Annotated in this window: 53 protein-coding genes and 1 pseudogene (2 of these 54 only partly in view); 31 read left to right on the top strand and 23 right to left on the bottom strand. The window is 72.4% G+C overall.

Translation table 11 applies throughout. The features are described from left to right. Positions 1-385, top strand: the end of a protein-coding gene (locus tag ACIGXO_RS00500; protein WP_399778539.1) for an HAD family hydrolase. The gene continues 437 nt to the left of window position 1, outside the view; the window shows 385 of its 822 coding nt (coding positions 438-822); the start codon falls outside the window, past its left edge; the stop codon is at positions 383-385. A gap of 4 nt (positions 386-389) precedes the next feature. Beyond that, positions 390-2,783 carry a glycoside hydrolase family 65 protein gene (locus tag ACIGXO_RS00495; RefSeq protein ID WP_399778537.1) on the top strand — a complete coding sequence of 798 codons (2,394 nt, stop codon included), beginning with the start codon at positions 390-392 and terminating at the stop codon, positions 2,781-2,783. 98 nt (positions 2,784-2,881) lie between these two features. Here the strand turns inward: ACIGXO_RS00495 and ACIGXO_RS00490 are convergent, their stop codons facing one another. Continuing rightward, positions 2,882-3,304 (bottom strand): CoA-binding protein, encoded by a 423-nt coding sequence (locus tag ACIGXO_RS00490; RefSeq protein ID WP_399778535.1) that lies wholly within the window; start codon positions 3,302-3,304, stop codon positions 2,882-2,884. A 223-nt stretch (positions 3,305-3,527) separates the two neighbouring features. On the opposite strand from ACIGXO_RS00490, the gene ACIGXO_RS00485 reads away from it, so the two are divergent. The 5 genes from ACIGXO_RS00485 to ACIGXO_RS00465 all read left to right on the top strand — a co-directional run bounded on the left by ACIGXO_RS00485 (position 3,528) and on the right by ACIGXO_RS00465 (position 7,246). Continuing rightward, positions 3,528-4,307: a TetR/AcrR family transcriptional regulator gene (locus ACIGXO_RS00485; RefSeq protein ID WP_399778533.1), complete on the top strand. Its 780-nt coding sequence runs from the start codon at positions 3,528-3,530 to the stop codon at positions 4,305-4,307. A gap of 85 nt (positions 4,308-4,392) precedes the next feature. Continuing rightward, positions 4,393-5,688, top strand: a complete 1,296-nt coding sequence (locus tag ACIGXO_RS00480) for a cytochrome P450 (RefSeq protein ID WP_399778531.1) — start codon at positions 4,393-4,395, stop codon at positions 5,686-5,688. An 82-nt stretch (positions 5,689-5,770) separates the two neighbouring features. Continuing rightward, positions 5,771-6,397 (top strand): YigZ family protein, encoded by a 627-nt coding sequence (locus ACIGXO_RS00475; protein ID WP_399778529.1) that lies wholly within the window; start codon positions 5,771-5,773, stop codon positions 6,395-6,397. 108 nt (positions 6,398-6,505) lie between these two features. Beyond that, positions 6,506-6,709, top strand: coding sequence for a hypothetical protein (locus tag ACIGXO_RS00470; protein WP_399778527.1), 204 nt, complete (start codon positions 6,506-6,508; stop codon positions 6,707-6,709). 9 nt (positions 6,710-6,718) lie between these two features. After that, positions 6,719-7,246, top strand: coding sequence for a DUF6328 family protein (locus ACIGXO_RS00465; protein ID WP_399778525.1), 528 nt, complete (start codon positions 6,719-6,721; stop codon positions 7,244-7,246). 89 nt (positions 7,247-7,335) lie between these two features. On the opposite strand, the gene ACIGXO_RS00460 is transcribed toward ACIGXO_RS00465, so the two are convergent. Continuing rightward, positions 7,336-8,796, bottom strand: a complete 1,461-nt coding sequence (locus tag ACIGXO_RS00460) for a M81 family metallopeptidase (protein WP_399778523.1) — start codon at positions 8,794-8,796, stop codon at positions 7,336-7,338. Positions 8,797-8,835: 39 nt separating this feature from the next. Then, a complete protein-coding gene (locus tag ACIGXO_RS00455) occupies positions 8,836-9,999 on the bottom strand; it encodes an ROK family protein (protein WP_399778521.1) in 1,164 nt (387 codons plus the stop codon). A 228-nt stretch (positions 10,000-10,227) separates the two neighbouring features. On the opposite strand from ACIGXO_RS00455, the gene ACIGXO_RS00450 reads away from it, so the two are divergent. The 5 genes and pseudogenes from ACIGXO_RS00450 to ACIGXO_RS00430 all read left to right on the top strand — a co-directional run bounded on the left by ACIGXO_RS00450 (position 10,228) and on the right by ACIGXO_RS00430 (position 16,879). After that, the gene (locus ACIGXO_RS00450; RefSeq protein WP_399778520.1) at positions 10,228-11,982 is read left to right on the top strand and encodes a peptide ABC transporter substrate-binding protein; all 1,755 of its coding nucleotides are present in this window, start codon (positions 10,228-10,230) and stop codon (positions 11,980-11,982) included. Then, positions 11,979-12,929: an ABC transporter permease gene (locus tag ACIGXO_RS00445; RefSeq protein ID WP_399778518.1), complete on the top strand. Its 951-nt coding sequence runs from the start codon at positions 11,979-11,981 to the stop codon at positions 12,927-12,929. Before ACIGXO_RS00450 ends, ACIGXO_RS00445 begins: the two co-directional genes overlap by 4 nt. Further along, a pseudogene (locus tag ACIGXO_RS00440) lies at positions 12,926-13,830 on the top strand (ABC transporter permease). The gene ACIGXO_RS00445 and the pseudogene ACIGXO_RS00440 overlap by 4 nt, the downstream one beginning before the upstream one ends. Before the next feature lie 9 nt (positions 13,831-13,839). Next, on the top strand, positions 13,840-15,900 hold the full coding sequence (locus ACIGXO_RS00435) for a dipeptide ABC transporter ATP-binding protein (RefSeq protein ID WP_399778517.1): 2,061 nt from the start codon (positions 13,840-13,842) through the stop codon (positions 15,898-15,900). Between the two features lie 202 nt (positions 15,901-16,102). Then, positions 16,103-16,879, top strand: a complete 777-nt coding sequence (locus tag ACIGXO_RS00430) for a VOC family protein (RefSeq protein WP_399778514.1) — start codon at positions 16,103-16,105, stop codon at positions 16,877-16,879. A 24-nt stretch (positions 16,880-16,903) separates the two neighbouring features. Here ACIGXO_RS00430 and ACIGXO_RS00425 read toward each other — a convergent pair whose 3' ends face one another. Next, positions 16,904-18,385 carry an aminotransferase class I/II-fold pyridoxal phosphate-dependent enzyme gene (locus tag ACIGXO_RS00425; RefSeq protein ID WP_399778512.1) on the bottom strand — a complete coding sequence of 494 codons (1,482 nt, stop codon included), beginning with the start codon at positions 18,383-18,385 and terminating at the stop codon, positions 16,904-16,906. A gap of 123 nt (positions 18,386-18,508) precedes the next feature. On the opposite strand from ACIGXO_RS00425, the gene ACIGXO_RS00420 reads away from it, so the two are divergent. After that, positions 18,509-19,195: a hypothetical protein gene (locus tag ACIGXO_RS00420; protein WP_399778510.1), complete on the top strand. Its 687-nt coding sequence runs from the start codon at positions 18,509-18,511 to the stop codon at positions 19,193-19,195. A gap of 18 nt (positions 19,196-19,213) precedes the next feature. Here the strand turns inward: ACIGXO_RS00420 and ACIGXO_RS00415 are convergent, their stop codons facing one another. Continuing rightward, the gene (locus tag ACIGXO_RS00415; protein ID WP_399778507.1) at positions 19,214-19,651 is read right to left on the bottom strand and encodes an Lrp/AsnC family transcriptional regulator; all 438 of its coding nucleotides are present in this window, start codon (positions 19,649-19,651) and stop codon (positions 19,214-19,216) included. Positions 19,652-19,822: 171 nt separating this feature from the next. On the opposite strand from ACIGXO_RS00415, the gene ACIGXO_RS00410 reads away from it, so the two are divergent. The 6 genes from ACIGXO_RS00410 (at position 19,823) to ACIGXO_RS00385 (ending at position 30,942) form a co-directional block, all read left to right on the top strand. Then, positions 19,823-23,329 carry an indolepyruvate ferredoxin oxidoreductase family protein gene (locus ACIGXO_RS00410; protein ID WP_399778505.1) on the top strand — a complete coding sequence of 1,169 codons (3,507 nt, stop codon included), beginning with the start codon at positions 19,823-19,825 and terminating at the stop codon, positions 23,327-23,329. Then, positions 23,326-24,468: an acyl-CoA dehydrogenase family protein gene (locus ACIGXO_RS00405; RefSeq protein WP_399778503.1), complete on the top strand. Its 1,143-nt coding sequence runs from the start codon at positions 23,326-23,328 to the stop codon at positions 24,466-24,468. Before ACIGXO_RS00410 ends, ACIGXO_RS00405 begins: the two co-directional genes overlap by 4 nt. A gap of 31 nt (positions 24,469-24,499) precedes the next feature. Continuing rightward, entirely contained in the window at positions 24,500-25,072 is a 573-nt protein-coding gene (locus ACIGXO_RS00400) for a GNAT family N-acetyltransferase (protein WP_399778501.1), read from the top strand. Positions 25,073-25,158: 86 nt separating this feature from the next. Further along, the gene (locus ACIGXO_RS00395; RefSeq protein ID WP_399779882.1) at positions 25,159-26,517 is read left to right on the top strand and encodes an FAD-binding oxidoreductase; all 1,359 of its coding nucleotides are present in this window, start codon (positions 25,159-25,161) and stop codon (positions 26,515-26,517) included. Between the two features lie 136 nt (positions 26,518-26,653). Further along, the gene (locus ACIGXO_RS00390) at positions 26,654-27,817 is read left to right on the top strand and encodes an exonuclease SbcCD subunit D (protein WP_399778499.1); all 1,164 of its coding nucleotides are present in this window, start codon (positions 26,654-26,656) and stop codon (positions 27,815-27,817) included. Next, positions 27,814-30,942: an AAA family ATPase gene (locus ACIGXO_RS00385; RefSeq protein ID WP_399778497.1), complete on the top strand. Its 3,129-nt coding sequence runs from the start codon at positions 27,814-27,816 to the stop codon at positions 30,940-30,942. Before ACIGXO_RS00390 ends, ACIGXO_RS00385 begins: the two co-directional genes overlap by 4 nt. A 6-nt stretch (positions 30,943-30,948) precedes the next feature. Here ACIGXO_RS00385 and ACIGXO_RS00380 read toward each other — a convergent pair whose 3' ends face one another. After that, positions 30,949-31,404, bottom strand: a complete 456-nt coding sequence (locus tag ACIGXO_RS00380; protein WP_399778495.1) for an Lrp/AsnC family transcriptional regulator — start codon at positions 31,402-31,404, stop codon at positions 30,949-30,951. A 94-nt stretch (positions 31,405-31,498) separates the two neighbouring features. Here ACIGXO_RS00380 and ACIGXO_RS00375 point away from each other — a divergent pair, with 94 nt between their 5' ends. Further along, a complete protein-coding gene (locus ACIGXO_RS00375; protein ID WP_399778493.1) occupies positions 31,499-32,011 on the top strand; it encodes a rhodanese-like domain-containing protein in 513 nt (170 codons plus the stop codon). 97 nt (positions 32,012-32,108) lie between these two features. After that, positions 32,109-32,993 (top strand): SDR family oxidoreductase, encoded by an 885-nt coding sequence (locus tag ACIGXO_RS00370; RefSeq protein WP_399778491.1) that lies wholly within the window; start codon positions 32,109-32,111, stop codon positions 32,991-32,993. On the opposite strand, the gene ACIGXO_RS00365 is transcribed toward ACIGXO_RS00370, so the two are convergent. The 4 genes from ACIGXO_RS00365 to ACIGXO_RS00350 form a co-directional block, all read right to left on the bottom strand. Next, positions 32,965-33,621 (bottom strand): GNAT family N-acetyltransferase, encoded by a 657-nt coding sequence (locus ACIGXO_RS00365; protein WP_399778489.1) that lies wholly within the window; start codon positions 33,619-33,621, stop codon positions 32,965-32,967. The genes ACIGXO_RS00370 and ACIGXO_RS00365 overlap by 29 nt on opposite strands. Positions 33,622-33,698: 77 nt before the next feature. Next, entirely contained in the window at positions 33,699-35,411 is a 1,713-nt protein-coding gene (locus ACIGXO_RS00360) for a DUF885 domain-containing protein (RefSeq protein WP_399778487.1), read from the bottom strand. A 66-nt stretch (positions 35,412-35,477) separates the two neighbouring features. After that, positions 35,478-36,905, bottom strand: a complete 1,428-nt coding sequence (locus ACIGXO_RS00355; protein WP_399778485.1) for an amino acid permease — start codon at positions 36,903-36,905, stop codon at positions 35,478-35,480. A 260-nt stretch (positions 36,906-37,165) separates the two neighbouring features. After that, entirely contained in the window at positions 37,166-37,897 is a 732-nt protein-coding gene (locus ACIGXO_RS00350) for a CatB-related O-acetyltransferase (protein ID WP_399778484.1), read from the bottom strand. Positions 37,898-38,059: 162 nt separating this feature from the next. Here ACIGXO_RS00350 and ACIGXO_RS00345 point away from each other — a divergent pair, with 162 nt between their 5' ends. Then, positions 38,060-39,007, top strand: coding sequence for a LysR family transcriptional regulator (locus ACIGXO_RS00345; RefSeq protein ID WP_399778482.1), 948 nt, complete (start codon positions 38,060-38,062; stop codon positions 39,005-39,007). A gap of 46 nt (positions 39,008-39,053) precedes the next feature. Here the strand turns inward: ACIGXO_RS00345 and ACIGXO_RS00340 are convergent, their stop codons facing one another. The 3 genes from ACIGXO_RS00340 to ACIGXO_RS00330 form a co-directional block, all read right to left on the bottom strand. Continuing rightward, positions 39,054-39,386, bottom strand: coding sequence for a DUF3140 domain-containing protein (locus tag ACIGXO_RS00340; protein WP_399778480.1), 333 nt, complete (start codon positions 39,384-39,386; stop codon positions 39,054-39,056). Positions 39,387-39,488: 102 nt separating this feature from the next. After that, entirely contained in the window at positions 39,489-39,893 is a 405-nt protein-coding gene (locus ACIGXO_RS00335) for a nitroreductase family deazaflavin-dependent oxidoreductase (protein ID WP_399778479.1), read from the bottom strand. 73 nt (positions 39,894-39,966) lie between these two features. Continuing rightward, positions 39,967-40,785 carry an SDR family NAD(P)-dependent oxidoreductase gene (locus ACIGXO_RS00330; protein WP_399778477.1) on the bottom strand — a complete coding sequence of 273 codons (819 nt, stop codon included), beginning with the start codon at positions 40,783-40,785 and terminating at the stop codon, positions 39,967-39,969. A 149-nt stretch (positions 40,786-40,934) separates the two neighbouring features. On the opposite strand from ACIGXO_RS00330, the gene ACIGXO_RS00325 reads away from it, so the two are divergent. Further along, a complete protein-coding gene (locus ACIGXO_RS00325) occupies positions 40,935-41,183 on the top strand; it encodes a hypothetical protein (RefSeq protein ID WP_399778475.1) in 249 nt (82 codons plus the stop codon). Between the two features lie 27 nt (positions 41,184-41,210). On the opposite strand, the gene ACIGXO_RS00320 is transcribed toward ACIGXO_RS00325, so the two are convergent. Genes ACIGXO_RS00320 through ACIGXO_RS00310 form a run of 3 tightly spaced genes read right to left on the bottom strand, consistent with a single transcriptional unit; the run spans position 41,211 to position 43,542 of the window. Further along, positions 41,211-41,438, bottom strand: coding sequence for a non-oxidative hydroxyarylic acid decarboxylases subunit D (locus ACIGXO_RS00320; protein ID WP_031058897.1), 228 nt, complete (start codon positions 41,436-41,438; stop codon positions 41,211-41,213). Positions 41,439-41,473: 35 nt separating this feature from the next. Continuing rightward, positions 41,474-42,898: a non-oxidative hydroxyarylic acid decarboxylases subunit C gene (locus ACIGXO_RS00315; protein WP_399778473.1), complete on the bottom strand. Its 1,425-nt coding sequence runs from the start codon at positions 42,896-42,898 to the stop codon at positions 41,474-41,476. Continuing rightward, entirely contained in the window at positions 42,868-43,542 is a 675-nt protein-coding gene (locus ACIGXO_RS00310; protein WP_399778471.1) for a non-oxidative hydroxyarylic acid decarboxylases subunit B, read from the bottom strand. The genes ACIGXO_RS00315 and ACIGXO_RS00310 overlap by 31 nt, the downstream gene beginning before the upstream one ends. A 98-nt stretch (positions 43,543-43,640) precedes the next feature. Between ACIGXO_RS00310 and ACIGXO_RS00305 the strand changes: the two genes are divergently transcribed. Together ACIGXO_RS00305 and ACIGXO_RS00300 are read left to right on the top strand one after the other, a co-directional pair. Beyond that, a complete protein-coding gene (locus tag ACIGXO_RS00305) occupies positions 43,641-44,585 on the top strand; it encodes an AraC family transcriptional regulator (protein ID WP_399778469.1) in 945 nt (314 codons plus the stop codon). 113 nt (positions 44,586-44,698) lie between these two features. Beyond that, positions 44,699-44,929: a hypothetical protein gene (locus ACIGXO_RS00300; protein ID WP_399778467.1), complete on the top strand. Its 231-nt coding sequence runs from the start codon at positions 44,699-44,701 to the stop codon at positions 44,927-44,929. A 100-nt stretch (positions 44,930-45,029) separates the two neighbouring features. Here the strand turns inward: ACIGXO_RS00300 and ACIGXO_RS00295 are convergent, their stop codons facing one another. Beyond that, entirely contained in the window at positions 45,030-46,253 is a 1,224-nt protein-coding gene (locus ACIGXO_RS00295; RefSeq protein WP_399778465.1) for an FAD-dependent monooxygenase, read from the bottom strand. Between the two features lie 94 nt (positions 46,254-46,347). On the opposite strand from ACIGXO_RS00295, the gene ACIGXO_RS00290 reads away from it, so the two are divergent. After that, entirely contained in the window at positions 46,348-46,917 is a 570-nt protein-coding gene (locus tag ACIGXO_RS00290; protein WP_399778463.1) for a TetR family transcriptional regulator, read from the top strand. Between the two features lie 40 nt (positions 46,918-46,957). Here ACIGXO_RS00290 and ACIGXO_RS00285 read toward each other — a convergent pair whose 3' ends face one another. Next, positions 46,958-47,935 carry a helix-turn-helix transcriptional regulator gene (locus ACIGXO_RS00285; protein ID WP_399778461.1) on the bottom strand — a complete coding sequence of 326 codons (978 nt, stop codon included), beginning with the start codon at positions 47,933-47,935 and terminating at the stop codon, positions 46,958-46,960. A gap of 104 nt (positions 47,936-48,039) precedes the next feature. Between ACIGXO_RS00285 and ACIGXO_RS00280 the strand changes: the two genes are divergently transcribed. Next, positions 48,040-48,447, top strand: coding sequence for a DUF3224 domain-containing protein (locus tag ACIGXO_RS00280; protein WP_399778459.1), 408 nt, complete (start codon positions 48,040-48,042; stop codon positions 48,445-48,447). 89 nt (positions 48,448-48,536) lie between these two features. Here ACIGXO_RS00280 and ACIGXO_RS00275 read toward each other — a convergent pair whose 3' ends face one another. Continuing rightward, positions 48,537-48,614: a 50S ribosomal protein bL37 gene (locus ACIGXO_RS00275; protein ID WP_370443954.1), complete on the bottom strand. Its 78-nt coding sequence runs from the start codon at positions 48,612-48,614 to the stop codon at positions 48,537-48,539. A 292-nt stretch (positions 48,615-48,906) separates the two neighbouring features. On the opposite strand from ACIGXO_RS00275, the gene ACIGXO_RS00270 reads away from it, so the two are divergent. The 3 genes from ACIGXO_RS00270 (at position 48,907) to ACIGXO_RS00260 (ending at position 50,407) form a co-directional block, all read left to right on the top strand. Continuing rightward, entirely contained in the window at positions 48,907-49,227 is a 321-nt protein-coding gene (locus ACIGXO_RS00270) for a hypothetical protein (protein ID WP_399778457.1), read from the top strand. 242 nt (positions 49,228-49,469) lie between these two features. Continuing rightward, positions 49,470-50,153: a TNT domain-containing protein gene (locus tag ACIGXO_RS00265; RefSeq protein WP_399778455.1), complete on the top strand. Its 684-nt coding sequence runs from the start codon at positions 49,470-49,472 to the stop codon at positions 50,151-50,153. A gap of 20 nt (positions 50,154-50,173) precedes the next feature. Continuing rightward, on the top strand, positions 50,174-50,407 hold the full coding sequence (locus tag ACIGXO_RS00260) for a hypothetical protein (RefSeq protein WP_399778454.1): 234 nt from the start codon (positions 50,174-50,176) through the stop codon (positions 50,405-50,407). A gap of 2 nt (positions 50,408-50,409) precedes the next feature. Here ACIGXO_RS00260 and ACIGXO_RS00255 read toward each other — a convergent pair whose 3' ends face one another. The 4 genes from ACIGXO_RS00255 to ACIGXO_RS00240 are packed head-to-tail and all read right to left on the bottom strand — an operon-like array spanning position 50,410 to position 55,007. Beyond that, positions 50,410-51,882, bottom strand: coding sequence for a GH1 family beta-glucosidase (locus ACIGXO_RS00255; RefSeq protein ID WP_399778452.1), 1,473 nt, complete (start codon positions 51,880-51,882; stop codon positions 50,410-50,412). Next, positions 51,879-52,724 (bottom strand): carbohydrate ABC transporter permease, encoded by an 846-nt coding sequence (locus ACIGXO_RS00250; RefSeq protein ID WP_399778450.1) that lies wholly within the window; start codon positions 52,722-52,724, stop codon positions 51,879-51,881. Before ACIGXO_RS00250 ends, ACIGXO_RS00255 begins: the two co-directional genes overlap by 4 nt. Further along, the gene (locus ACIGXO_RS00245) at positions 52,721-53,764 is read right to left on the bottom strand and encodes a carbohydrate ABC transporter permease (protein ID WP_399778448.1); all 1,044 of its coding nucleotides are present in this window, start codon (positions 53,762-53,764) and stop codon (positions 52,721-52,723) included. Before ACIGXO_RS00245 ends, ACIGXO_RS00250 begins: the two co-directional genes overlap by 4 nt. Beyond that, a complete protein-coding gene (locus ACIGXO_RS00240; RefSeq protein ID WP_399778447.1) occupies positions 53,715-55,007 on the bottom strand; it encodes an ABC transporter substrate-binding protein in 1,293 nt (430 codons plus the stop codon). Before ACIGXO_RS00240 ends, ACIGXO_RS00245 begins: the two co-directional genes overlap by 50 nt. Positions 55,008-55,272: 265 nt before the next feature. Between ACIGXO_RS00240 and ACIGXO_RS00235 the strand changes: the two genes are divergently transcribed. Then, positions 55,273-55,356: the 5' portion of a LacI family DNA-binding transcriptional regulator gene (locus ACIGXO_RS00235; protein WP_399778445.1), read on the top strand. 933 nt of this gene lie beyond the right edge of the window; only the first 84 of its 1,017 coding nucleotides appear in the window; it begins with the start codon at positions 55,273-55,275; its stop codon lies off the right edge, out of view.

Genomic DNA, 55,356 nt, shown 5'->3' with positions numbered 1-55,356 from the left:
GCGGGCGGCGGGCATTCCCTGCGCCGCGGTGTCGGCCTCCCGTCACGCGCGTGAGCTGCTGGAGATGGCCGGCATCATGCGATGGTTCCGGGCCGTCGTGGACGGGCGCGACGCCGCCCGGCTCGGCCTGCGAGGCAAGCCCGACCCGGCGCTGTTCCTCGAAGCGGTCAGCCAGCTGGAGGTCACCGCCCCCACGGCGGCCGTCGTGGAGGATGCGCTGGCCGGTGTGGAGGCGGGGCGGCGCGGCGGCTTCGGGCTGGTGGTGGGCGTGGACCGGGTGGCGACGCCGGAGAGCGCCCGCGACCTGCGCGAGCACGGTGCCGATGCCGTGGTCGGTGACCTGGCCGAGCTGCTGACCGAGGTACCCGGAAGCGCGGAGGACTGAGGCGATGGCGGACTGGACGTGGGAGTACGAAGGGTACGACCCGCAACAGGAACGCCTGCGCGAAGCGCTGTGCACGCTCGGCAACGGCTACTTCGCGACGCGCGGCGCCGCACCCGAGACCTCCGCCGGACCGGCCCATTACCCGGGTACGTACGCCGCCGGCTGCTACAACCGGCTGCTGTCGAACGTGGCGGGCCGCCAGGTGGAGAACGAGGACCTGGTCAACCTGCCGAACTGGCTGCCCCTGCGCTTCCGCGTTCGCGGTGACGACGACTCCGTACCGTGGTTCACGCCCGACGACGGTTCCCTGCTGGCCTACCGGCAGGTCCTCGATCTGCACGGCGGCACGCTGACCAGGTACCTGCGCGTGCGTGGCGACGGCGGGCCCGGACGGGAGCTGCGCGTGGTGCAGAAGCGACTGGTTCACATGGGCGACCCCCATACCGCCGCCCTGCGCACCGAGTTCACCGCGATCGGATGGTCCGGGACGCTGGAGATCGAATCCGCGCTGGACGGTGAGGTGACCAACGCCGGCGTGGACCGTTACCGCGATCTCGCCGGCCGGCACCTCACCCGTCTGCACACAGGCACGGTCGACCCCAGCACGTGCTGGCTGCGCTGCCGCACCGTGACCTCCGACGTACGCATCGCCCTTGCTGCCCGGACCCGGGTGACCGCCGGTGGTATCGCCGACTCGCACTCGTTGCTGGAGCCGGCTCGCGCAGGCCGGCGGCTGACGGCGGAGGTGATCGACGGTACGCCGCTGGTGGTGGAGAAGACCGTGGCGCTGTACACCTCCCGTGACCCGGCCATCAGCGATCCTTCGCTGGCCGCGCTCGACAGCGTGACGCGGGCCCCGGACTTCCCCGGGCTGCTGGCGTCGCACCGTGCCGCGTGGAAACTGCTGTGGCGACGGGCCGGTCTGGAGATGCCGGGCCAGGCCGGGGACATCCTGCGGCTGCACACCTTCCACCTGCTGCAGACGCTCTCCCCGCACACTGCCGAGCTGGACGTGGGGGTGCCGGCCCGAGGACTGCACGGCGAGGCGTACCGGGGGCACGTCTTCTGGGACGAGCTGTTCGTCCTGCCCTATCTCAACCTCCATTTCCCCGAGGTCTCCCGTGCCCTGCTGGACTACCGCTACCGGCGGCTGCCGCAGGCATGCCGGGCAGCGAGCACGGTCGGCCGGGCCGGTGCGATGTACCCCTGGCAGAGCGGCAGCGACGGCCGGGAGGAGACGCAGGTCCTGCACCTCAACCCGCGTTCCGGCCGCTGGCTCCCGGACCATTCCCGGCTCCAGCACCACGTGGGTTCGGCCGTGGCGTACAACGTCTGGCGCTACTGCGAGGCCACCGGCGACATGGCGTACCTGCACACCAAGGGCGCGGAGATGCTGCTGCAGATCGCCCGGTTCTGGTCGAGCGCCGCCACGTACGACGCCGCGCTGGACCGCTACCGCATCCGGCGGGTGGTGGGACCCGACGAGTACCACGACGGGTATCCGGACACGGCAGAACCGGGACTGGACGACAACGCGTACACGAACGTCACCGCGGCCTGGGTGCTCGCCCGGGCTCTGGAGACGATCCAGTTGCTGCCGGCCCCGCGCCGGGGCGAACTGCTGGAGCAACTGGACATCGGGCACGGCGAACTCGACCGCTGGCGGGAGGTCTCGCGCGGCCTTCATGTCCCCTTCCACGCCGGTGTGGTCAGCCAGTTCGAGGGATACGGTGACCTGGCCGAGCTGGACTGGGCGGCCTACCGGGCACGCTACGGCGACATCCGGCGGCTGGACCGCATCCTGGAGGGCGAGAACGACACGCCCAACCGGTACCAGGTATCCAAGCAGGCCGATGTCCTGATGCTCGGGTACCTGTTCTCCTCTCTCGAACTCTCCTCCCTCTTCCAGCAGTTGGGGCACGAGATGAATGACGACCTGTGGCGGACCACGGTCGATTACTACTTGCGCCGGACCGCGCACGGTTCGACGCTGAGCAGCCTCGTGCACGGCTGGGTCCTGGCCCGTGCCCGGCGGCAGGGCGCCTGGGAGCACTGCCTGGAGACGCTGAAAGGCGACGTGGCCGACACTCAGGGTGGCACCACCGCGGAGGGCATCCATCTCGGTGCGATGGCCGGCACACTTGACCTCGTCCAGCGCGGTTTGACCGGCCTGGAGGCACGGGAGGACGCCCTGCGCTTCGACCCGGTCAACCTTCCTCAACTGTCGGAATTCGGCTACCGGCTTCGCTATCGCGGACATTGGGACGTCGGCGTGCAGCTCAGCGGAGGCCGGCTGCGGATCACGGTTCCGGCCTCGGAACAGCGGCCGATCCGGGTGGTGTGCGCCGGCCGGTCGGCGACGATCGCACCGGGGAAGTCGGGAGAGTTCACGCTGTAGCCGGCCACCGGCCACCGGCCACGGGTAACGGCTGCTCCGTCTGTCGCTGACAGTTCAGCGTTTCGAGGTGCCGCACCGACGCGTCGGAGACACGGCTCTCAGCCCAGCCGGGGGATCTCGATCGCCGGGCAGCGGTCCATGACCATGTCGAGGCCGGCGGCGCGGGTGCGGGCGTAGGCGGCCTCGTCGATGACGCCCAGCTGGAACCAGACGGCCTTGGCGCCGATGGCGACCGCCTCGTCGGCGACCTGGCCCGCGAGGCTGCTGTTCACGAAGGTGTCGACGACGTCGACCTGGAAGGGGATGGCGTCGAGGGTGGGGTAGCCCTGTTCCCCGTGGACCGTCTCGGCCTTCGGGTGTACGGGGACGATCCGCTTGCCGAATCGCTGCAGTACGTCCGCGACGCCGTACGCGGCCCGCCGCTGGTTCGAGGACAGGCCGACGATGGCCCAGGTGTCCCCGAGCTCCGTCAGGATCCTGCGGATGGTCGCGGAGTCGTCGTCGCCGTACTCGCCGTGCATGGGGGCCTCCTAGCGGTTGTCCTGCGTGCGCAATGTACCCGGTATTGGCCAAAGGTCAGGGTCAGGGGCAGGGGTGGTGGCTCGTGGGGCGGTCAGCGGTCAGCGGTCAGCGGTCGGCTGCCGGTTCGGCGCGCGTGGCCGGAAAGCGTCTTACGGCGGGCTTCCCGTCGCTCTACGTTGACTTCGTGACCAGATTTCGAATGTGGTCACGAAGTCAGAACGAATGGTCGACAGGCGGCGGCGGAACGGGGGCGACGAGTACGTGGAGCGTGGCGAGCGGATTCTGGAGGCGGCGGGGGAGCTGCTGGTCGCATGGGGGTACCGGCGCGTCACCATCGACGAGATCGCCCGCCGCGCCCACATCGGCAAGGGCACGGTCTATCTGCACTGGAAGACCAAGGACGCGCTCTTCCTGGCCGTCATCCTGCGGGCCAAGCTCCGCAGCCAGCGTGCCCAGACGGCCCGTATGCGCGTCGACCCGCTGGAGGTCCTGCCGAGCCGGATGATGAGCGGGGTGTACCGGGACTTCCTGGCCGACCCCGTACTGCGCGCCGTGTACAGCGCCGACACCGACGTCCTCGGCCGGTTGAACGACATCGCCAAGAAGGAGCTCGCAGAACTCGCGGCGTACGGGGATCAGTTGGTGCGCCGCCAGCTCGAAGTGCTGCGTGAGCATGGGCTCGTACGGGTGGATATGGACGTTGTGCAGCAGCAGTACGCGTTGCTGGCGACGGCCTCCGGTTTCTTCCTGACCGAAACGCTGCTCCACGACCGTGCCCCGCACGCCGCGGAGGAACGGGCCCGCATCCTCGCTCACACCCTGCGGGGCGCGCTGGAGACCTCAGCCGGCCCCCGCGCCGGTAGCGGTACCGATACCGATACCGAATCCGCCGCCGCCCGTACCCGTGCGGCCGCGGAAGCCGCCGCGTCGGAGATCATCCCGCTCTACGAGCGTCTCGAAGAGCTCAGTGAGCAGGAAATGCGGCGGCAATTGCGTCAATGAGTCATCGAGACATGGAGCCATCGAGTCATGGAGTCGTTGAGTCGTTGACGTGACCGACCCCCCACGACCTGGAGGAGAACGCACGATGACCGAAGCATCCGCCACACCGGCCTCCCCGATGACCGCCCACGTGGGAAAGCACCCCGGTGAGCCGAACGTCGCCGACCCGGCGCTCATCGCCGACCCGTTCGGCGGCTACGGCGCGCTGCGGGAGAAGGGGGTCGTCGTCCGGGGCCGGTTCATGGACGACTCGCCCGTATGGTTCGTGACCCGCTTCGACGAGGTACGCGAAGTGCTGCGGGACCCGCGGTTCGTGAACAACCCGGCGGCGGTGTCGGCGGACGGCACGCGTGAGGACCCGCTGACCCGGCTGCTGGACATGCTCGGCATGCCCGAGCACCTCCACGTCTACATGCGCGGCTCCATCCTGAACAACGACGCGCCCGACCACACCCGGCTCCGCCGACTGGTGTCGCGTGCCTTCACGGCGCGCAAGATCATGGATCTGCGGCCGCGGGTCGAGGAGATAGCCGACGACCTGCTGGACCGCCTCCCCGAGCACGCCGAGGACGGCGTCGTCGATCTGCTCGAACACTTCGCGTACCCGCTGCCGATCACCGTCATCTGTGAGCTGGTCGGCATCGCGGAGGCGGACCGACCGCAGTGGCGGGCCTGGGGCGCCGACCTCATCACGATGGATCCGGAGCGGGTGGGGAGGGTGTTCCCCGCCATGATCGAGCACATACACGAGCTGGTCAGCGAGCGGCGGAGCGCGCTCACCGACGACCTCATCAGCGAGCTGATCCGGGCCCACGACGACGACGGCGGCCGGCTCAGCGACGTCGAGATGGTCACCATGATCCTCACCCTGGTCCTGGCGGGGCACGAGACCACGGCGCACCTCATCACCAACGGCACGGCCGCGCTGCTCACCCACCCCGACCAGTTGGGTCTGTTGCGGAAGGACCCGGCGCTGCTGCCGTCCGCCGTCCACGAGCTGATGCGCTGGGCCGGGCCCGTGCACATGACCCAGCTGCGGTACGCCGCCGAGGACGCGGAGGTCGGTGGCACCTTGATCCGCAAGGGGGAGGCCGTACAGCTGCTCCTGGTCGCCGCCAACCGGGACCCCCGCCACTACACCGACCCCGAGCGGCTCGACCTGACCCGCCACCCGGCGGGGCGCGCCGAGGACCACGTCGGCTTCGGCCACGGCATGCACTACTGCCTGGGCGCCTCGCTCGCCCGGCAGGAGGGCGAGGTCGCCTTCGGCCGGCTGTTCGCCCGGTATCCCGGCCTGTCCCTCGCAGTCGACCCGGCCGACCTGCGGCGGGCACCGGTACCGGGCAGCTGGCGGCTGACCGCCCTGCCGGTCCGTCTGTAGGACCGGCAGGGCGGCCGGTGCCGGATCGGTCTGCTTACGGTCCGGCTGCGGGAGCATCCGTGGCGCGCATTAGGGTGGCGTGATGCAGGAGCAGTACGTCACCCTCGCCGCCGAGGGCGTCCACGAGATCGAGATCAACAAGTCTCGCTTCATCTGCGCGCTCGCGCCGGTGGCGACCGAGGCCGAGGCGCAGGAGTTCATCGCCCGCATCCGCAAGGAGCACCCGACCGCCCGGCACAACTGCTTCGCGTACGTCATCGGCGCCGACGGCGGCGTCCAGAAGGCGAGCGACGACGGTGAGCCGGGCGGCACGGCGGGCGTGCCCATGCTCCAGATGCTCGTACGGCGCGAGATGCGGTACGTCGTCGCCGTCGTCACCCGCTACTTCGGCGGCATCAAGCTCGGTGCGGGCGGGCTGATCAGGGCGTACGGCGGGGTGGTCGGGGAGGCCCTGGACGCGCTGGGCACGGTCACCCGCCGTCGGTTCCGGCTGGTCACGGTCACCGTCGACCACCAGCGGGCCGGCAAGGTCGAGAACGATCTGCGGGCCACCGGGCGCGACGTCCGGGACGTCCGTTACGCCGAGGCGGTCACGATCGAGATCGGCCTTCCCGAGAGCGAGCTGCCCGCCTTCCTCGCCTGGCTCGCCGACGCCACGGCCGGCACGGCCACGCTGGAGCTGGGCGGCGAGGCGTACGGCGAGGGGTAGCCGGGGAGTGGTGCCCGCGGCATGGCCCGGCCCGGCGGCATGGCCTGATTGAGCCCCGTGGTGCGGGGTAACCGGTCACGGCACACCATTTATGCGTGAGGAGGTGCGATGACCAGCACCGCAGCACCGAAACTCGACGGCTACGGGCCCGCGCCCGGGACCGCTCCGCGCGACCCGGAACCCGTGCCGCGCGATCCCGATCCGCCCGAGCAGACCCCCGAACCGGAGCCCGGACCGGCCGCGCCCGACACGCCTCCGGACGAGCGGCCCGAGACCCCGCCCGGCGCCCCCGCGCCGGAGCCGCCCGACTGAGCCCGGCCGATGACCGAGGACGGCGGGCCGGACGGCCTGGCCAGAGGGCGGCACGAGACCCCCGAGGAGCGGGCGGACCGGCGCTGGGCCGAGCTGCTCCAGGAGCTGCGCGTCGCGCAGACCGGTGTGCAGATCCTTTTCGGCTTCCTGCTCACCGTCGTCTTCCAGCCCGGCTTCGCGCGCCTGGACGACGTCGGCCGCGACGTGTACGTCGTCACGGTCGTGCTCGGCGCCGCGACGACCGGTTCCCTCATCGGCCCGGTGTCACTGCACCGGCTGGTGACCGGGCACCGCCTCAAGCCGCAGACCGTGACCTGGGCCTCCCGCCTCACCATGCTCGGGCTGGTGCTGCTGCTCTGCACGATGGTGTCGGCCATGCTGCTCATCCTGCGCGTCGCGCTGCACGGCAGCAGCGGCGCGTTGTGGCTGGTGGCCGGCATGTTGGTGTGGTTCGTGCTGTGCTGGTTCGTGGTGCCGGTGTGCGCGCGGTGCAGCGCCCGGCGCAACGGTCACCGCGGCGACCGCGGTGACCGCTGAGTGCGGTCCCGCGCGGTTACAGGAGTACGGGACGCAGGAGTAGCGGGACACAGGAGATCCGGCTGAAGCAGTACCGGCAGGAGTACCGGCTAAAGGAGTACCGGTGTGAGATCCGGGTTCTCGAAGTCTTTGTCGTCGAAGGGGTAGAGGGGGCGCTCGACACGGTGGTGGCCCAGGCGGAGCAGGTCCTGGTCGACGCCGCCCGGGGTGAGCGCGAGCAGCCAGTCGGCGGCGATGTCGTGGAGGTAGGGCTCCAGGTAGCCGATCTTGACGACGACCAGGTCGTACGCCGTCGGGTCCAGCGACCCGAAGTCCTCCCGGGTGTGGAACGGCCTGCGGCGCTCGGTGAGGACGACGGTGACGCCGCCCCGGGTGACGGCGGCGCGGCGGCCGCCCACGTCGTCGCTCTCCAGCGCGGTGACCGTGCCGGTCAGCGCGTACGGCTCGGCGTGCGGCCCGGTGCCCGCGCTGAACCCGCCGCCCACCGCCGGCTTCACCTCGGCGCCGAGGCCCGCCTCGAAGCACGCCGCGACCGCCTCCGGGTCTGTGATGCCCGGGTGCAGCGCGGTGACCCGGCCGCTCGCCAGATCCTCGTGCGCGAGCAGCCGGCCGAGCATGTACGCGAGGTCACCGGCCCCGCCCGCGGTCGGGTTGTCGCCGGAGTCGCTGATCAGGAAGGGGCGCGCGGGGGACGCGACGGCGCGGCGGACGCAGCCGTCGGCGTCGTCGGTCGGGCCGACGAAGACGAAGTCGCGGCGTACGTCCCAGTACCGCTGCGCCAGCGAACGGGCCTGGTCGACGGCCAGGTCCGGGTCGTCGCCCGTGACCACGACAGCCGCCCGGCAGCGGGGCTCGTCGGCCCACGCGTACCCGACCCAGACCGCCGCGTCGACGATGCCGTCCAGCGCCTCGACGGCGGCGAGCCGCCGGTACAGGGACTTCGCCGGCTCGAGGCGGGTGCTGGTCTTCTCGCCGGGGAGCAGGACCGGCACCTGTACCCACGCGCGGTGCGGGCGGCCGAGCCCCCGCGACAAGCGCTCGACGAGCTTGCGCGCCGCCCGCTCGCGGGTCTCCCAGGCGTCCTCGTGCGGCGCCAGGCGGTGCGCGGTGAGCAGGTCGAGCGGCTCGGCGAAGGCGCGTGAGACGTTGCCGTGCAGGTCCATGGCGGCGGAGATCAGTGCGTCGGGGCCGAGGGCGTCCCGTACGGCCGCGGTCAGGTCCGCTTCCGCGTCGTCCAGGCCGACGACGCTCATCGCGCCGTGGATGTCGTAGACGAGGCCGTCCAGCGGCTCCTCTTCCCTGATCCGGTCCGTGAGTTCCGTCTTGATGCGCTCGTACGTGGCGCGCTCGACCGGGCCGCCGGGGAGCGCCACGGCGTGCACGAGCGGGACCCACTCGACGAGGTCGGCGAGATCGCTCTCGGGGTCCGTCCAGGTGTAGCGGTCCAGCAGTTCGCCGTCGCGGGTGACGCGGAAGTCCTCGTACGCCGAGCGGTGCGGGCAGAACTGGCTGGACTCGATGGACATTCCGCCGATGCCGATCCTCAGCATGGTGACTCGCTCTCCGTTCACTCCGGTTGCGGTTCGCCCTCAATCGCCGGGCAGGCTGGAAAACGTCGACAGCTCCCGCAGCGCCGCATGCCCCGCGCCCAGCAGCCCCGCGTCCGGGCCGCAGGCCGATGCCACGATCGTCAGATCGCTCGTGGCCATCGGCAGGCAGTGCTCGTACAGGACGCCTCGTACGGCTGCGACCAGCGGTTCCGCGCCCGACAGTGCGCCGCCGAGTACCACCGCCTCGGGGTTGAAGAAGTTGACGACGACGGAGAGCACCGCGCCGATATGGCGTCCGGCCTGCCGGACCAGCGTCGTGGCGTGCGGCTCGCCGTGCTCGACCAGGCGCAGGATGTCGGTGGTGGAGTCCGCCTCGATGCCCTCGGCGCGCAGCGCGGCGGCGATCGCGGCGCCGCTCGCGACCGTCTCCAGGCAGCCGATGTTCCCGCAGGAGCAGGGGCGTTCGGCCGCGGCGTCCACCCGTACGTGGCTGATGTCCCCGGCCGACCCGCGGGCGCCGCGGTAGAGCCGGCCGTGGCTGATGACGCCCGAGCCGATGCCGCGGCCCGCCTTGACGACCACGAGGTGCCGCAGGGCGGCGTGTGACGCGCGGTGTTCGCCGAGGGCCAGGACGTTGGCGTCGTTGTCGACCAGTACGGGCAGGCCGAGGCGTTCGGCGAGGCGGTCGCGGAGCTCGTACAGATGCCAGCCGGGCATCCGGGAGGGGGCGATGACCTGGCCGGACGCCGGATCGACGGGGCCGGGGAAGCCGATGCCCACGCCGCGTACCGTACGGCCCGCCGCGCGCTGCCGCTCGGCGAGGGACGCCAGCCGCTCGGCGAGCAGCTCGACGGCGGGCCCGGGCCCTGCCGTCAGGTCGTGCGCCCGCTCCTCGACGTCGAAGGCCGCGCCGGTCAGGGCCACGGCGCCGGTACGGATGTGCCGGCTGCCCAGGTCGGCGGCGAGCGCGACGGCGCCGCTGTCCGGGACGCGCAGCAGCCGCGGACGCCGTCCGCCGCGTGAGGCGCCCTCGCCGTCCTCGGTCAGCAGCCCGGCGTCGACCAGCTCCTGGACGCGCGCCGAGACGGTCGAGGCGGCGAGCCCCAGCTCCCGTACGAGGTCGGCGCGGGAGGCGGCGGAGCCGTTCGCGACGAGTTCGAGGACGTGCGCGGCGGATCCGGGCTGCTCCTCGGCGGCGGTCATGGTGACGCCCTTCGACTCGGGTTTCGGCCCCTACTTCCTTTGGTGATCGAAGGAAGTAGGGCTACTAATTCCGGGCCAGTAGACATTAGTTGGTGCGGTTGCGCCAGAGTCTTGACTTCTTTTCGCGGCCGTCCGTACTTTTCTCGTCATCTTCGGCCGGTCGACCACAGCGGAGGCAGCATGGGACCGCGCTCCACCCGAATACGCGGCCCACTAGGGGCCGTTGGCGTGGTCCTGATCGCTCTTACGCTGCTCGCCGGGTGCGCGCCGAAGGCGGACAAGGTCACGGACGTCGGTGCCACGGGCGGTACGAGAGTCGAGGGCGGTACGGCCGTCATGGCCCTGCCGCCCGCCTCCACCCCCAACTGGATCTTCCCGATCGCCGCGCCCGGCTATCTCGCTTCGTACAACAGCGCCATCCAGAACCTGCTGTTCCCGCCGCTCTACACGCCCGAGCCCAAGGGCGAGGAGCTCAGCATGGACAGCCCGCGCAACCTCGCCGAGCAGCCGCGGTTCAGCGACAGCAACCGGACCGTGACCGTCCGGCTCAAGCCCGGATACGCGTGGTCCGACGGGAAGCCCGTCACCGCCCGCGACGTCGCCTTCTGGTTCGACCTGATCAAGCACAACAAGAAGGAGTGGGCCGGGTATTCGCCGGGGCTGCTGCCCGACGACGTGCGGCGTTTTGACGTCGTCGACGACCGGACCTTCCGGCTGCGGCTGACGCGTGCGTACAACCCCGCCTGGTTCACCGCCAACGAGCTGCAGAGCTTCACGCCGCTGCCGGAACACGCCTGGAATCCCAAGGGCGAGGGGTCGAAGAGGGTGTTCGCGCGCCTCATACGGCACGCCAAGCAGCTGTCGCGGTTCGCCACCGACCCGCTCTGGAAGACCGTCGCAGGGCCCTGGACGATCGAGAAGTGGAACACCTCGGGCCAGGTCACTCTCGTACCGAACAAGAAGTACCGCGGCCCTGACAAACCCCATCTCGACCGCGTCGTCCTCAAGCCCTTCACCACCGCGGAATCCGAGTTCAACGTGCTGCGGGCGGGCGGCGTGGACTACGGCTACATCCCGCCGTCGGTCATGGAGCGGTCCGCGAAATTCCGGGAGCTGGGGTACCGCATCGACCCGTGGGAAGGCTGGGCGATCACCTACCTCGTCCTGAACTTCAACCATCCCGAGGCCGGCCCCCTGCTGCGCCAGACCTACCTCCGCCAGGCCCTGCAGCAGCTCATCGACCAGAAGTCGATCTCACGGGTGATCTGGCACGGCAGCGCGGACCCCACGCTCGGCCCGGTCCCCGCGAGCCTGATGGACCGCGATCCGTACCCCTACGACCCGAAGAAGGCCGAGCGGCTGCTCGCCCGGCACGGATGGGCGCGCCAGGGCCGCGACGGCGGCACGCTGCGGTGCGTACGCCCCGGCACCGGGCCGGGGGAGTGCGGCAAGGGCATCGCACGCGGCCGGCAGCTCCGGCTCGAACTGCTCACCCAGTCCGGCTCCACCGAGACCGCCAACACCATGCAGGAGATCAAGTCCTCCTTCGGCAAGGCGGGCGTCACGCTCGACATCCGGCAGCAGACGCTCAACACCGTGCTCGGCACGACCATCCCCTGCAAGAAGAGCGAACCCGTCTGCTCGGCCTGGCAGATCGGCTTCTTCGGCACCCAGGGCAGCTGGTACTTCCCCGTCGACCCCAGCGGCGAGCAGCTCTTCGCGACCGGCGCGCCCTCCAACATGGGCAACTGGTCGGACCCCGAGACGGACCGGCTGATCAAGGACACCGAGTTCTCCGACGACCCCGGCGCGATCCGGGACTACGCCCGCAAGGTCGCGGCCAAGCTCCCCGTCCTGTGGACCCCCAACCCCGCCTACCAGGTCTCCGTCATCCGCAACGACCTGCGAGGCATCGACCAGAACCCGACCCTCAGCCTCGCACCGCAGGACTGGTACTTCGTGAAGAAGGGGAAGGGCGCATGACCCGCTTCCTGCTCAAGCGCCTCGCCCAGGCGGCGATCGTCCTGCTCCTCGTCTCCGTCATCGTCTTCGTCCTGCTGCACATGCTGCCCGGCGGCCCGGCCCGCGCCATCCTCGGCGTCCAGGCCACCCCGCAGGCCGTGGCGCACTTCAACCACCAGCAGGGGTACGACCGTTCGCTGCCCGAGCAGTACGTCCTGTACCTCGGGCGGCTGTTCGCCGGCGACCTCGGCGAGTCCTACAAGCTCAACCAGTCCGTCGCCTCGCTGCTGGGGGAGCGGCTGCCCCGTACCGCACTGCTCGCGGGTCTGGCCGTCGCGCTCGCTGCCGTCCTCGCCGTACCGCTGGGCATCCTGCAGGCCGTACGCCGCGGCAAGGCCGCCGACCACGTCCTGACCGGCGCGGCCTTCCTCGCCTACGCCACCCCCGTCTTCTTCCTCGGCCTGGTCCTGATCCTCCTCTTCAGCCAGCAGTTCCCCGTCTTCCCCGCGCAGGCCCCGCAGGCCGACACCCTCAGCGGCATCCTCGGCGAGCCACGCGCCCTCGTGCTGCCCGTCGTGACCACGGCACTCGGCATCGTCGCCGCGTTCAGCCGCTACATGCGCTCGGCCGTGCTGGACAACCTGAGCGAGGAGTACGTACGGACCGCGCGCGCCAAGGGCCAGTCCGGCGCCCGCATCATGGCCCGGCACGTGCTGCGCAACGCCCTCATCCCGCTCGCGACGCTCCTCGGGCTCTACCTCCCGACGCTCTTCAGCGGCACTCTCGTCGTCGAGTCGATGTTCAACTACCCCGGCATGGGGCTGCTGTTCTGGAACGCGGCCCAGGGCAGCGACTTCCCCGTCCTGCTCGGCGTCACCCTCGTCGTCGGCTGCGCGACCGTGCTCGGCTCGCTGCTCACCGACATCGCGTATGCCCTGCTCGACCCGCGCATCAGGAGCGTCGCATGACCGCCGCCGAACTCCCCGTACCCGGCGGGCCCGGCCCGGCCGCCGCCACGCCCGGACTCGCCCGCCGCACCGTCGCCGGCTTCGCCCGCAACAGGCTCGCGCTCGCCGGGCTGCTCGTCCTCGCCGCGCTGTGCGCGCTCTGCTTCCTCGGCCCGCTGCTCCACCCCACCGACCAGATCCACACCGACCTCTCACAGGCCAGCCTGCCGCCCGGCACCGAGGGGCACCCGCGCTCGGCACCACCGACCTGGGGTACGACATGCTCGGCCGGCTGATGTACGGCGGCCGGACCTCCCTCGAGGTCGGCCTCGCCGCCGGGCTGCTCGCCACCCTCTTCGGGACGCTGTACGGGGCGGTCGCGGGGTACTTCGGCGGCTGGCTCGACGCCGCCATGATGCGGATCACCGACGCCGCGCTCGCCATCCCCGCGCTCTTCCTGCTGGTCGTGGTCGCCGCCATCGTCACGCCCAGCAAGCCCGTCCTCATCCTGATCATCGCGTCCGTCGCCTGGCTCTCCCCGGCCCGGCTCATCCGCGGCGAGGCGCTGGCCCTGCGCAGCCGGGACTACGTCCACGCCATGCGCCTGATGGGCGGCGGTGGCGGCCGCGCGGTCTTCCGGCACATCGTCCCCAACGCCCTCGGCACCGTCGTCGTCAACGCCACCTTCCAGATCGCCGACGCCATCCTCTACGTCGCGTACCTGTCCTTCCTCGGGCTGTCGATCCCGCCGCCCGCCGCCGACTGGGGCTCGATGCTCTCCGCCGGCATCACCTACACCCAGGTCGGCCACTGGTGGCTGATCTTCCCGCCGGGCCTCGCCATCGTCCTCGTCGTCGCCGCGTTCAACTTCCTCGGCGACGGCCTGCGGGACGCCTTCGACGTGCGACTCCAGAAGAACTGAGGGACCGTCATGACAGCTCCCCTGCTCAGCATCGAGGACCTCAGCGTCGAGATCACCGGTCGCGGCCGCACCGTACAGGCCCTGGAACGGGTCAGCCTCGACCTCGCCCCCGGCGAGGCGCTCGGCATCGCCGGCGAATCCGGCTGCGGCAAGACCATCACCGCGCTGTCCGTACTCGGACTGCTCCCCGGCGGCGGGCGGATCACCGGCGGACGCATCCGCTTCGACGGCACGGACCTGGCCGCCGCGTCCGAACGCACGCTGCGCGACATCCGCGGCCACACCCTCGGCATGGTCTTCCAGGACCCGCTCACCTCCCTCAACCCCACCATGACCATCGGCGCCCAGGTCGCCGAGCCGCTCCTGCTGCACACCGGCGCGAGCCGCGCCGAGGCGCGGGAGCGGGCCGAGGAGATGCTCGGACTGGTCGGCATGCCGAGCCCCGCCGAGCGGATGAAGAACTATCCGCACCAGCTCAGCGGCGGCATGCGGCAGCGCGTCGCGATCGCCATGGCGCTGATCTGCGAGCCCCGGCTGCTGATCGCCGACGAGCCCACCACCGCGCTCGACGTCACCACCCAGCACCAGATCCTGGAACTCATCGACGAGCTGCGCGCCCGCCTCGGCATGGCGCTGATCCTGGTCACCCACGACCTCGGCGTGCTCGCCCGGCGTGTGGACCGGGTCGCCGTGATGTACGGCGGCAAGGTCGCCGAACGCGCCCCCGTCCACGACCTGTTCGCCACGCCCCGGCACCGCTACACCCAGGCCCTCTTCGCAGCACTCCCGGAACGGGCCGCGGGCCCCGTGCAGCCGCTCGCCACCATCCCGGGGCTGCCGCCCGCCCTGGACACTCCCATCACCGGCTGCCGCTTCGCCCCGCGCTGCGGCTTCGCCACGGACGAGTGCCGGACGCGCGAACCGCGACTCGACGGGGGCGGCGGCGCGGCCCCCGGCCACGTCTTCGCGTGCTTCCACCCCGTCGAGCCCGCCCCGGACGGCGGCGCCAGGGCCGAGGTCATTCCGCTGCCGTTGCCCCGGGACGCGGCGCGCGAGGACGACGGGGTGCTGCTCAGCCTCACCGACGTCGTCAAGGACTACCCGCTGCGCGCCGGGCCCTTCGCGCGGCGCCGCGGCAGGGCCGCGTCGCAGGTCAGCGCGGTGGCCGGGATCTCGCTGACCGTACGGCGCGGTGAGACGTACGGGATCGTGGGGGAGTCCGGCTGCGGCAAGTCCACCCTCGGCCGGCTCGTCGTCGGCCTGGAGGCGCCCACCTCCGGCACCATCCGCTTCGCCGGGCGCGACGTCGCGACGCTGAGCGGCCGGGAGCTGCGCGCCCACCGCCGCGACGTCCAGCTGATGTTCCAGGACTCCTACGCCTCGATGGACCCGCGGATGCGCGTCGGCGCCATCCTGCGCGAACCGCTCGCCATCCAGGGCATCGGCGACCGCGCCGGGCAGCGGGCCAGGGTCGGGCGGCTGCTGGACGACGTGGGGCTGCCGCGCGCGGCCGCCGACCGCTATCCGCATGAATTCTCCGGCGGCCAGCGGCAGCGCCTGGGCCTCGCACGGGCGCTCGCGCTGGACCCGTCCCTCGTCGTCGCCGACGAGCCGGTCTCCGCGCTGGACGTCTCCGTACAGGCCCAGATCCTCAACCTCATGCGCGACCTGCAGCGCGAGAAGGGCATCGGCTACCTCTTCATCTCCCACGACCTGGCCGTCGTGCGGCACCTCGCCGACACGGTCGGCGTGATGTACCTCGGCAAACTCGTGGAGACCGGGCCCGCCGAGGCCGTACTCGGCCGGCCGCTGCACCCGTACACCCGCGGTCTCCTCGACACGGTCAACGTCCCCGACCCGCGGGCCGTGCCCGCGGCCGCGCCGCTGGGCGGCGAGACGCCCTCGGCCGCCGAGCCGCCCTCCGGCTGCCGCTTCCGCACCCGCTGCCCCGCCGCGCGGGAGCTCTGTGCGACGGCCGAGCCGCCGCCCGCCGAGCCTGCGACGCCCGGACACCGTGTGGCCTGCCACTTTCCGCTCGCAGGCGTAGCCTCGGGAGTGCCGGTGCGCTGAGCGCCCGAACACGGGACCGGTCCCGCGGTCCGTACGTCCGGCGGTTTCGGAGCGCGGGCTCCGGGGTGTCGTCCACGTGTGTCCCCGGCCCACGGATGACACTGTGGGGCGAATGGACCAGGCCGGGCCCGGGCCCCGTGCGCCGCGGAGCGGGAGGCCGGTGCGGGGCAGCCCGGCCGGAGCGAAAGGAGTGACGTCCAGCATGGCGTCGACCGAACCTGTGCCAGGAGTTCCGTGCTGGGTCAGCCTGAGCGCGCGCGACCTGAAGGGGGCCGAGGAGTTCTACGGCGCGGTACTGGGCTGGACCTTCCGGCCCGGGGCGCTCGGCGAGGAGTTCTCCGTCGCCTTCATGGACGGCAACCCGGTCGCGGGCCTGGGCGAGCTCGCGGGCGCCCTGCACGTCGCCGTCGCCTGGACCCCTTACTTCGCCGTCGCGGACGCGAACGACTGCGCCGCCCGGATCCGGGAGCGCGGCGGCACGGTCGCCGTCGGCCCCCGGTCCTTCGGGCCCGGCCGCGCCGCGATCTCCGCCGACCGGGACGGTGCCACCTTCGGGATCTGGGAGGGGCGCGTCCCCGCCGGCTGGTCGGTCGGCCAGGGCAGCGCGCCGGCCTGGCTGGAGCTGCGGACGCGGGACGCGTTCGACGCCGCCATCTTCTACGCCGAGGTCCTGCAGTGGGCGGCCGAGGAGGGCAAGGGCTGCGACGTGGCGTACGAGGAGGAACGGGTGATCGTTCGCGAAAGCGATCACACGGTGGCCGAGCTGCGTGGGGGAGCGATCGAGTCGGCGCCCGACCCGCACGTCCGGCCCCGCTGGCACGTGCACTTCTGCGTACCGGACGTGAAGGCGGCCGCCGAGGCCGCGGTCGCGACCGGGGGCGCGGTCGTCTCCCCGCCCGTGGAGACCGAGGGCGGCGGCCACCGCTCCACCCTCCGCGACCGGGAGGGCGGCCTCTTCACGGTCACGGAAGGCATCTGAGGCACGCGCAGGGGCCCCGCGCCGCTACGGGTGCGTCTCCTCCACCAGTACCCGGACCGTGCCGAGCGTGGTGTCCCTGGCGTCCGGCAGGTTCATGCCCGCCTCGATGCCGGTCCGCAGGTAGTGCAGTACGGGCTCGGTGAGCCGTTCGCCGGGCAGCGCCGCGGGGATGCCGGGCGGGTACGGCGTCAGCATCTCCGCCGCGATCCGCCCGGCCGCCCTGGCCACCGGCACGTCCTCGGTCGCCCCGAAGAACCCGTCGCGCGGCAGACACGCCTGCTCCAGCCGCAGCGTGGCCGGCGGCGGGATCTCGGTCTCCGGTGCCGGGCGCAGCTCCGGCGCGGCCCGGCTGAGGTCGTGCAGCGCGGCGAGCAGCCGGTCGGCGGTGGAGCGGTCGTCGGCGTGCGTGATCTGTGTGCTGATCCGGCGGTGGTCGGAAAGGTGGGCGTCGATGCCGCGGTGCGCGCGCAGCCAGTCGGCGCAGCGGTACCCCGTCGTGCCCAGCGCGCTGACGTCGATCACCACCGGCAGCGGGTCGAAGTCGTGCCCGAGTCCGGGCCCGCAGAAGTCGGCGCGGTCGTTGACGTGCAGCCCGTCGATCTTCTCGATCCCGGTCCGCACCTCGGCGGCCAGGTCCAGCGCGTGGCCGAGCAGCTCCTCGCCGTGCAGCATCATCTGCCGCCGCCAGCCGTCCATCCCCGCGTACAGCAGTACCGAAGGACTGGTTGTGCCGAGCAGGTCGGCGCGGGACTTCAGCAGCGCCGGGTCGATCAGGTCGCCGCCCAGGTGGAACACCGACCCCTGCTCCAGGCCGCTGCCCATCTTGTGGATGCTGGTCACGCAGACGTCGGCGCCCGCGTCCATCGCCCAGGACGGCAGGTCGGGGTGGAAGGGCAGATGCGCACCCCATGCCTCGTCCACGATCAGCGGCCGGCCGCGGCGGTGGCAGACCTCGGCGATGGCCGCGATGTCGGCGCAGCTGCCGTACGGCGTGGGGCTGGTGACCAGTGCGCCGCGGGCGTCCGGGCAGGCGTCGAAGGCGGCTTCGTACGCCTCGGCCGAGGGCGCGTGCGCGAGATGCCGCTCGGCGTCCCACTGGGGTTCCACCCAGACCGGGTTGACGCCCGAGAGGATGAGCCCGGACACCACGGACTTGTGCGCGTCCCGGCCGATCAGCAGCTTCTCGTGCGGCCCCGCGACGGCCAGCATCGCCGCCTTGACGGACAGCGAACTGCCGCAGGTCGAGAAGAAGGTGTGCGAGGCGTGCACGGCGTCGGCCATCAAGTTTTCGGCGCGCTCCAGCACCCGGCCCGAGGTCCGCCGGTCGTCCAGGCCCCCGCTGGCCAGCACGTCACCGTGGAAGACGGCGTCGCCCAGCACCTCGCGGACCCGGGGATCGGCGCCGCGGGCCTGCTTGTGTCCGGGCGGCGTGAAGGAGAGCCGCCCGAGCTCGCGGTAGTCGGCGAGCGCTTCGAGTACCGGGGCCTGCGTGTGATCGTGTGCCATGTAGCCACGGCTTCCCGGGGACGGGTGGCATCAATCCGGGCATATGCCCTGAGTGTGGCGAGCCGCATCCTGAACGTGCCGGACGGAAGCCCGGCGGGCGGCGGAGCGACGCATACTGGCTGCATGGGAAGCGAGCTGTCGGACACACCAGGAGCCCAGCAGGGCGACGGGTACGCACCCGCGGAGCGAGGCGATGAACGGGACCGCCTCTCGGACGAGCGCGACCGCCACGCCGATGACCGGGACCGTGTCGCGGACAAGCGCGAACGCGTGGCCGATGAACGGGAACGCCTCGCCGACGACCGGGAGAGCGCCGCGGACGACCGGGAGGTACGCCTCCACGAGCTGGAACGCCGGCTGGACCACCACGCACAGCGGATGGGGATGGTGTCGGTCGCCAAGCGGGAGCGGTCGTACGAGGCGGTCGAGCGGTCCCGCGCCCGGCTCGACGCGCACGCCGCGGACATCGACCGGAGCCACGCCGCGCTGTGCCGCGCGGACGCCAGTGACGACCGGGAGCAGAAAGCCATCGACCGTGAGCTCAGGGCTTCGGAGCGGCAGGCGGCAGCGGACCGTACCCAACAGTCACCGGGGGCAGATCCTGACGACGTGGTGGCCCGGCTGCGCGCGCGGTTCCTCGCGACCGCGGTCGCGCTGGCCGACGCCGAGGACGAGGCCGCCCGTCGCTACGAACGCCTCGCGGCCACGTACCCGGATGCCGCGGACGACCACCGGCGCCGGGCCGAACAGGCCCGCGAGGCGGCACGCTGCGCACGCGACGCCGTAGAGCGGCTCGGCGGCGAGGAGTGACCGTCGCGGCACGGACTCTCAGGTCCGGCTCCACGACCCCAGGACCATCAGCGTCTTTGTGCCCGTGACCCGGCCCGCGCTGCGCAGCCCGTCGATGACCTGCTGCAGATGGGCGATGTCGCGCACCCGGACCTGGATGAGGGCGTCCGGGTCGCCGGCGATGGTGAAGACGGCCTGTACTTCGGGGACGTTGTAGGCCGAGCGCACGATCTCGTTGACCCGCGTCGTGCCCGCGTACCGCAGCTCCACGAAGGCTTCGATGCCCCAGCCGAGCTTGCTCTGGTCGATCTGCGCGGCGAAGCCGGTGATCACCCCGATGTCCCTCAGCCGGTCCACGCGCCGCTTGACCGCGGCGACCGAAAGACCCACCTCGACGGACATCTCGGAGAAGGTCCGGCGGCCGTCCTCGCGCAGCAGCCGCAGCAGGCGGTGATCGATGTCGTCGACCTCAGTCATGCAAAGGAATGTATGCCGGAGCCGTTGATTCGTAAATAGTTTGCGGCTTGGCGGCGAGTTTCCTTTCGAGTCTTGTGTCTTCCTCTCCCTGTTGCTGTGCTGTGGCCGTTCGTCACCACCTCATTTCCGGTCCCATCACGGTCCCTTCACAACGATGTCGAGGAGGCTTGCGTGAGCACCACACCCGCTGCGGTGTCGCTCGACGACAAGTACACGGCCACCGACGGCCGCGCGCTGATCTCGGGCGTTCAGGCCCTGGTACGGCTGACGCTGGAACAGCGCCGGCTGGACGAGGCCCGCGGCCTCGACACCCGGGCCTTCGTCAGCGGATACCAGGGATCGCCGCTGGGCGGCGTCGACCTGGAGATGGGGCGCGCGGCCCGCTTCCTGGACGAGGCGGGCGTGGTCTTCCAGGCGGGCGTCAACGAGGAGCTGGCCGCCACGGCGGTGGCCGGCACCCAGATGCTCGGCCAGGTGCCCGGGCGTCGGCACGACGGCGTGACCGGCTACTGGTACGGCAAGAACCCCGGCCTGGACCGCGCGGCCGACGCCATCCGGCACGCCACCCTCGCCGGCACCGCGCCGCTCGGCGGGGCGGTCGCCTGGATCGGCGACGACCCGGGCAGCAAGTCCTCCACGGTGCCCAGCACCTGCGAGCGGATGTGCCAGAGCCTGGCGATGCCCGTCCTCGCGCCCGGGTCCGTCGCGGAGATCATCGAATTCGGGCTGCACGCCGTCGCGCTGTCCCGCGCCACCGGCCTGTGGACCGCCCTGAAGATCGTCGCGGACATCGCCGACGCCTCGGCGACCGTCGACTTCGACGCGGTGCGCCACGGCATCCCCGAGCCGGACCGCGCCGCGCGCCCCACGGCTCCCGCCCTCGTGGGCCCCGCCGCGCTCGACGCGGAGCACGACATGCTCACCCGCCGCCTCGACCTGGCCCGCGCGTACGCCCGTACGGCAGGGCTCAACAAGGTGACCTTCAGCGCCCGCCGCGCCACCCTCGGCGTGCTCGCCTCCGGCACCTCCTACGCCGTCGTGCAGCGCGCCCTGGACGACCTGGGCCTGGACGAGGCGGCCATGGAGGCGCTGGGCCTCCGGCTCATCCGGATGGGCATGCCGTTCCCCGTCGCGGACGAGGACCTGGTGGCCATGACCGGCGACCTGGAGCAGGTCCTCGTGGTGGAGGACAAGGTGCCCTTCCTCGAAGGGCTGCTCAAGGAGGCGCTGTACCGGACGGCGGACGCGCCCGTCGTCGTCGGGCGCCGGGAGGAGGACGGCCGGCCGCTGCTCACCGCGCGCGGCACGCTGGGTGCCGAGGACGTGGCCCGGGCACTGGCCCGCCGTATCGGCGCCGACCGGCTGCCCGACGCGGCACAGGCCCACCTGGACGCGCTCACCCCGGCCCGCCCCGCGCGCATCACCCTGCCCACCGTCGCGGCCCGCACCCCGTACTTCTGCTCCGGCTGCCCGCACAACACCTCCACCCGCACCGACGACGGCACACTGGTCGGCGTCGGCATCGGCTGCCACGCGATGATCGCGCTGGACGGCGCCGGGCGCGGCACGCAGATCGGCCTGACCCAGATGGGCGGCGAGGGCGCCCAGTGGATCGGCATCGCGCCCTTCACCGACGACGCGCACTTCGTGCAGAACCTCGGTGACGGCACGTTCCACCACTCCGGCTCGCTCGCCGTCCGCGCCGCCGTCGCCGCCGGCGTCACCATGACGTACAAGCTGCTCTACAACGACGCCGTCGCCATGACGGGCGGTCAGCGCGCCGAAGGCCGCCTGGACATCCCCGCCGTCATCCGGCTGCTCGCCATCGAAGGCGTGCGCAAGGTCGTCGTCACCACGGCGGAGCCCGAGAGCTACCGCGGCGTACGGCTGGACCCGATCGCGACCGTCCGCCACCGCGATGAACTCCCCGATGCGGAGCGGGAGTTGGCCGCCACCGAAGGCGTGACGGTCCTGCTGCACGACGACCGCTGCGCCGCCGAGGAGCGGCGGCTGCGCAAGCGCGGCCAGCTGCCCACCCCGGTGGAGAAGGTCGTCATCAACGAGCGGGTCTGCGAAGGATGCGGGGACTGCGGCGACAAGTCGACATGTCTGTCCGTCCAGCCCGTCGAGACCGAGTTCGGCCGCAAGACCCGCATCCACCAGGCGTCCTGCAACACCGACCTCAGCTGCCTCAAGGGCGACTGCCCGTCCTTCCTGCTCGTCGAGCCCGGCCGGAAGCAGCCCCGGAAGATCCCGGCCCTGCCGGTGGAACTGAGCGAACCGGCCCGCCGGTTCGGCCCCGCCGGCACCCTGCTGCGGATGCCCGGCGTCGGCGGCACCGGCGTGGTCACCGTCTCCCAGATCCTGCAGATGGCGGCCCGGCTGGACGGCCTGTACGCGGCCGGGCTGGAGCAGACCGGGCTCGCGCAGAAGGGCGGCCCCGTCCTCAGCGACCTGCGGATCGCCAAGACGCCGGTGACCGGCTCGCTGCGCGCCTCGCGCGGCACCGCCGACGTCCTGGTCGGCTTCGACCTGCTCGGCGCCGCCTCCGACAGCAACATGGCGGTGGCGCGCCCCGGCCACACCGTCGCCGTCGTCAACACCGCCGTCGTACCGACCGCCGCCATGGTCACCGGCCGCGTCGTCCTGCCCGGCTCGCCCGACGACGCCCTCGAACGCATCGAGTCGGTCACCCGCCGCGAGGACAACCTCTACCTCGACGCGCAGGGCCTCTCCGAAGCCCTCTTCGCCGACCACATGCCCGCCAACATGGTGCTCATCGGCGCCGCCTACCAGCACGGCTGCCTCCCGCTGACCGCCGAGGCCGTCGAGGACGCCATCCGCCTCAACGGCGCCGCCGTCGAGAAGAACCTCGCCGCCTTCCGCTGGGGCCGCGCCGCGGTGCTCGACCGCGCCGCCGTCACGGCCGCGCTCGCCGCCCCCGCACGCCCGGTCGTCGAGATCACCCCGGCCGCCGCGGCACTCGCCGTCGAGCGCACCACCGACGAGGAGCTGCGCGAGACCGTCGCCACCCGCGCCGCCGACCTCATCGACTACCAGAACGAGCAGTACGCCCGCCGGTACGCCGACGACGTCGCCCGCGTCGCGGCCCTCGCCCAGGAGCGCGGCGGCGCCGAAGCCGGTACCTCCATCGCCCTCGCCTACGCCCGCGGCCTGCACAAGCTCATGGCGTACAAGGACGAGTACGAGGTCGCCCGGCTGCACCTGGACGCCACCGAACAGGCCAAGCTGCGCGATGAGTTCGGCGCCGGATCGACGGTCTCCGTCCTCCTCCACCCGCCCGTCCTGCGCGCCCTCGGCATGAAGCGCAAGATCAGGCTGCGCCGCACCGCGCCGGCCGCCTTCCGGGCCCTGCGCGCCGGCCGCGTGCTGCGCGGCACCTCCCTGGACCTCTTCGGATACGCCGAGGTCCGCCGCGTGGAGCGGGCCCTGATCGGCGAGTACCGCCAGTTGGTGCGCGACGCGCTCGGCCACCTCACGCCGGAGAACACCGACGCCGTGCGGGCCGTCGCGGAGCTGCCGGACCTCGTACGTGGGTACGAGGACATCAAGCTCGCGCGCGTCGCGGACTTCCGCGAGCAGGCCCGCGCCGCGCTCGCGGCGCTCGGCACCACCCCCGCCCGCTCCGCAGCGGGCACGCACACGGAGGCACGATGACCGTCGACCGGCTGCTGCCCACCCAGGAGGCCGAGGACCTGCTCGACCTCACCCGCGACATCGCCGACAAGGAGCTCGCGCCCCGCGTCGACGAGCACGAGCGCGAAGAGCGCTACCCGGAGGGCCTCTTCGCCACCCTGGGCGCGGCCGGGCTGCTCGGCCTGCCCTACCCGGAGGAGTACGACGGCGGGGGCCAGCCGTACGAGGTGTACCTCCAGGTCATCGAGGAACTGGCGGCCCGCTGGGCGGCCGTCGCGGTGGCCACCAGCGTGCACACCATGTCTGCGTACGCGCTGATGACCTACGGCACCGAGGAGCAGCGGCAACGCTGGGCGCCGGACATCCTCGGCGGCGGCCTGGTCGGCGGCTACAGCCTCTCCGAGCCGCAGGCGGGCTCCGATGCCGCCGCGCTGACCTGCAAGGCCGTGCGGGAGCCGGACGGTTACCGGATCACCGGCAGCAAGGCGTGGATCACCCACGGCGGCAAGGCCGACTTCTACACCCTCTTCGCCCGCACCGCCGCCGGCAGCCGCGGCATCTCCTGCTTCCTCGCGCCCGGCGCCACCGAAGGGCTGACCTTCGGACGGCCCGAGGAGAAGATGGGCCTGCACGCGATCCCGACCACCGCGGCGCACTGGGACGGCGCGCTCATCGAGGCGGACCGGCTGATCGGCAGCGAGGGCCAGGGCCTGCAGATCGCCCTGTCCGCGCTGGACTCCGGGCGGCTGGGCATCGCCGCCTGCGCCACCGGCGTCGCACAGGCGGCCCTGGACGCGGCCGTCACGTACGCCAACGAGCGCACCGCCTTCGGCCGGAAGATCATCGACCACCAGGGCCTCGGCTTCGTCCTCGCCGACATGGCCGCCGCCGTCGACTCGGCACGCGCCACCTACCTCGACGCGGCCCGCCGCCGCGACGCGGGCCGCCCCTACAGCCGCCAGGCCAGCGTCGCCAAGCTCATCGCGACCGACGCCGCGATGAAGGTCACCACGGACGCGGTGCAGGTCTACGGCGGATACGGTTACACGCGGGACTTCCCGGTCGAGCGCTACATGCGCGAGGCCAAGATCATGCAGATCTTCGAAGGGACGAACCAGATCCAGCGGCTGGTGATCAGCAGACAGCTGTCCCGGCCGTGAGCCGATCCGCAGAAAAACGGGGAGAGTGACGATGTACGCGAGGTCACTGGGGGACGACGGCGCCGAACTGCGCCCGCTCGAGCCGTGGCAGGCCGGGGAGTTCCTCGCCCACATCGAGCGGGGGCGGGAGTTCATCGGGCAGTACGTCGGCCTGCCGGACGCCGTCACGGACCTGGAGTCGAGCCGCGCGTACCTCCGCTCGTACGCGGAGAAGGCCGCGGCCGACACCGGGCGCATCTACGGCATCTGGACGGACGGCAAGCTGGTCGGCGGGGTCCTCTTCCGGACGATGGACCTCGCGAGCGGCACCGCCGAGGCGGGCTGCTGGCTGGAGCCGTCGGCGGCGGGCAGGGGGCTGGTCACCCGGGCCGTGCGCGTGATCATCGACTGGGCCGTCAAGGAGCGCGGCATCCACCGCGTGGAGTGGCACGTCTCCTCGGCGAACGCGCCCAGCATCGCCGTGGCCCGGAGGCTCGGCATGACCAAGGACGGTGTCCTGCGCGAGAGCTATCCCTACCGGGGAAAGCGGCACGACATGGAGGTCTGGTCGGTCCTCGCACCGGAGTGGCGCGCGGGCAAGGAGAAGCCGCGCGAGGGGCGCTGATCACCGCCCCTCGGCCTGCGGATACCGTGCCGACATGGCAGACGTGTGCGAGGGAAGGCGGGCGGTCCGGCGTGCTGATCGATGAGCTGCGGCAGGAACTGCCGGACGGCCGGCTGGTCGAGGACCCGGAGGTCGCCGCCGGGTTCGTGCACGACGAGGCCGAGTGGGCGCCGCACGGGACGCCCCGCGTCGTCGTCCGGCCGCGCACGGCGGAGGAAGTACGCGCCGTGGTCCGCGCCTGCCTGCGGCACGGCGTCCCCCTCGTCACGCGCGGCGCCGGCACCGGCCTCTCCGGCGGCGCCAACGCCGTCGAGGGATGCGTGGTGCTGTCCACGGAGCACATGAACACGATCCACGAGATCGACCCCGTGGAGCGCCTCGCGGTCGTCGGCCCCGGCGTCGTCAACGACGACCTGCGCGCTGCCTGCGCCGAGCACGGCCTGTGGTACCCGCCGGACCCGGCCAGCGCCCCCTGGTCCACCATCGGCGGCAACGTCGCGACCAACGCGGGCGGCCTGTGCTGCGTCAAGTACGGCGTCACCCGGGACTACGTGCTCGGGCTGGAGGCCGTGACCGGCACCGGCGAGCTGGTCCGGCTGGGGCGGCGGACCGCCAAGGGCGTCGCCGGGTACGACCTCGCCGGGCTGCTCGTCGGCTCCGAAGGCACGCTCGGCGTGATCACCGAGATCACCGTACGGCTGCGGCCCCAGCGCGAACCCGAGCGCACGGTCGCCGGGTACTTCTCCTCCGTCGTGGACGCGGGCCGCGCCGTCGCCGCGGTCGGCGCCGCCGGGCTCACCCCCTCGGCGCTGGAGCTGATCGACCGGCACTGCCTGGCCGCCGTCGACAAGTGGAAGAACATGGGCCTGTCCGTGGACGCGGACGTGGTCCTGCTCGGCCGTACGGACGCGCCGGGCCCGGCCGGGGAGCAGGAGGCAGCCCGCATGCTGGCCTGCTTCGAGGAGGCGGGCGCCGCCTGGGCCGCGCAGTCCACCGACCAGGAGGAGGCCGACGCGCTCTTCGCCGCCCGGCGGCTCGCCTACCCGGCGCTGGAACGCCTCGGCCCGGTCCTCACCGAGGACGTCTGCGTCCCCAAGGCCGCCGTACCCGAAATGCTCGCCCGCATCGAGCGTGCCGCCGCCCGCCACGACACCCTCATCGCCAACATCGCGCACGCCGGCGACGGCAACCTCCACCCGCTGCTGATCACTCCGCCCGGCGACACCGCGGCGCGGGAGCGCGCCCAGGCCGCCTTCCACGAGATCATCGCGGACGCGATCGCCCTCGGCGGCACGGTCACCGGCGAACACGGCGTCGGCCTCCTCAAGCGCGACGGCCTGGCCCAGGAGCTGTCCGCGCCCGTCCTGGACATGCACCACGCGATCAAGACCGCACTGGACCCGCAGGGCATCCTCAACCCCGGCAAGGTCTTCCCGCAGCGCTGAGCCCCGCCGACCGACCCTGTACGAACCTGCTGCCCCCGTCCCCCCGCGCGCTCCGCTGATGCAAGAATGAGGCCGGTGAGGGGCGGGGTGGCCCAGGGGCTCGTGAAGGGGACGACGTGCAGGCCGGAGCGGATCTTTGAGAATCTTGCACACCTCCGACTGGCACCTCGGACGCTCGTTCCACCGCGTGAACATGCTCGGCCACCAGCGCGCCTTCCTCGACCACCTCATCGAGACCGTCCGGACGCACGAGGCCGACGCCGTGCTCGTCGCGGGTGACGTGTACGACCGGGCCGTCCCGCCGCTCGCCGCCGTCGAGCTGTTCGACGACGCGCTGCACCGCCTCGCCGACCTCGGCGTGCCCACCGTCATGATCTCCGGCAACCACGACTCGGCCCGCCGGCTCGGCGTCGGCGCCCGCCTCATGGCGAAGGCCGGCATCCACCTGCGCACCGACCCGGCCGGCTGCGGCACGCCCGTCGTGCTCACCGACGACCACGGTGACGTGGCCTTCTACGGCCTGCCGTACCTGGAGCCGGCCCTGGTCCGCGACACCCTCGGCGCCGAGAAGGCCCGCCACACCCAGGTACTGGGCGCGGCCATGGACCGGGTACGGACCGATCTCGCCGGCCGCCCCGCCGGCACCCGCTCCGTCGTCCTCGCGCACGCCTTCGTGACCGGCGGCGCGCCCAGCGACAGCGAGCGCGACATCACCATCGGCGGCGTCGCCTCCGTGCCGGCCGAGGTCTTCGACGGCGTGGATTACGCGGCCCTCGGCCATCTGCACGGCTGCCAGACGATCACCGAGCGGGTGCGGTACTCCGGCTCCCCGCTCGCGTACTCCTTCTCCGAGGCGCAGCACCGCAAGTCGATGTGGCTGATCGACCTGGGTGCGGACGGCGCCGTGGAGGCCGAGCGGCTGCCGTGCCCCGTGCCCCGCCCGCTCGCCCGCCTCCGCGGCCGCCTGGACGATCTGCTCGCCGACCCGGAGCTCGCCCGGCACGAGGAGTCCTGGATCGAGGCCACCCTCACCGACCCCGCGCGCCCGCACGAACCGATGGCCCGGCTCACCGAGCGCTTCCCGCACACCCTCGCGCTCGCCTTCGAGCCCGAAGCACGCGACGGCGAGCCCGACGTCTCCTACGCGCAGCGGCTGCGCGGCCGCAGCGACCAGGAGATCGCCGAGGACTTCGTGGCCCACGTACGTCCCGGCCGGGCCGCCGACGCGGCGGAACGCGCCCTGCTCGGCGCCGCGTTCGACGAGGTGCGGACCGACCAGGCGGCGAAGGAGTCGGCGTGAAGCTGCACCGGTTGACCCTCACCGCCTTCGGGCCGTTCGGCGCCGCCCAGACCGTCGACTTCGACCGGCTCTCCGGCGCCGGGCTCTTCCTGCTGCACGGCCCGACCGGCGCCGGCAAGACCTCCGTCCTGGACGCGGTCTGCTTCGCGCTGTACGGCTCCGTGCCCGGCGCCCGCCCCGGCGGCCAGTCCCTGCGCAGCGCCCTCGCGGCCCCCGGCACGTCCACCGAGGTCGTCCTCGACCTGACCGTCGCCGATCGCCGGCTGGAGATCACCCGGCGGCCCGAGCAGCCCCGCCTGAAGAAGCGCGGCACGGGCACGACGATGGAGAAGGCGTACAGCGCGCTGCGCGAGTACGACCCGGCGACGGGGGAGTGGCAGGCGCTCAGCCGGTCCCACCAGGAGATCGGCGAGGAGATCCAGCAGTTGCTCGGCATGAGCAAGGAGCAGTTCTGCCAGGTCGTGCTGTTGCCGCAGGGCGAGTTCGCGAAGTTCCTGCGGGCCGACGCCGAGGCCCGCGCCAAGCTGCTCGGCCGGCTCTTCGACACCCGCCGGTTCGCCGCCCTGGAGGAACGGCTCGCCGTGCTGCGGAAGGCGGCGGCCGACCGGGTCACCGCCGCCGACGACCGGCTGCTCGCGCTCGCCCACCGGATGGCACAGGCGGCGGGGGAGCCCCCGGACCTGCGCGATGCGTCGGTGCCGGCGCCGGGGCCGGCGGAGGAGCCCGCCAGTGGTACGGGGCGTGGCTCCGCCTCCGGTGGTACGGTCCGCGGCTCTCGTACGCGGGCGAAGAAGCCGGCCGTACGGACGGATGCCGCTCCCGCACCCGGCGAACCGGGCTTCGCCGCCACCGTCCTGGCCTGGGCAGCCGTCGCCCGGGCGGGCGCGCGCGAGCGGCTGGAGATCGCCGAGGCGGCGGCCGGCACGGCCGAGACCGCCGCTGCCGAGGCGGCCCGCACTTTGGAGGAGACCCTCGAACGTGCCCGGCTCCAGCAGCGGCACGCCGAGGCCCGCCGACGCGCCGACGCGCTCGCCGCGCAGACGGCCGACCGCGAGCGGGCCCGGCAGCGGCTGGACCGCGCCCGCAAGGCCCAGCGCGTCGCCCCCGGTCTCGCCCTGCGTGACGCCGCCTGGCGCGATCACGAGGCGGCGCAGGCCGCCGAGCGCCGCGCCCGCGAGCGGCTGCGCCCCGACCTCGTGGACGCGGGCAGCGACCAACTGGCCGCGCTGGAGCACCGGTTGAGGGGCGAGCTCGGCTCGCTCGACGCGGCCCGCCGTGACGAGCGCCGCGCCGCGGACATCGCCACCGAACGCGCCGCGCTGGACCGCGAGGCCCGCGCCGACGAACAGACCCTCCTGGACGCCGCCGACTGGCTGGCCGGCTGGGAGGCCACCCGCACCGCGCACCAGCACCGCATCGACACCGCCCAGGAGGCGGCGGCCCGCGCCGAACAGCTCGCCGCCCGCCTCGAACCGGCCGAGACCCGGCTGGCGGCCGCCCGCCGCCGCGACCGTGCCAATGCCCAACTCGCCGATGCCGAGCTGGAGTTGCTGCGCGCCAGGGAAGCCGCGACCGAGGCCCACGAGGAGTGGCTGAAGCTCAGGGAGGCGCGGCTGCACGGCATCGCCGCCGAACTGGCCAAGAACCTGGAAGCCGGTGCACCGTGCGCCGTGTGCGGCGCGACCGAACACCCGGCGCCCGCCCGTACGGAAGCCGATCACGTGGACCGCGACCGGGAGGAGGCCGCGTTCGCCGCGTACGAGCGTGCCGTCTCCGCCCGTGAAGAGGCCGAGCGGGCCGGGCAGTCCGTGAAGGAGGAGCTGGCCGCCGCCACCGCGGGCGCCGGCAACGCGCCCGTCGCCGCGCTCGCCCAGGAACTGGAGGAGCTGCGCGCGGAACACCACGCCGCGCACGCCACCGGCGCCGGGCTGCACGCCGCCCGCGAGGCCCTCGCCCACGCCGAGCGCGAGTACGAGCAGCGCCGCGCGGAACAGCAGGCCGCCCAGCAGCGCGCCGCGGCCCGCGACTCCCGCCGCGAGGCCCTGGACCGCGAGGAGAACGCGCTGGCCGAAGGGTTGCGCCGGGCCCGCGGCGACAGCGCGAGCGTCGCCGAGCGCGCCCACCGCCTGGAACGGCAGACCGCGCTGCTCGCCGAGGCGGTGACCGCCGTACGGGACGCCGAGACCGCCGCCGAGCGCCTGAAGGAAGCCGACGCGGCCCTCGCCGACGCCGCGTACAAGGCGGGCTTCGACACCCCGCGGGAGGCCGCGGCCGCCTTGCTGGGCGACGACGAATGGCGCCGCGTCCAGGGGCAGTTGGACGCCTGGCAGGCCGAGGAGGCCGCGGTCGCCGCGGAACTCGCCGATCCGGGTGTTGCCGACGCCGCAGCGCTGCCGCCCGCCGACACCGAACAGGCCCGCGCCCAGGCCGAGGTGACGGCCCATCGGCTCCGCGAGGCCGCCACCGCCCACGCCACAGCGCGCGACCGCTGTGCCGAACTGGACCGACTCTCCGCCCGCGCCGAGCACGACGCCCGCGAACTCGCGCCGCTCCGCGAGGAGTACGACCGGGTGGCCCGCCTCGCCTCCCTCACCGCGGGCACCTCGGCCGACAACGAACGCAAGATGCGCCTGGAGTCGTACGTACTGGCCGCGCGCCTCGAACAGGTGGCGGCCGCCGCCAGTGCCCGCCTCACGCGTATGTCGGGTGGCCGCTACACGCTCGTGCACTCCGACGAACGGGCCGGCGGCGCCCGCCGCTCCGGCCTCGGCCTGCACGTCATCGACGCCTGGACCGGCCAGGAACGCGACACGGCAGGGCTCTCCGGCGGCGAGACCTTCTTCGCCTCGCTCTCCCTGGCCCTCGGCCTCGCCGACGTCGTCACCGACGAGGCCGGCGGCACCCGCCTGGACACCCTCTTCATCGACGAGGGCTTCGGCAGCCTCGACGAGCAGACCCTCGACGAGGTCCTCGACGTCCTGGACTCGCTGCGCGAACGGGACCGCAGCGTCGGCATCGTCAGCCACGTGGCCGACCTCCGCCAACGCATCCCGGCCCAGCTGGAGGTCGTCAAGAACCGCGCGGGGTCGTCGGTCCGCCTCCGTACACCGGACGGCGTGGGCTGACAGGCGTCACGGGCTGACGGGGCGGCCGGCGAGCGGGGAGGAGTACACGACATTGGTCGTGACGGCCCCCAGGGCACCGATCCGCCCCGCCACCTCCTCCAGATGCCGCATGGAACGCGCCGCGACCTTGATGACGAAGCAGTCGTCACCCGTGACGTGGTGCGCCTCCAGGATCTCGGGCGTGGTGTCCAGCAGATCGTGGAACGGCTTGTAGTTGCCGTTCGGATACCGCAGCCGTACGAAGGCCAGCACCGGCAGCCCGACCCGCTCGGGGTCCACCACGGCCGCGTACCCGCGGATCACCCCGGCCTCCTCCAGCCGCCGCACCCGCTCGGTGACGGCACTGGCCGACATGTTCACCGTCCGCGCCAGGACGGCGTAACCCGCGCGCCCGTCCCGCTGCAGAGCGTCGAGTATGCGCCAGTCGGTGGCGTCGGGGGAGTACCGGGAAGAAGTCGTCATGATCGCTGTCTAGCAGTGGAATCCCCGGCAGATCAAGGGTTTTCCCGGGGAAAGCCTGTTCCGGCCCGGACCGGCGGGCCGTAGATTTCCGATCATGACGACACTTCAGGACACCGGCTCCCGCTCCGGCAACTCCCCGATGGCCGTGCCCCCGGCCGCGCCCGCCGAGGCCGCCGCCTACTTCGCGGCCCGCCTCGCCTTCCATACGGACGTCGCCGACGTGCATGCCGCCCTGGCCGGCGGCGACCCCGGCTTCGTGCTCGTCGACTCCCGCAGCCGGGCATCCTGGGACCAGGGCCGCATCCCCGGCGCCGTTCACCTCCCCACCGCCCGCATCCCGGAACGCGCCGCCGCCCTCCTCGACCCGGCCGTCCCCGTCGTCGTCCACTGCTGGGGCCCCGGCTGCGACGGTGCCACGCGGGCGGCGCTGGCCCTGGCACGGCTCGGCTACCGCGTGAAGGAGATGCTCGGCGGCATCGAGTACTGGATCCGTGAGGGCTACGCCGTGGACACCGTGCGCGGCACCGAACGCCGCCCGGCGGATCCGCTCACGGCGCCGGTCCCGGCGGCGGCCGACGCGGGACCGGCGGTTTCCTGCGGCTGTTGAGCCGCCGCAGGCTACTGCCGTCCAGGGCCGTCGACTCCGCTTCGACATGGCGAAAACGGGATGACAAGGGGCGTCTCGGCGGCCAGGGTGGTCGACCATGGCCATGACGCACGACCGGAACCACGACCGGAACACGGAACCGGAAGCCACCGAACCCTCCCCGTCCGCCGACGCGCTGCGTCGCGCGCCGTACCCGCTGCGCGGCCGTACCGCGTTGGTCACCGGTGCGAGCCGGCGCGGCGGCATCGGCTATGCCGTCGCCCGCCGGCTGGCCGCGTACGGCGCGAGTGTGTATCTGCATCACCACGTCCCGCACGACGCGCGGCAGCCGTGGGGCGCCGACCCGGGCGGGCCCGAGGCGGTCGCGGCGGGCGTGCGGGAGGTGGCCGTGGCCGGTGCGGTGGTGGCGCACGGGCCGGGCGACCTCGCGGACCCCGAAGCGCCGGCACGTCTCCTCCGTACCGCCGCCGACGCGCTCGGCGGCCGGGTGGACGTCCTCGTCGCCAACCACGCGCTCAGCGGCGCCGACGGCACGCTCGACACCATCGACGCGGCCATGCTGGACGCGCACTGGGCGATCGACACCCGGTCGGTGATCCTGCTGGCGCAGGCGTACGCCCGCCACCGCACACCCGGACAGCCCGGCGGCCGCATCGTGATGATGACGTCCGGTCAGGACCAGGGCGGCGGGATGCCGGGCGAGGTCGCGTACGGCCTGGCCAAGGGTGCGCTGGCGTCGGCCACGCGGACGCTCGCCACCACTCTCGCGCCGCTCGGCGTCACGGTGAACACCGTCAACCCCGGCCCGGTCGACACCGGTTACGCCGTCGGCGAGCTCCGCGAGTGGGTCGCCCGGCGCTTCCCCGGCGGCGCGTGGGGCGCGCCCGACGACCCGGCCCGGCTCATCGCCTGGCTGGCGACGGACGAGGCGGGCTGGATCACCGGCGAGGTCATCAACTCGGAGGGCGGGTTCCAGCACTGAGGGGACCGTCCGCGCCACCGCTGAGGGCCCCGTCCGCGCCGCCGCTGGCACCGCTCCCGCTCCCCGTGTACTCGAACACGTACATCCCCGTCTCCTCGCCCGCGCGCACGAAGCCGGAGCGGGCCAGCACGCGCTGCGAGGGCAGGTTCGCCGGCTCCGTGGCGGCCCGCAGCATGCGTACCTCGGGGCGGGCGGCCGCCCAGGAGGCGAGCAGCCGTACCGCGTCCGTCGCCCAGCCGGCGCCGCGTGCCGAGGGGGACAGGTCGTAGCCCAGCTCGACCGTCCCCGCCTCGTCCGGCGGGCCGTGGAAGCCGATGCCGCCCAGGGCGACGCCGTCCTCGGTGCGGGTGATGGCGTACGTGCCCCAGCCGGGCCGGTACAGCCCGGCCGCCGCGAGCTGCACCATGATCCCGGCGCCCTCCACCGTGCCCTCGGGCGGCTCGCCGTCCACCCACGTCAGCCCGGCCGTCCCGCCGTCCGCGAGCCGCGCGCACTCGCCAGGCGGCAGCGCCCGCAGCGTCACGCGCCCCGCGGTGAGCGCGAGCGGGCCGTCCGACGCGGAGCCGGGGCCCCGGCTGTCCGGTTGGTGCGGGTCGCCGGGGCCGGGGGACAGGAAGAGGTTGGTCATGGGGAGCGACCTTACGGACCACCCTCCCCGTCCGCCACGGATTTCCCGGCGACCCGCGCCGACCGACGCCCCGCCGGCTACAGCGCCGACAGTTCGCTCTCCAGGTCGTCCAGGCCCAGCGAGCCCTGGGAGAGCGCCGCCATGTGCCACTTCTTCGGGTCGAAGGCGGCGCCGTGCCGGCGGCGGGCGGCCTCGCGGCCGTTCAGCCAGGCGCGTTCGCCCAGCTTGTAGCCGATCGCCTGGCCCGGCATGCCCTGGTACCGGATGATCTCGCTCTCCACGAAGTCGGACGGGCGGCCGCAGTGCGCGTCCATGAACTCCTGCGCCAGCTCAGGCGTCCAGCGCTCGCCCGGGTGGAACGGCGAGTCCGCCGGGATCTCCAGCTCCAGGTGCATGCCGATGTCGATGATCACGCGGATCGCGCGCATCATCTGGGCGTCCAGATAGCCGAGGCGCTGCTCGGCGTTCCTGAGGAAGCCCAGCTCGTCCATCAGCCGCTCGGCGTACAGCGCCCAGCCCTCGGCGTTGGCGCTGACCATGCCGACCGTCGTCTGGTAGCGGGAGAGCTGGTCGCTGACGTGCGCCCACTGCGCGAGCTGGAGGTGGTGGCCGGGCACGCCCTCGTGGTACCAGGTCGAGACCAGGTCGTAGACCTGGAAGCGGGTCTGGCCCATGGTCGGCAGCCAGGTGCGGCCCGGGCGCGTGAAGTCCATCGAGGGGCCGGTGTAGTACGGCGCGGCCGCGCTGCCCGGGGGCGCGATCCGCGACTCCACCCGCTTGACCCGCTCGGCCAGTTCGAAGTGCGTGCCGTCCAGCTTCTCGATGGCCTCGTCCATCAGCGACTGGAGCCACGCGCGGGTCTCCTCGACGCCCTCGACCATCTCGCCGTGCTCGTCCAGCCAGGCCAGCGCCTCCCACGGGGTCTTCGCGCCCGGGAGGACCTTCGCGGCCTCCTTCTCCATCTCGGCGAGCAGCCGGTGGAATTCGGACCAGCCGTACGTGTAAGCCTCGTCCAGGTCCAGGTCGCTGCCGTTGTAGTAGCGGGCGAGGCGGGCGTACCGCTCGCGGCCCACCACGTCGGGGGCGCCCTCGACGGCCGGCGCGTAGGTGTCGCGCAGCCAGTCGCGCAGCTCGGTGAGCGCGCCGGTGGCGAAGCCGGCCGCGGCGTCCAGGTCGGCGCGCAGGCTCTCGGGGCCGGTCGCGGCGAAGTCGGCGAACCAGCTGCGGTCCGTACCGATCCACTCGGCCAGCTGCCCGAGGACCGTCCGCACCTGCCGCGGCCCCGCCGGCAGCCCGCGCTTCAGGCCCTCGCCGAGGGCGGCGCGGTACCCCTCCAGCGCCGCGGGCACGGCACGCAGCCGCTGCACGACGGCCGCCCAGTCCTCGTCCGTCGCGGTCGGCGTGAGGGTGAAGATGTTGCGTACGGAGTGCAGCGGCGAGCTGAGGTTGCTGACGGCGCGCAGCCCCTCGCCCGCCTCGTGGACGGCGAGTTCGGCGGTCAGCCGCTCGCGCAGCAGCCGGGCGCAGCGCCGCTCGACGTCACTGTCGCCGCCCGGCCGCGCCTCGGCGGCGGCGAGCCGGTCGAGCGTCGTGCGGGCCAGCTGGGCCAGCTCCTCCTGCCCCGTGGGGGAGAAGTCGGGCAGCTTGCCGGAGCTCTCCGGTACGCCGAGGTACGTGCCGGTGATCGGGTCGAGGGCGATCAGGGCGTCGACGTAGGCGTCGGCGACCTGGCGGGGCAGCGGCTCGGCGGTGGAGCCGGCCTGCCCGGTGGAAGCGTGGGATACGGACATGGGCCCATCCTGGTACGGATGGGCCCATGGCGTCACCAGCAATACTGGTGACGTGACTGTTCGGGGCTACGCCGTCCGCGAACCGCGGATCCGGTCCCGTACCAGCGCGATCCCCACCACGAGCGCGGCGGCCAGCATCGACAGCGTGACCTGCTGCCGCCCGTCGGGGTCGGTCAGCATGTAGACCAGCACGAACGAGATCATGCCGATCGTCGCCCAGGTCAGATACGGGAACAGCCACATCTTCACGACCAGCTTCGACGGGTCGTCGCGCAGGATCATCCCGCGCATCCGCAGCTGCGCGAAACAGATGACCAGCCACACGAACAGCGCGACGGCGCCGGAGGAGTTGAGCAGGAAGGCGAAGACGGTGTCCGGCCACTCGTAGTTGAAGAACACCGCGACGAAGCCGAAGAGGACGGAGGAGAGGATCGCGGCGCGCGGCACGCCGCGGGCGCTGGTCCGCGCGAACGCCTTGGGCGCGTCGCCGCGCTGGCCGAGCGAGAAGGCCATGCGGGAGGCGGTGTAGAGCCCGGAGTTCAGACAGGAGAGCACCGCGGTCAGCACGATGACGTTCATGACCTGGCCGGCGTGCGGGATGCCGATCGAGTTCAGGGCCGCGACGTAGCTGCCGTCCTGGGTGATCGACTTGTCGTTCCACGGCAGCAGGCTGACCACGACGAAGATCGAGCCGAGGTAGAAGACACCGATACGCCAGATGACGCTGTTGGTGGCCTTGGTGACGGCGCGCTGCGGGTTCTCCGACTCGCCGGCGGCGAGCGTGACGATCTCGCTGCCCATGAAGGAGAAGACCACCATGAGCACGCCCGTCAGGATCGACCCCGGGCCGTGCGGCATGAACCCGCCGTGTTCGGTGAGGTTCGCGATCCCCGCGGTCTCGCTGTGCGCGCCGGGCAGTACGCCGAAGACGGCCAGCAGACCGATCGCGACGAAGGCGGCGATCGCGACGACCTTGATCCCGGCGAACCAGAACTCGAATTCACCGTACGAGGCGACCGACGCCAGGTTCGTCGCGGTGAGCACCACCATCACGATCAGCGCCCAGCCCCACTGGGGCACGGCCGGCACCCAGCTTTCCAGGATCTTCGCGCCCGCCGTCGCCTCGACGGCCAGCACCACGACCCAGAAGAACCAGTACAGCCAGCCGATCGAGAAGCCGGCCCAGCGGCCGAGCGCCCGGTCCGCGTACGCGGAGAACGACCCGGAGCTGGGATAGGCGGCGGCCATCTCGCCCAGCATCCGCATCACGAAGACGACCAGCGCGCCGACCAGGGCGTAGGACAGGAGGATGGCGGGTCCGGCGGCGGCGATGCCGGAGCCGGAGCCGACGAAGAGACCGGCGCCGATCACCCCGCCGATGGCGATCATGGACAGATGGCGGTTCTTGAGACCGGCCTGCAGGCCGTCCGACGGGCCGTCGCCGGGGGCGGACGGTGGGGGAGGCGCCACGTCGGTCGTCGGTTGCGTGCTCATACGGTCCTCGGCAATCGGTGGGATTCCATCCCTGCGCGGGCAGCAGGGCACGGCAAGCCGCGTGGTGCGGCGGGCCGCGATGAGGGGTGCGCCGCGTGGGGGAGGCGTAGCCGGCGGCGTTGCGGACGGAGCCCGGCGGGCCCGGCGCCCGAGGTTCGATCTTGCGTAACGGAGACGCTAAGAAGAATTTGCTCCCGTCACCATGTACAGATGTCACACCCTGCCCGCCGACCCTTTCGACACCTGCACAAACGTGCAGGTCAGGCGGGGTGCGGAACGGCCCTGGCGCCGGTCAGCGTGCACGGGTCGACGTCCGCCGCGACGTCTTCCGGGTCAATTCCGGCATACCGGGCCAGCTGCGCCACATCGCGCCCCTGGAGGAGGGGGAGTGCTTCCGCGATCCGCTCGTCGCTCCAGTTCCACCAGCCGATCCGCCAGAGCAGCTTGCGGCGCAGCGGGTCGAAGCGGTGCCGGACGGTCCTGTTGTCACCCACCACGACGGAGTACGGGGCGACGTCCTTGGCGACGGTGGCGCGCGCCCCGATGATCGCGCCGGTCCCGATGCGCACACCCGGCAGCACGACAGCCTCGTATCCGATCCACACCTCGTGCCCGATGACGGTGTCGCCGGCCGGCGCCCAGGCGTCGTGCTCGTGCGCGAAGAAGTTGAATCCGTACGGGGTCACCGCGTCCGCGTGGGTGTCGTGCCCGTGATTGCCGCCCAGGAGGAAGGCCGTGCCCGAGGCGAACTGGCAGAAGTTCCCGATCCGCAGCCGGTCGAGGGGGATGCCGCTGTCGCGGTACTCCGTACGGTCGTCGAAGGCGTAGCGCAGCCGCGCGGCGAACGACTCCTGGTGGTGGTAGCCGCTGTACCAGCTGTGCCTCCCCTCCTCCAGCGCGATCAGCGGATGCGCCGCCACCCCGGGATCGGTGTCGATGCGCTGCACTTCGGTGAAGTCTTTGAAGAGGCATGTCTTGAGGATGTCGGTCATGGGCGCGGACGCTAACAGCGCGGCCGCGGCCGGTCTCCCGGATTTTTCCGGTGGGCCGCCCGTGTGCCGCCGGTAAAGAGGTGTGAGGGGTTTGTGCCCGACGGTCGCGGGAGGTGTGCTTTCCGCGGTAACGGACAGGGTGCGCGTTGTTACGATGCGCCCATGGCGGGGGACGCAGGACCGACCGGCCGGGAGAGCAGCGCACCGACGGATCCGAGTACGCACCAACTGAGGCTGTTCCTGCTGCTGGCCGAGGAGATGCACTTCGGCCGGGCGGCGAAGCGGGTGTTCATGACCCAGCCCGCCTTCTCGCAGCAGATCCGTTCGCTGGAGCGGCGGCTCGGGCTGACGCTGGTCGACCGCACGACGCGCACGGCGGGACTGACCCCTTCGGGGCACGAACTGCTCCCCGAGATCCGGGCGATGGTGCAGGCCGCCGACCGGCTGCGGCGGGCCGCCGGTGAGCGCGTCCGTACGCTCTCGGGCCGGGTGGTCATCGGCTCCTTCGAGGCCATCACCTCCGTCCACCCGATCCCGGAGATCCTGGAGGAGCTGAAGGCGCGGCATCCGGGGATCGAGGTCGAGATCGTCCGGATGGGCTTCGCGGACTCCGCGGCCACCGTCCTCGCGGGCGGCGTGGACGCGGCGTTCCTCTTCCCGCCCGTGCCGCCCGGGATCCAGACCCAGCGCCTCGCCGACCTGCGCCGCGTCGTGTGCCTGGCCGCCTCCGACCCGCTCGTGGACGCGGGCCCGCTGACGCTGAGCCGGCTCGGCGAGCGGCGGAACATCGGCTGGTCGCCGGAGATCCCCAAGGTCTGGCGGGACTTCTGGGCGGTCGACCCCCGCCCCGACGGCAGCCCGGCGCGCTACACCGCCCACCAGATCGCCGAGTTCGAGCCCGCGCTCACGGCCATCGCCCTCGGCGAGGGAATGCAGTTCCCGCCGGAGCCGGCCCGTTGGCTCTACCATCGGCACGGTGTCGCGTACGTCGAAGTCACCGACCTGCCGCCGTGCCATACGGCGCTCGCCTGGCGGACCCGCGACCGCGAGCGGCCGATAGTGACCGCACTGCGCCGGGCGACCCGCACAGTCCTGGACCGGCTCCGATAGGGCGAGCCGCGGAGCCGGACCGCGGCACGGCCCGACTCCGCGGCTGTCAGGCGGGCTTGAGCGGGTCGTGGCCGATGTTCATCAGGCCGTGGCGCCAGTCGGCGCCGCCCGCCTGCGGGTCGCGGTGCTCGGCCCGCTGGGACTCCACGATCTCGCACACCCGCCGCATGACCTGCGCGTCGCTCTCCGTGAGGTCGGTACGGCGCTTGCCGAGGATCTCCAGTACGTGCCGCCCGAACGGCGCGCCGGCCTGGTCGGGGACCACCTCCGACTCCTGACCGGCGCCCTGGACGCTCAGCCACTCCCGCAGCTCACGCGACGTCATATTGACGACGGAGTGGAACGCGTCCCACAACTCGGTGCTGACCTGTGCTGTCACGACATGCCTCCTCAGACTCACGGCCGCCCGGAATCACCCGGAATGTTCGCCGCACAGGTATCCGGCGACCCACCGGGGCAAACCCCGCGTCACCGGCCCCCGTCAGGCAGTGCGTTCCAGCACCACGACCGGGATGTCCCGGTCGGTCTTCTTCTGGTACTCGTCGTACTGCGGCCAGGTCGCCGCCATCGTCCGCCACATCGCCGGCTTCTCCTCCGCCGTCGCCGTACGGGCGCGCGCGGTGAACCTGTCACCCTTCACCTGCACCTTTACCTCGGGATTCGCTTGCAGGTTCAGGTACCACAGAGGCGGCGTGTCCGAGCCGCCATTGGAAGCGACGACCAGCAGATCGTCACCGAAGGGCTGGTAGATCAGCGGCGTGCTGCGCTGCTCGCCGCTCTTGCGGCCGGTGGTGGTGAGGATGAGCGTCGTGGTGCCCTGCCAGTCGTGCCCCTCCGCGCCATCGGTCTCGACGTACCGCTTCACATGCTCCTTGCCGAACAGCATCGGCCGGCTCCTTCGTACGGATGAACAGGGACAGGGCAAACCTGCCATTGTGGAGCGCGAAGTACACCTCGGTTCAGCGCCGATCTGCGCCCGGCATGCCCCGCAGCCCCGACTCGGCCGCGACCAGCCGGTCCAGCGCCTCCCCGGGGTCCGCCAGGCCCGGTACGCACACCACCTCGCCCCGCTCCAGCGCCGCCAGCGAGGCCGTCACCACCTCGTCCACCGGCATTCCCCCCTCCGCGTGAACCCGCTGCTCCGTACCCGCGACCGATTCCTCACCCGTCGTCAGATGGAACTCGGTGGCGGTGAGTCCCGGGCAGAGCACCTGGATGCGCAGCGGGGTGTCCGCCAGCTCGGCCGCGAGGGTGCGGGTGAAGGTGACGACGTACCCCTTCGTGCCGCCGTAGACGGCGCGCCGGGGGAGCGGGTCGGGCGGCAGTGAGCCGGCGAACGCGAGGCGGGAGGCGACGTTGACCACCGCGCCCCGGCCGCGCTTCAGCATCCCGGGGACGGCGGCCCGGGCCAGCACCGTCAGCGCCGTGACGTTGACGTTCAGCACCCGCGTCAGCAGCACCGGGTCGACCTCGGTGAAGTACCCGTAGCCGTTGATGCCCGCGTTGTTGACCAGCAGCGCCACGTCCTCGGCCGCGACCCGCTCGGCCGTCCGCGTCAGGTCCTCCGGTACGGCCAGGTCGGCGACGAGCGTCTCGACGGCGACGCCGGCCGTCTCCCGCAGCCGGCCGGCGAGCTCGTCCAGCCGCCGCGCCCGCCGCGCCACGAGCACCAGGTCCCAGCCGGCCTCGGCGAGCCGCTCGGCATACCGCGTGCCGATCCCGGACGAGGCCCCGGTCACCACCGCCGTACCCGGGCTGCCGGCTCCAGTCGTCTCCATCTCCGTCCTCACTCCTTCACTCTCACGATCCCGCCTGGCCTGCCGTTCGAGTGGCGGTACGTGTGTCGATTCAACGACTTGGCTACTCATCGACCAATGAGGTGGCGCCGAAACGCCGCCTCCTCCTGTGGCAACCGATGGAGGTATCGATGAAGCGCTCCGCTCTGCGCCTGGCCGCGGTCGCACTCCCCGTGACGGCACTCGTCCTGACCGCCGGTGGTACGGCGTCCGCGCACGATGACGGCGACGACTTCCTGAAGAGCAGGATCGTCGTCACCAAGACGTACCACGCCTGCGAGGGCGCCGGACCGCACGGAACGCACAGCTGCGGCGCGTGGTCGTACTCGGCCTCCATCGAAACCGGCCGGGACGGCGACCTCGAGCTCTACAACGACTGAGACCCGTACGGCGGCTGAGAGCAGCCGTCAGCCGGCGTGCAGCGGCGGCACCGCCGGGACCTCGATGGCGTTGTCCATGTCCTCCTGGGTGAGGCGGAACTGCGCGGGGTACGCCTCGCGCCGGGTCCGGCGGTCGGGCTCCGTGGTGCGCCAGGTGTAGAGGCAGCGGGCGCACTGGAGCACGTCCCAGACGCCGGGGACGGGGGAGTGGGCGAGGGTGTCGAGCGCGTCGTGCGCGCAGCGGGGGCAGATCATGAGGGGCTCCGGAAAGGTCGTAAAGGTCGTAGGGGTCAGCGGGCGGCGATCAGCGCGTTCAGCCGGCCGATCCACTCCTTGGTCTCGGGCAGGTCGCGGACCGGCGTACTGAAGTTGCCGCGGTTGTCGGGCGAGACCGGGGTGGTGGCGTCGATGATCATCTTGCTGGTGATGCCGGCGGGGGAGGCGGACGGCGCCAATTCCACGACCGAGAGGTTCGGGATGATCACCACGTCGTCCGCCGGGTTGACCTTCGAGGACATCGCCCACATCACCTGCGGCAGGTTGAACGGGTCCACGTCCTCGTCGACGAGGATCACCTGGGCGACGTACCCGAGTCCGTGACGCGTCGTCATCGCGCGCATCCCGACCGCCTTGGCGAAGCCGCCGTACCGCTTCGCCGTCGAGATGATCACGGCCAGGCCGTGCGTGTACATCGCGTTGACGGCCTGCACCTCGGGGAACTCCGCGCGCAGCTGCTTCAGCAGCGGGACACAGGTGTTGGGCCCGACGAGGTAGTCCACCTCGGTCCACGGCATGCCCAGGTACAGCGACTCGAAGACCGGGTTCGTGCGGTACGAGATGCGGTCGATGCGGACCACCGGCATCCGGCGGCCGCCCGAGTAATGGCCGGTGAACTCGCCGAACGGCCCCTCGATCTGCCGCTTGCGGCCCTCGATCACGCCCTCGATGACGACCTCCGAGCCCCAGGGCACGTCGAAGCCGGTGAGCGGCGCGGTGGCGATCGGCGCGGGCGCGCCGCGCAGCGCGCCGGCCATCTCGTACTCGGAACGGTCGTACCCCATCGGCATGCCGGCCACGATCGAGATGACCGGCTCGTTGCCGAGCGTGATCGCGATGGGCAGGTCCTCGTCGCGGCTCTCGGCCGCCTTCAGGTGCAGCGCCACGTCGTGCACCGGGACCGGCTGGATGGCGAGCCGGTTACGGCCGATGACCTCCAGGCGGTACGTGCCGACGTTCTGCTTGCCGAAGTGGTCCGGGTCGTCGGGGTCGCGCGAGACGACCGCGGCCTTGTCGAGGTAGAAGCCGCCGTCCCCGTCGTTGAGGCGGAAGAGCGGGAGGACCTCGAAGAGGTCGACGTCCGCGCCCTCCTGCGTGTTCTCGCGCCAGGGCGCGTCCTCGCGCCGCTCGGGCGCGACGGGGAAGTCGTCCCAGCGCCGCGCGAACTCCTCGACCTGGTCCTTGACCGAGGTGGCCGCGGGCAGACCGAGCGCGAGGGCGTGGTTGCGCCAGGAACCGTGCACGTTCAGCGCGATCCGGGCGTCGGTGAAGCCCTTGACGTGGTCGAAGTACAGGGCGGGGGCGCCCTCGCCGATCCGGCCCGCCGCGTTGGCGGCCGCGGCCAGGTCCGGCTCGGGCAGCACCTCGTCGGTGATGCGCAGCAGCTGGCCCTCGCCCTCCAGGGTGGTCAGAAAGCTGCGGAGGTCGTCGTAGGCCATGTCTGCTCCTTGCTGTCCATGCTGTTCTCGCGGTTGTCACGGGGCTTGCCGTGGTCACGGGTCTTGTTGTGGTCACGGGCCGCCCGCATGCCCTCCCACCGCTTGGCGGCGGGCGCCGGCAGGTCGAACTGGTCGACGATGCGGGCGGTGATGTGGTCGACGATGTCGTCGACCGAGGCGGGGTGGTTGTAGAAGGCGGGCATCGGCGGCACGATCCGCACGCCCATCCGCGCCAGCGCCAGCATGTTCTCCAGATGGATCTCGCTGAGCGGCGTCTCCCGCGGGACGACCACCAGCTTGCGGCGCTCCTTCAGTACGACGTCGGCGGCGCGGCCGACCAGGCCGTCGGCGTAACCGGCCCGGATCCCGGCCAGCGTCTTCATCGAGCAGGGCACGATGATCATGCCGTCCGTCCGGAACGATCCGGACGAGATGGCCGCGCCCTGGTCCTCGGGGCTGTGCACGACATCGGCCAGCGCGGCGACCTCGCGCGCGCTCCGGCCGGTCTCCAGCTCGATCGTGGACCGGGCCCAGCGGCTCAGGACGAGATGGGTCTCCACCTCCGGCAGCTCGGCCAGGTGCTCCAGCACCCGGATCCCGAAGACGGCCCCGGTCGCCCCGGTCATTCCCACGATCAGCCGCACGTCGCACCTCGCTCTCCAGCAGCTTCCGGCTCTTCGCTGCCTCTTGTGCGACCGTAGGAGCGGGTACGGGGACGACAGCGGTACGCTACGGACTCACCATGGGAAAAAACGGACAGCTCTCGATCACGGACGTCGCCTACCGGCCGTCTCTCGGGGCGCCCATTGGCATGGACGTCCTGGACTTCGCCGAGCTGCGGGCCCGCGGACACCGCCGCGGCATCGATCTCGGGACCCCGCAGCGACCCGGCTTCCACCACCTCATCCACGTGCGTTCCGGCACACTGCGGCACACCGTGGACTTCTCCGAGCACGTCCTGCCCGCCGGCAGCTGGCTGTGGATCCAGCCCGGCCAGGTGCACCAGTACGTCCCCGAGGACCTGGCGGCCGCGCGCGGCACCATCGTGATCTGGCAGCCCGGCTTCGCCGACGCCGAGGCGCCCTACGAGCAGGCCCCGCTGCTGCCGGACGGGCCGCACGCCCGCGCCACCCAGCTCGCCCTGCGCCACCTCACCCACGAGTACGCCGACCTGGCCTCCATCCCCCTCCAGCCGCACATCGAGGCGCTGCGCCTGCTGCTGGCCGTACTGCTGCTGCGGCTCGCCCACGCGCGCCCCGAGGCCCCCGCCGCGCACCGGCCCGGCGGCGCCTTCGCGCACTACCACGCCGCCGTCGAGCGCGACTTCGCCGACACGCACCGCGTCGCCGACTACGCCACCGCGCTCGGTTACAACGTCCGTACGCTCACCCGCGCCACGCTGGCCGCCACCGGGCTGACCGCCAAGCAGTACCTCGACGCCCGCATCCTCCTGGAGGCCAAGCGCCTCCTGGTGCACACCGACGCCCCGGCGGCCGAGGTCTCCCGGCGGCTCGGCTTCCGCGAACCGGGCGACTTCTCCAAGTTCTTCCGCAAGCGCGACGGCCGCACGCCGCAGCAGTTCCGCGCGGTGGCCCGCGGCGCGGCACAACAGGCCCCGCGGAGTGCGCAACACGCCTCACGGAGCGAACAACACGCCCCGCGGAGTGACAATCCGACGACTCGGTGACTGGATGGACCGCGGTCGGCCATCAGGGTCAATTGCCCGAGCGCCGCGCTTCGGGAGCCGGTGGGGCGGAGAAGCATGGGGGCGATCAACCCACCTACCTGAAGAGGTATGACATGCGCAAGATCTTCGCTCGTACCGCAGCGTCTCTCGCCCTGGCCTCGGCCGCCCTGGTCCCGATGAGCGGCATCGCTTCCGCGCACGACCACGGCCACGGCGCCGGCGGGGGGATGAGCGGCTCGGCGAGCAGCATGACCAGCGTCGGCGGGCACGACGGGGTCGTGACCATGGGCGACGCGCGGGCCGCCGCCTACTGGATGGGGCTCGTCCACGCGGGCCTGGTCTGACCGGTCCGGGCGACGGCTGAGCTGTCGTGCCGTCAGGTGGCGGTGTTGCCCCGAGGGAGGGGTGACACCGCCGCTCTGCTTACTGAGCCGTGACGCACCGTCAGGAAGCGCGCGAGCCCGCCACCGGCTCCCGCCGCACGTCATGGGCGTGGATCCAGCCGAAGTCCGCCGGGACCGTGGCGAGCTTCCGGTCCCGCCGCTCGGCCGCCGGCCCGTCGGGGAGGTGCAGCAGGTCCGAGGTGACCCAGGAGCTGCGCTGCACCTGACGGGTGCGCACCCGCCGGAGCCCTTCGTACCGGCGCAGGGCCACGTCGTACGCGTCGGATCCGCCGGCCGCCCGCGCGTCGGCCAGGCAGTCCGCCAGCGTCACGGCGTCCTCGATGGTCTGGTTGGCGCCCTGCCCGTGGTGCGGCAGCATCGCGTGCGCCGCGTCCCCGATCAGCACCGCCCGGCCGCGGCTCCACCGCCGCAGCGGCGCCTGCCCGAAGAGGCCCCACCGCGCGCTCTGCGGCGCTCCCGCCAGCATCTCGGTGATCGCCGGGTGCCAGCCGTCGAACGCCGCGAGGAGCTCCCCGGGTGCGGCCTCCGCCCGCCAGGTGTCCTCGGTCCACCGCTCCGGGCCCTCCACCACCGCGAGGAAGTTGACCGTACCGGCGCTGTCGATGGGGTAATGCAGCACATGCGCGCCCGGTCCCATCCAGAACTGGATGGCCGACGGGTCCGGCAGCGAGGGCATCGCCTCGGCCGGTACCAATCCGCGGAAGCCGCTCGTGCCGGAGTACGCGGTGACGTCCTCGGCCGTGACGTGGCGCCGCACGGTGGAGTGCACGCCGTCCGCGCCGACGACGAGACCGGCCCGGACGCTCCGGCCGTCCGCGAGGTCCAGACGTATCCCGCCGCCCTCCGCCGCCGCGTCCTCGTGCACCCCGCCGACCGCCGTGCCCAGGTGCAGCCGCTCGCTGCCCCAGGCGTCGCCGAGGATGCGCTGGAAGGCCGCGCGGTGCACGCCCAGGTAGGGGCCGCCGAACCGGGCGCGGTATGAGTCGCCGACCGGATGCGCGGCGATGCGGCGGCCGTCCTTCCAGTGCCGGTACACCAGCTCGGTCGGCTCGGCGCCGGCGGCCGTCAGCGCCGCGTCCAGGCCGAGCCCGGCGAGCAGCCGGGTGGCGTTCGCCGACAGCGCCACCGCCGCGCCCACCTCCCGCAACTCCGGCGCCTGCTCAAGGATTTCCGCGTCGATGCCGCGTGCCCGCAGGGCGAGTGCCAGGGTGAGCCCGCCGATGCCGGCCCCCACGATCGCGATGTCCGGGCCCGTTGCGCCCATTCCCTGCCTCCTCGTCTCGCGGTTGTTGATGTACCGATCGGTACATCAACGGTTCGCGTTGGACTGTAGGTGTACCGATCGGTACGGTCAAGGGGTGCCTCGTGCGACCGATTCACGGAAACGGACCGAACTGCTGGAAAAGGTGGTGCAGCATCTGGAGCACCACGGGCTGGCGGGCCTCTCGCTGAGCCCACTCGCGGAAGCGGTGGGCAGCAGCAAACGGATGCTGCTCTACTACTTCGGCAGCCGGGAGAACCTGCTGGCCCAGGCGCTGGCCGCCAGCCGCCCCGACGCCGAGGCGATGTTCGGCGGCGTCGACGACGCGGCAGGGCTGGACCGCGCCGCCCATACTCTGTGGGAGGCGATCACGGTCGGCAGGCAGCGCGGCCTCGTCCGCATGCTGCTGCAGCTGCTCAGCCTGGCCACCACCCAGCCGGAGCCGTACGGCGCGCTGGCCGCCGATGCGGTCGAGGTCATGGTCGGCCCGATCGCCGCTGCCTACGTACGGCTCGGCTACGCGGAGGAGGACGCCAGGGTGCGGGCCACGCTGCTGGTCTCGGGCCTGCGGGGGCTGTGCCAGGACCGCCTGGTCACCGGCGACACGGCCCGCATCGACGCCGCGGCGCACCGCCTCATCGAGGACGCCACGAGCCCGGCGGGCTGAACCTGCCGCGGGCGCCCGGCCGGGGTCCGGACGCGGGCGCTCACGGCGCCGCCGTGTAACGGTGCGTCAGCTCCGTCACCGTCCGGGCCACGGCCGCGCGCAGCTCGGGCGGGCCCAGCACCTCCGCCTCCGTGCCCAGCCTGAGCAGGTCGCCGACCGCGACGGCCGGCGTCTCGACCGCCATCACGACCCGGACCCAGCCCTCGTCGTCGGGCGGCCCGGCCGCCGCGAGGGCCCGCGCGCCCGCCGCCCCGAACTGCATGGGCAGCAGCTCCCGGCCACGGGGCGAGAGCCGCAGCTGCGCGACGCCCTGGTGGAGCGCGGTCTCCAGGCGGCGGGAGGACTCCGCCCAATGAGCGGCCAGGTCGAATTCCGCCGGCCGGTCGAAGACCTGCTCCGTGACGTCGACGGCCAGCAGCCGCGAGATCCGGTAGGTGCGGACCGCCTCGCCCGCCAGCGCCACCAGGTACCAGATGCCGCCCTTGAGGACGAGGCCGAGCGGACTGAGGCCGAGCGCCCGCTGCCCGCCACCGCCCCACTTGCGGTACTGGACGCGCAGTACGCGCTGTTCCCACACCGCCTGGGCGACACGGCCGAGATGGGGGACCGGATCGGCCTCGCGGAACCACGCGGGCGCGTCCAGATGGAACCGGTCCTGGATGCGCCGCGACCGGTCCGCCAACCCGGCCGGCAGCGCCGCCTGCAGCTTCAGCTGCGCGGTGGCCAGCACCGCGCCGAGGCCCAACTCACCCGCCGCGCCCGGCGCCCCGGCGAGGAAGAGCGCGTCGGCCTCCGCGTCGGTGAGTCCGGTCAGCCGTGTGCGGTACCCGTCCATCAGGCGGTAGCCGCCGACGGGGCCGCGGTCGGCGCACACCGGGACGCCCGACGCGCCGAGCGCCTCGATGTCCCGGTACACGGTGCGGACCGACACCTCCAGCTCGGCGGCGAGTTCGGACGCCGTCATCCGCCCGCGGTTCTGGAGCAGGAGAAGCAGGGAGAGAAGCCGGTCGGCACGCATGGGCGCCATTCTCCCGCGGTACCTGACAGAAGATGTCAGGTACCGCGGACAGGCTGGTCACACACCGCGCGGAACAGGCCGTGCGACCGATCGAAAGGGCGGCCATGCCCGCACAGACCACCGGCCACTTCACCTACGCCGACTGGCAGGAGCGCACCGTCGGCCCGGACGGCGCGCATCCGAAGCTCGCGCACGCCTCCGTCACCAACTCCTTCACCGGGGGCATCGAGGCCGCCCGCACGACGTGCGAGTACACCATCGTCTACGCCACGGAGAAGACCGGCACGTTCACCGGCATGGAGCTGCTGACCGGCAGCGTCGACGGACGCGCGGGCACCTTCGTCGTCGAGGAACGCGGCGCCTTCGAGCCCGACGGCACCGTGCGCTGCGCCTTCGAGGTGGTGCCGGGCACGGGCACCGGCGAGCTGGCCGGGCTGCGCGGCACCGGCGCCTTCACCGCCGCGCAGGGCGCACCGTCCATTCCGTACACCTTCGAGTACGTACTGGACTGACTGACGGCCGGGACCGTATCCCCCTGAGACAGCAAAGGAGGCCGGGCGCCGTGGCGGCCGGCCTCCTTACCTGCGGCGTCCTTCGTCCTTCAGGACTGCGGACGGCTGCCGTGGTTGGCACCGTTCTTGCGACGTGCCTTCTTCTTGCGGCGGCGCTTGGACGACATGACGGCTCCTTTCTCGCGTTGCTTTAGCCGAGTTTCCACCCTTTCATACCGGTATCCCGCTCGGCGATCTCGGGGGCCCGTACCCAGCCCCGCACGCGCAACGCCCCCTCTTTCGCGTGAACCACCTCACGCCGCAGCGGCCACCGCCTCACGGTGCAACGACCGGCGCCCGCCTGGGGCACCGTGCGATCCAGTGATCTCTGTGCCGGTAGTCGGGTGAAGTTCCGTTAGCCCTGCGCCACCGCACGGAAGGACGGACTCGTCACATCCATGATGCGAGGGAGAGAGCACCGTGCGTACCCGACTCGCGGCAGGTGCGGCAGCCGCCGCCTCCATGATCGTCCTTCTCGGCGCCCCCGTGGCCGCCGCCTACGCCCCGGCGTCCGCCGCCGGAGCAGTGCAGGTCGCCGACCCGGGCGACGAAGACCCCGTCAACGGCCCGACCGGCATGGCCGGCGACACGGAGGCCGGGCCGGGCGCCGTCCCGGGGCAGGAACAGAACGCCATGCCGGGCGAAGCGCCGGGCGAGACGCCGAAGCAGCCGGGCAACAACGGCCTCCTCGGCGGTGGCGGCAAGGGCGGCCTTCTCGGCCTGGGGCTGCTGGGCCTCTGACAGGACCGGTCCTCCGACAGAACACCTGCGGCAGGGGTCGCCCGCGCGGCGGCCCCTGCCGCAGTGTTGTGCGGCGCCCGTCGGACCCGTGTGCCCGCCGCAGGTGGCCGGAAATCGGCCCAGCGCGCTACCGCCCTGTGTGAACGACCGGTTACCGTGCGGAACGCCCCGAGCTGATGGTATTTCAGCCGGTGGACCGTCCCCACGCAGCAGGTCTGCACGCCGCACAAGGAGAGCCCCGAGTGAACCGACTCCGTACCCTGCTCGCCGCGCTCGGCCTGGCCGCCGGGCTGGCGGCCGCCCCCGCCGCGAGCGCCGCGCCGCAGCAGCAGGAGAAGCGCCCGGCGGCCGAGGCCGCCGCCCGGCCCGAGCCCTGCACCGGCAAGTTCAACGGCGACGCGCGGCTCGGCCCGAAGTGGCTGCCGAACAAGAACCTGGCGCCGGTGGGCCCGCTGCTCAAGGGGTACCACCGGACGGGCGCGCTCTCGCCTGCCGCCTTCCTGAAGAAGTACTGGGAGGGACCGGCGGACTCGGGCAGCTGGAAGTACCCGCCCAACGACGGGTTCGCCGAGGTCAACGGCGAGATCGACAAGGAGCCCGCGAAGCTGCGCAGCGGCCAGCGGCTGGACCGCTTCGGCTCCGTGTTCGGCGGGTACCTGGCGCCGGCCGGCGACCCCTACGCCGAGCGCGCGCTGCCCCCGCAGAACCTCAACACCCGCGAGGCCGCCTCGCCGTGCGACTACCACACGTACAAGGTGATCAAGCCGTTCTGGGTGTGGCAGGGCAGCATCGCCCCCTGGTTCGAACAGCCCGGCGGCGGCCAGCAGATCAAGCTGGACCCGGTGTTCCTGAACCCGGGGGAGGGGCAGCGGCTCAACGTGAAGTGGCTGCTGGACCACCGGTACCTCGTGCCGGCGGACGCGTAGACCGGACGGCGGACGACGCCATGGACCGGCAGCGGCTGCGGTCCGCGCTGCGCGCGGCCGGGGTGGCCGACGGCCACTACCGCATCGAGGGCGTGCACGAGCCGGCCCCCACGCCCCCCGACTTCCTGTATCTGCGCAGGACGCCGGACGGGGCGTGGGAGACCGGTGCGTACGAACGCGGGCGTTACGAGGTCATCGCCCGCCATGAGGACGAGGCCGCGGCCTGCGCCCACCTGCTGGCCCTCCTGACCTGAGATCAGGGGTTCAGAGGGAGCGCATTCGCGCGGGACACCTTCGCGTACCACCGGGCGCTCGCCTTCGGGATGCGGCGCCCGGTCGGGTAGTCCACGTACACCGCGCCGAAGCGCTTGCTGTAGCCGTAGCCCCACTCGAAGTTGTCCAGCAGCGACCACAGGAAGTAGCCGCGCACGTCCACGCCGGCCTCGATCGCGCGGTGCACGGCCGTCAGATGGCCGTGCAGATACGCGATCCGGTCCGGGTCGTGCACCGCGCCGCTGGGGTCGGCGTAGTCGTCGCACGCCACGCCGTTCTCGGTGATCATCAGCGGCAGCTCCGGTACCTCCTCCTTCAGCCGCAGCAGCAGGTCGTACAGGCCGCTCGGATCGACCGCCCAGCCCATCGCCGTCGTACGGCCCGGCGGCCGGTGGAAGACCACCTCGTCGGCGCCCGGCCACGGGCTGTGCCCGCTCTCGCCGTGCCCGTCGAAGGAGTGGCCGGGCTCCTCGTCGCCCGCCGCGGACACCAGCGTCGGCGTGTAGTAGTTGACGCCCAGGAAGTCCAGCGGCTGCCGGATCGCCGCGGCGTCACCGTCCCGCACGAAGGACCAGTCGGTCAGCCGCGCCGTGTCCGCCAGCAGGTCGTCCGGGTAGCCGCCGTGCAGCAGCGGGCCGGTGAACACCCGGTTGGCCAGGGCGTCGATGCGGCGCGCCGCGTCCGCGTCCTCGGGGCTCCCGGTACGCGCCCGTACCTGATGGATGTTGAGCGTGATCGCGACCTCGGCCGCGGCCGGGAGCGCCGCGCGCAGCGCCTGGACCGCGGTGCCGTGCGCGAGGTTGAGATGGTGAGCGGCACGCAGCGCGGCGACCGGTTCGGTGCGCCCCGGCGCGTGCACCCCGGAGGCATGGCCCAGGAAGGCGCTGCACCAGGGCTCGTTGAGCGTGATCCAGGTGCCCACCCGGTCGCCCAGCGCGTCGGCGGCCAGCGCGGCGTACTCCGCGAACCGGCCGGCGGTCGCCCGCTCCGGCCAGCCGCCCGCGTCCTCCAGCTCCTGCGGCAGGTCCCAGTGGTACAGCGTGACCACCGGCCGGATGCCCTTCGCCAGCAGCTCGTCGGCCAGCCGGCGGTAGAAGTCCAGGCCCTTCTGCACGGCCGGACCGCGCCCGGTCGGCTGGATGCGCGGCCAGGACAGCGAGAAGCGGTACGCGCCCACGCCCAGCTCGGCCATCAGCGCGACGTCCTCGCGCCAGCGGTGGTAGTGGTCGGTGGCGATGTCGCCGGTGTCGCCGTTGCGTACCTTGCCCGGCGTGCGCGCGAAGGTGTCCCAGATGGAGGGCGTGCGGCCGTCCTCGGCGGCCGCGCCCTCGACCTGATAGGCGGCGGTGGCCGTGCCCCAGAGGAAGCCCGGCGGGAACGAACGGGCGGCGAGGTCGTGCGATGCGGTGGTCAAGGCGTTCCTTTCCGAAGGGTGGAAGACGGGCCGGGCGGTCATCCCTTCACCGCGCCCTGCATGATCCCGCCCACGATCTGGCGGCCGAAGACGACGAACATCGCCAGCAGGGGCAGCGTGCCGAGCAGTGCGCCCGCCATGATGAGCGACTGGTCGCGGACGTAACCCGCGCTCAGCTGGGTCAGCGCCACGGGGACCGTCGGGTTGGTCATGTCCAGCGCGATGAACGGCCAGAAGAAGTCGTTCCAGGCGTGCACGAAGGTGATCATGAAGAGGACGGCCATGGCCGGCCGGGCGACCGGCAGCACGATGCTCCAGAAGATGCGGAGCGAATGCGCGCCGTCCACCCGGCCCGCCTCGACCAGCTCGTCGGGCAGCGCCTCGGCCAGGTACTGCCGCATGAAGAACACGCCCACCGCGCTGACCAGGGTGGGGAAGATGACCGACGGCAGCCGCTGGCCCCAGCCCAGCTCGCTCATCATCATGAACAGCGGCACGACACCCAGCTGCGGCGGCACCATCATCGTGCCGATGACCAGCATGAGCAGGACGTTCCGCCCGCGGAAGCGGAGCTTGGCGAAGGCGAAGCCGGCGAGGGTGGCGAACAGTACGGTCGACAGGGCGATGACGCCGGCCACGATCAGGCTGTTCGTCATGGCCTTGCCCAGCGCCGCGTCCTGCCACGCCTTGCCCAGGTTCTCGAAGAGATGCGGGCCCGGCAGGAACGGCGGCGGCGTCTGCGACACCCGGGTGTTGTCACTGGAGGCCGCCACCAGCGTCCAGTACAGCGGGAACAGCGAAGCGAGCGTCGCGACGGCCAGCAGGACATAGGCGACCGGTCCCGCGTGGTGCTGGCGCCCGGCGCCGGGCCGGAAGGACATCACTGGCTTCTCCTGGAGACGTGCCGGGGGCCGGCGGCGCGGGAAGCGAGCCGCTTGACGACGCGCTGTACGACGAAGACGAGGATCAGCAGCAGGAACATCGCCCAGGCGATGGTCGCCGCGCGCCCCATCTGGTAGTTCTTCCAGCCCTCCTCGTAGAGCAGCAGGCCCAGGGTCTGGTACTGGTTGTCGGCGCCGCCCGTGATGCCGTTCGGACCTTGGCCGAAGATGAGCGGTTCGCCGAAGAGCTGGGTCGCGCCGATCGTGGACAGCACGATCGTGAAGACGACCGTGGACCGGATGCCGGGGATGGTGACCATGCGGAACTGCTGCCAGCGCGAGGCGCCGTCGAGCGCGGCGGCCTCGTACCGCTCGTCCGGCACGGCCTGCATCGCCGCCAGGTAGAGCAGCGCGTTGTAGCCGGTCCAGCGCCAGATGACGATCGCGGAGACGGCGAGCTGGGCGGCCCACTTGTCGTTCTCCCAGTTGACCGGGTCCATGCCGACCAGCCCCAGCAGCCAGTTGATCATGCCGAAGTCGCGCTCGAAGAGCATCGTGAAGACCAGCGCGGCAGCGCCCACGGACGTCGCGTACGGCGTCAGCGCCGCGACCCGGAAGAAGGCCGAGCCGCGCAGCCGGTAATGGAGCAGGTGCGCCAGGCCCAGCGCCATCAGCAGCTGCGGGACGGTGGAGAGCACGCCGAGCGTGAAGGTGTTGGCGAGCGCGTTCCAGAAGCGTTCGTCGCCCCACAGCGCTGTGTAGTTGTCGAGTCCCACCCACTCCATGAGGTCCATGGAGGCCAGCTCCACGCGGTGCAGCGAGATCCACGCGGTGTAGAGCAGCGGATAGAAACTGAAGGCGGCGAAGACGACGAAGAACGGGGCGACGAAGGCGTACGGGGCGCCGCGCACGTCCAGCCGGTGCCAGAACGTACGCCGCCGGTAGGTCTGCAGGGCCACCGGGGTCCTCCTGTATCGGTCGGTTCCGGGGCGGTCAGCCGGTGGCCTTCTTGATGCGGTCGTCGGTGGTCCGCCAGGCGGCATCGGGGCTCTTGCCCTGTGCCTCGATGAGCGTCAGGCCCTGCTGGAAGATGTCCTTGATCGCGCCGTCCTTGCGGCCGAGCACCTGCTTGTCGGGGATCTCCCGGGCGGCGGCGCCGAAGATCTCGCCGATCGGCGCGTCACTGAAGTACGCCGACTCCGCGTCCGCCACCTCGGGCGCCTTCAACGCCTGCTGCGAGGACGGGAAGTTGCCGAGCTTCTCGAAGACGTACGCCTGCTGCTCGGGCGCGGTGAGCCACGCGACCAGCTTCTTCGCCTCCTCCTTGACCGGGCTCCGCTCCATCACGCCGAGGAAGGAGCCGCCCCAGTTGGCGCCCTTCGGCGCCTTGGCCACGTCCCACTTGCCCTTGTTCCCGGGGCCCGCCTTCTCGCTGATGTGGGCGAGCATCCACGCCGGGCACACCGTCGTGGCGAACGTGCCGTTGGCCAGCCCGGGGTCCCAGCCGGGCTGGAACTGGCGGAGCTTGGCGGTCAGGTCCGCGGAGGCGGCTTCGGAGGCCAGCTTCCAGGCGCCGGTGACAACGGGGTTGTCCTGGTAGATCAGCTTGCCCTTGGTGTCGTAGAACTGCTGGGAGCTGCCGTAGATCATGGCGTTGAACAGACCGCTGGCGCTGTCCATGAAGGCCACGCCGTCCTTCTTGGAGCCGGCCTTGAACTTCCGCCCCGCGTCGACGTACTTCGACCAGTCGCCCGCCCAGAGCTCCGCGACCTTCTCGCGGTCGGTGGGCAGCCCGGCCTGCGCGAAGAGGTCCTTGCGGTAGCAGACGGCCATTGGGCCGATGTCGGTGCCCAGGCCGATGACCTTCTTGTCCGCGGTGGTCACCTGGTTCTGCTTCCAGGGAAGGAAATGTCCGGTTCCGGGGGTCTTTGACAGGTCCGCGAAGGTGGCCGCGCGGGTGTCCACGAGCTCCTTGGCGCGCCCGACTTCGATGCCCTGGATGTCCTTCAGGCCGCTGCCGGCGGCGAGATGGGTCTGCAGCGCGGTGTAGTACGTCTGCTCGTCCCCGGCGACCTCCGCCTTGATGGTGACGTCCGGGTGCTCCTTCTCGTAACGCTCCAGCAGGCCGGTCTCCTTGAAGCCCATCACGCCGTACAGGCCCATGGTGATGGTGACCTTGCCGTCCTTGATCCCGCCGCCGGTGTCCGCGGCGCCGCTCCCGCCACAGCCGGCGACCAGGCCGAGCGCGGCGGCGGCCGCCACCACCGCCAGGGATCTTCTCGTCATCGTTTTCCGAACGCGCATCGCCGTTCCCTTCCCAGAGCCAGGCCGACATGGGCACGTTCCCATTCGCCGACAGCAGCGACTGGGAACGTGCCCACCGATGTTCCGGAAGAGTGACGGCACCCATCGCTTGTGTCAATGACTTGAACACAGACGGGAGTTGGCGCTCCGCTCAGCACACTGCCCGAAGGCGGTACGGAGCGCGCCGGAGGTCTGGCACAATGCGCTGGTGAACGGGGCGGGGACGGGACACGGCGGGGGTGGCGCGATGCCGGGCGGACAGCGGCCGACGATAAAAACCGTGGCGGCACGCGCCGGCGTCGGCCGCACGACGGTCTCCCGTGTCATCAAT

The sequence above is a fragment of the Streptomyces sp. NPDC053542 genome (genome assembly GCF_044544685.1).
Taxonomy (GTDB): Bacteria; Actinomycetota; Actinomycetes; order Streptomycetales; family Streptomycetaceae; genus Streptomyces.
This window is presented reverse-complemented; position numbering and strand designations above follow the sequence as displayed.

Excerpts from the sequence above, each read along its gene's own strand:
- ACIGXO_RS00495 (WP_399778537.1), top strand. The coding sequence starts at position 390 with ATGGCGGACTGGACGTGGGAGTACGAAGGGTACGACCCGCAACAGGAA.
- ACIGXO_RS00490 (WP_399778535.1), bottom strand. The coding sequence starts at position 3,304 with ATGCACGGCGAGTACGGCGACGACGACTCCGCGACCATCCGCAGGATC.
- ACIGXO_RS00485 (WP_399778533.1), top strand. The coding sequence starts at position 3,528 with ATGGTCGACAGGCGGCGGCGGAACGGGGGCGACGAGTACGTGGAGCGT.
- ACIGXO_RS00480 (WP_399778531.1), top strand. The coding sequence starts at position 4,393 with ATGACCGAAGCATCCGCCACACCGGCCTCCCCGATGACCGCCCACGTG.
- ACIGXO_RS00475 (WP_399778529.1), top strand. The coding sequence starts at position 5,771 with ATGCAGGAGCAGTACGTCACCCTCGCCGCCGAGGGCGTCCACGAGATC.
- ACIGXO_RS00470 (WP_399778527.1), top strand. The coding sequence starts at position 6,506 with ATGACCAGCACCGCAGCACCGAAACTCGACGGCTACGGGCCCGCGCCC.
- ACIGXO_RS00465 (WP_399778525.1), top strand. The coding sequence starts at position 6,719 with ATGACCGAGGACGGCGGGCCGGACGGCCTGGCCAGAGGGCGGCACGAG.
- ACIGXO_RS00460 (WP_399778523.1), bottom strand. The coding sequence starts at position 8,796 with ATGCTGAGGATCGGCATCGGCGGAATGTCCATCGAGTCCAGCCAGTTC.
- ACIGXO_RS00455 (WP_399778521.1), bottom strand. The coding sequence starts at position 9,999 with ATGACCGCCGCCGAGGAGCAGCCCGGATCCGCCGCGCACGTCCTCGAA.
- ACIGXO_RS00445 (WP_399778518.1), top strand. The coding sequence starts at position 11,979 with ATGACCCGCTTCCTGCTCAAGCGCCTCGCCCAGGCGGCGATCGTCCTG.
- ACIGXO_RS00435 (WP_399778517.1), top strand. The coding sequence starts at position 13,840 with ATGACAGCTCCCCTGCTCAGCATCGAGGACCTCAGCGTCGAGATCACC.
- ACIGXO_RS00430 (WP_399778514.1), top strand. The coding sequence starts at position 16,103 with ATGGCGTCGACCGAACCTGTGCCAGGAGTTCCGTGCTGGGTCAGCCTG.
- ACIGXO_RS00425 (WP_399778512.1), bottom strand. The coding sequence starts at position 18,385 with ATGGCACACGATCACACGCAGGCCCCGGTACTCGAAGCGCTCGCCGAC.
- ACIGXO_RS00420 (WP_399778510.1), top strand. The coding sequence starts at position 18,509 with ATGGGAAGCGAGCTGTCGGACACACCAGGAGCCCAGCAGGGCGACGGG.
- ACIGXO_RS00415 (WP_399778507.1), bottom strand. The coding sequence starts at position 19,651 with ATGACTGAGGTCGACGACATCGATCACCGCCTGCTGCGGCTGCTGCGC.
- ACIGXO_RS00405 (WP_399778503.1), top strand. The coding sequence starts at position 23,326 with ATGACCGTCGACCGGCTGCTGCCCACCCAGGAGGCCGAGGACCTGCTC.
- ACIGXO_RS00400 (WP_399778501.1), top strand. The coding sequence starts at position 24,500 with ATGTACGCGAGGTCACTGGGGGACGACGGCGCCGAACTGCGCCCGCTC.
- ACIGXO_RS00380 (WP_399778495.1), bottom strand. The coding sequence starts at position 31,404 with ATGACGACTTCTTCCCGGTACTCCCCCGACGCCACCGACTGGCGCATA.
- ACIGXO_RS00375 (WP_399778493.1), top strand. The coding sequence starts at position 31,499 with ATGACGACACTTCAGGACACCGGCTCCCGCTCCGGCAACTCCCCGATG.
- ACIGXO_RS00370 (WP_399778491.1), top strand. The coding sequence starts at position 32,109 with ATGGCCATGACGCACGACCGGAACCACGACCGGAACACGGAACCGGAA.
- ACIGXO_RS00365 (WP_399778489.1), bottom strand. The coding sequence starts at position 33,621 with ATGACCAACCTCTTCCTGTCCCCCGGCCCCGGCGACCCGCACCAACCG.
- ACIGXO_RS00360 (WP_399778487.1), bottom strand. The coding sequence starts at position 35,411 with ATGTCCGTATCCCACGCTTCCACCGGGCAGGCCGGCTCCACCGCCGAG.
- ACIGXO_RS00355 (WP_399778485.1), bottom strand. The coding sequence starts at position 36,905 with ATGAGCACGCAACCGACGACCGACGTGGCGCCTCCCCCACCGTCCGCC.
- ACIGXO_RS00350 (WP_399778484.1), bottom strand. The coding sequence starts at position 37,897 with ATGACCGACATCCTCAAGACATGCCTCTTCAAAGACTTCACCGAAGTG.
- ACIGXO_RS00345 (WP_399778482.1), top strand. The coding sequence starts at position 38,060 with ATGGCGGGGGACGCAGGACCGACCGGCCGGGAGAGCAGCGCACCGACG.
- ACIGXO_RS00335 (WP_399778479.1), bottom strand. The coding sequence starts at position 39,893 with ATGCTGTTCGGCAAGGAGCATGTGAAGCGGTACGTCGAGACCGATGGC.
- ACIGXO_RS00330 (WP_399778477.1), bottom strand. The coding sequence starts at position 40,785 with ATGGAGACGACTGGAGCCGGCAGCCCGGGTACGGCGGTGGTGACCGGG.
- ACIGXO_RS00325 (WP_399778475.1), top strand. The coding sequence starts at position 40,935 with ATGAAGCGCTCCGCTCTGCGCCTGGCCGCGGTCGCACTCCCCGTGACG.
- ACIGXO_RS00320 (WP_031058897.1), bottom strand. The coding sequence starts at position 41,438 with ATGATCTGCCCCCGCTGCGCGCACGACGCGCTCGACACCCTCGCCCAC.
- ACIGXO_RS00315 (WP_399778473.1), bottom strand. The coding sequence starts at position 42,898 with ATGGCCTACGACGACCTCCGCAGCTTTCTGACCACCCTGGAGGGCGAG.
- ACIGXO_RS00305 (WP_399778469.1), top strand. The coding sequence starts at position 43,641 with ATGGGAAAAAACGGACAGCTCTCGATCACGGACGTCGCCTACCGGCCG.
- ACIGXO_RS00300 (WP_399778467.1), top strand. The coding sequence starts at position 44,699 with ATGCGCAAGATCTTCGCTCGTACCGCAGCGTCTCTCGCCCTGGCCTCG.
- ACIGXO_RS00295 (WP_399778465.1), bottom strand. The coding sequence starts at position 46,253 with ATGGGCGCAACGGGCCCGGACATCGCGATCGTGGGGGCCGGCATCGGC.
- ACIGXO_RS00285 (WP_399778461.1), bottom strand. The coding sequence starts at position 47,935 with ATGCGTGCCGACCGGCTTCTCTCCCTGCTTCTCCTGCTCCAGAACCGC.
- ACIGXO_RS00280 (WP_399778459.1), top strand. The coding sequence starts at position 48,040 with ATGCCCGCACAGACCACCGGCCACTTCACCTACGCCGACTGGCAGGAG.
- ACIGXO_RS00275 (WP_370443954.1), bottom strand. The coding sequence starts at position 48,614 with ATGTCGTCCAAGCGCCGCCGCAAGAAGAAGGCACGTCGCAAGAACGGT.
- ACIGXO_RS00260 (WP_399778454.1), top strand. The coding sequence starts at position 50,174 with ATGGACCGGCAGCGGCTGCGGTCCGCGCTGCGCGCGGCCGGGGTGGCC.
- ACIGXO_RS00255 (WP_399778452.1), bottom strand. The coding sequence starts at position 51,882 with ATGACCGCCCGGCCCGTCTTCCACCCTTCGGAAAGGAACGCCTTGACC.
- ACIGXO_RS00245 (WP_399778448.1), bottom strand. The coding sequence starts at position 53,764 with ATGCCGCCTGGCGGACCACCGACGACCGCATCAAGAAGGCCACCGGCT.
- ACIGXO_RS00240 (WP_399778447.1), bottom strand. The coding sequence starts at position 55,007 with ATGACGAGAAGATCCCTGGCGGTGGTGGCGGCCGCCGCCGCGCTCGGC.